Here is a 41583-nt window from a genome sequence, read left to right on the forward strand (position 1 = left end):
GGAGAGCCAGACAACTGGTGATCAGAACCCAACCACCACCGAAGTGGCACATCAACCTTCACACTGAGACCGGCGGGGGATGCCGATGCGCGGATGTCGAACCTTGGTGGTTCTCCCGTTGATCGAGTAGCGGCGAACGAAGTGAGTCGCGTATCGAGATCGGCGCTGCGCACGATGAACGCGATTCTGTGCCCGGTCGGCGTCGGCCCCGACAGATCAGCGAGTGTGGACAGCGCACAACCACACCTGAGCACCTCGCGCGTGGAACTGGCCACGGACGAACTGCTCAGGTGTGGTTGTTGCGTTGGTGTGCACCGAGATCGGTGCTGAGAGTAGAGGGTGGAGTCGACGACTCAGGAGCGTCAGGCTCGACGCCACTCATCCTCGTCGGCCCACTCTTCCACCGGATCCCGGCGATCCGCCGAGTCCTCCGACCCGGACAACTCGCGCTGCAAGCTGTCGAAGTCGGTGTTTGGAGTGGAGTACTTCAGCTGACGAGCAACCTTCGTCTGCTTTGCTTTCGCCCGGCCGCGGCCCATATGGGACCCCCTCGCACAATGACGGGGCGGCCAAACACTTGGCGGCCCCGTTCTCTAGGTAATGAATCTGTCGTGGCACCAGTTTAGCGCGCTCGTTCCGATAATGCGGATCGCCCTGCCGACTGTGCCGCAGCGAGTCGGGAAGTGGATCGTCGGGTCAGGCGTGGGCCAGTTTGCGCGAGGCCTCCCGTCGGACCTTGGGACCGAGGTCCTCGTAGGTCAACAGGGTCGTGAGAGCGTCCGCGTCGGCCTCGGCACCGGTCACGAGATCACGCACGGTGACCAGGTGATCGGGTCGATGGACGACACGCACCGCGTCTCCGGCGCCGACGCTGCCCGGGGTGACAACCCGCAGGTAGGAGCCGGTGTCGCCGCGCTCTAGAAAGCGCTTCACCCACTTCTCTTCCTCGGCCCACGCGGCAAAGGTACGGCAGGGCGCGCGAGGAATTGTCGTCTCGACGACGAGCCCGTCGTCGCCGATCGCCCAGCGTTCCCCGACCGCCGCGTCGGTGATCGGCAGTCCGTCGATCCGGAGATTCTCGCCGAACCAGCCGGGCGGCAGTTCGCGGCCGAGTTCGTCGGCCCAACGAAGCGCCTCGCGTTCGCTGTAGGCGTACACCGCCTGCTCGATGCCGCCGTGGTGCTTGGTGTCGACGACGTGGTCGGGCACCAGCCCCAGTTCTCCGACGGCGATGCGGCCGGCCAGCGGCCGCTTGTCGATTCCGCTGGCCCCGATCTTGTCGAGGATGACGTCGTCGGTTGCGGCGCACACGGCGAGCACGACGCCGGTCGTCGGATCGTCGGTGGCCGCCACTAGGAGGCCCCGCCGTGGCGGAGCCGGTCGATCGCCGCGCGGCCGGCCTGGACGCGCTCGTCGTCGCGGACCGAATCCGGATCGATCCGGGCGCTCACCGGGCGCTCGCCGTCGACGAGCAGGTCGACCTCTGGACCGACGGACCGTTTGACCAGCGCCAGTGCGATCGGACCGAGCTCGTAATGGTCGACGACCGTCCCGACCCGGCCGACCACGCGTCCGCCTGCCTTGACCGGATCGCCGGTGGACGGTCGCTCGTCTGTGCTCCCGTCGAGATGGAGCAGGACGAGGCGACGTGGGGCCTTGCCGAGGTTGTGGACCCGCGCGACGGTCTCCTGTCCGCGGTAGCAGCCCTTGTCGAGGTGAACCGCCCCCAACTCGTCGGGGCCGCCGATCCAGTTCACCTCCTGCGGGATGGTGCGCTCATCGGTGTCGACACCGAGTCGGGGGCGCATTGCGGCGACCCGCAGCGCGTCGTGAGTCCAGGTGCCTGCCATCCGGGCGCCGGCGTCGGTGAGTTGTGTCCACCACGCCTCGACGGAGGATTCGGGAATCACCAGGTCGATCACGGGCAGCCGGGCGCCCTCGCCGATCGGCGGCATCACCCGCCAGAATCCGAGTGGCTCCTCTTCGTGGTGGAGTTCGGGCAGGTCGCCGGCGGTATAGACCGGGGCGTCGGGGGTGAGGTCGATGAGGTCGGCGATCGGACCGTGCACGATGTCCGGACCGATCAGTGTGAGAACCGCCATGTCGGGTCGGGCGCCCGGTTCGACCTTCGCCCAGAAGACCATCTTGGAGAGGAAATCCAGCAGGGCCGGCCCGCGCCGACCCTCGCAGTCGACCCAGGTCACCCCGTCGACATCGGTCAGCACGAAGTGTTCCTCGACCCGACCGTTCACATCGAGCGACAGGTTCTCGGCGCTGGTCCGATCCGCCAGGGACGCCACATGTTGGCTGGAGATGGTGTGCAGCCAGGTCAGTCGATCGGCACCCGGCAACTCGATCACGGCCCGGTCCGAACGGTCGACGACGGCCGCGGAACGTTCGGCGGTCCGCTGCTCTCCGAGGGGATCTCCGTAATGCCATGCGACGTCGACGAGATCGTCAGAGCCGTCCTGGGGTGGCCCGGGCACGGCGCCCTGAGTGGAATACCTGGTCAGAATGCGCGACGCGGTCACATGTCGAGTCTACGGGGCGACACGAACCGGCGAGTGCCGGTCATGACGGACGGACCTCACCTAGCCTCGACTCCATGGCGCAGCAGCAGATCCTGGTCACCCTCGACGGCACGGTGCACGATCCGGATGTCCCGTTCCTCCATGCCGACGATCTGGCGGCGGTCCGTGGCGACGGTGTGTTCGAGACCCTGCTGATCCGCTCCGGCCGAACGCGGCGCGTCGGTGCGCACCTGGATCGCCTCCAACGGAGCGCGGCGATGATGGATCTGCCCGAGCCCGACCGTGACGCATGGCAGTCGGCGATCGAGGTGGCCGAGAAGGAATGGTCGGTCGCGGGTGGCGACGGCGAGGCGTGGCTGCGGCTGGTCTATTCGCGTGGGCGGGAGAGCGTGCCGGAAGCAGGGCCGACGGCGTATTTGGTCGTGGGTGCCGTTGCCGAGCGAGTTCGACACGTGCGGTCGGAGGGACTCTCGGTGGTGACGCTCGACCGCGGCTACTCGACTGACCTCGCTGCGACCGCGCCGTGGCAGCTCCTCGGCGCCAAGTCTCTGAGCTACGCGACGAATATGGCGGCGCTGCGTCATGCCGAACAGCAGGGGTTCGACGACGTGATCTACCTCAGCAGTGAGGGAGCGGTGCTGGAGGGGCCGCGATCGACGGTCGTCACCGTGACCGGGAAAACTCTGGCCACGCCGCCCCCGGAGACCGGCATCCTGCCCGGGACCACACAACGCGCAGTCTTCGACATCGCGGAGCAGGAGGGCTGGACGACGGCCACGCATTCCCTTCGACGAGCCGACCTCATCGGTGCCGATTCGGTCTGGCTGATCAGCAGCGTCACGCTGGCCGCGCGCGTCAGATCGCTCAATCGGTATGTGATGCCGACATCAACGACAGATGACGAATTCGCTGATTTGGTGGACCGCGCGATTTGCGTTGACTGACAATGGGAGCGACGTTCGTTCGTTGTCCGGTGATAGGTCACCGGCCGGCAGTGGACGGGATCCAGACCACAATTTCATCCAGGTGCGATCAGGACTTTGGGTGCTTGAACTTGCCCATCCGTGCAGCGTAGCGTGGGTCGGGTACGACTACTACGAAACGTAGTAGGTGACGGTTCGGCAATCAGGAGGTCGCACACCGCGGCCCGGCTCGTGCATCGCAGCCCGATGCACCGACTCTGATAGAGGCGACATGGACGCTCTTGATGTCTCCCGATGGCAATTCGGGATCACCACCGTCTATCACTTCATTCTGGTCCCACTGACCATCGGTCTGGCACCGATGATCGCTGTCATGCAGACCGTCTGGCACGTGACCGGCAACGAGCAGTGGCTGCGCGCGACCAAGTTCTTCGGGAAGCTCTTCCTGATCAACTTCGCGCTGGGCGTGGCCACCGGCATCGTGCAGGAATTCCAGTTCGGCATGAACTGGAGCGAGTACAGCCGATACGTCGCCGATGTGTTCGGTGCGCCACTGGCCTTCGAGGGGCTGGTCGCGTTCTTCCTCGAGTCGACCTTCATCGGTCTGTGGATCTTCGGCTGGGGTCGTTTGCCGCGACGAGTTCACTTGGCCTGTATCTGGCTGGCCGCGATCGGCGTCAACGCATCTGCCTACTTCATCATCGCCGCGAACTCGTGGATGCAGCACCCGGTGGGTGTGGAGTGGGACAATGAACGCAATCGTCCGGCGATGAACGACTTCGGGGCGGTCCTCACCAACAACACGACCCTGGCGGCATTCCCGCACGTCATCGCGGGCGCCCTGCTGACCGCCGGCACCTTCGTCGCGGCCGTAGGTTGTTGGTGGATGGCCCGGAACATGTGGCGGGCGAAGAAACTTCGCGTAGCCATCGAGACCGGGGACACCTCCGAGATGCCGACGACGACGTCGCCCAGTCAGATCGACGCCACGCCCGAGGACCTCGAGCAGGACGCTCGCCGAATGTGGCGCCCGGTGACCCGGTTCGCGCTGTGGGTGACCGTGGTCTCGGGCGTTGCCCTGTTCATCACCGGCGACATCCAAGCCGAGATCATGTTCGAGCAGCAGCCGATGAAGATGGCCTCGGCGGAATCCCTCTGCAACACCGAGACCGGTGCCGCGTTCTCGGTGCTGAGTGTGGGTAGGCAGAACAACTGCGACAACATCCACCCGGTGATCGAGATCCCCAACATGCTGTCGTTCCTGGCCAATCGCGACATCCACAGCACGGTGCAGGGGGTGAACCAGCTGCAGGTGCAGTACCAGGAGGCGCTCGACATGCCCGGGCAGAACTTCGCCCCGAACCTGTTCGTCACCTACTGGGGATTCCGGGCGATGATCACCTGGGCACTCGGGTCGGCCGTGCTCGCGCTGGGCGGACTGTGGCTGACGCGGAAGAAGCGAGTCGTCGAGTCGCGGAAGTTCGGCCTGCTGGCGCTGTGGATGATCCCTACCCCGTTCCTGGCCAACAGTTCCGGCTGGATCTTCACCGAGATGGGTCGTCAGCCCTGGGTGGTCGCGCCGAACTGGGCCGAGAATCTGGACCCGTTGCAGATCCACATGCTCGTCCAGGATGGTGTCTCCAATCATGTCGCGGCGACGGTCTGGGTGACGCTCATCGGTTTCACGGTGCTCTACGGGGCACTCGGAGTGGTGTGGTTCATGCTGCAGCGCCGCTACATCATCGAGGGGCCGGCCACCTACGATGCGATACCACCCGACGAGCCGTCGCCGGACGATTCCGATTCCGGTGAGCCCAAACAACTCTCGTTCGCGTACTGAGGAGATGACCGATGGGGCTGCAGGAGTTCTGGTTTCTGATCATCGCGATACTGTTCGTGGGCTATTTCGTGCTCGAGGGCTTCGACTTCGGGGTCGGCATGCTGATGCCCTTTCTCGGCCGCAGCCATACCGGTGGTGACGAGAAGGTCGCGCCGTCTGAGGATCTCGCCGATCCGGACAGGCGGCGCCGGGCGATCCTGAACACCATCGGGCCGGTGTGGGACGGCAACGAGGTGTGGTTGATCACGGGGGGCGCCGCGATGTTCGCGGCATTCGGCGGCTGGTACGCGACGATGTTCTCGGCCTTCTACCTGCCGCTGTTCCTGATCCTGGTCGGACTCATCACCCGTGTGTGCGCGATCGAATGGCGGGGCAAGATCAATTCCCCGAGGTGGCGTGCATGGGCCGATGTCGGAATCGGGCTGGGTTCCTGGATTCCGGCGATCCTGTGGGGCGTTGCGTTCGCGAACGTCATCCGGGGTCTCCCCATCGATGCGGATGCGCAGTACACGGCCGGGTTCTTCAATCTGCTCAATCCGTACGCGCTGCTCGGCGGTTTGACGACGTTGCTGGCCTTCCTCACCCACGGCGCGGTCTTCCTGGCACTGAAGACGAGCGGTGTGCTGAAACAGGACTCGATGAAGTACGCATCTCGTCTGGCGATACCGACGTTGGTGGTCGCGGCGGCCTTCCTGCTCTGGACCCAGTTCGCGTACGGCAACGGCTGGACGTGGATTCCGGTGTTGATCGCGGCCGTGGCGGCGGTGGTGATGGTGCTGGCGACCCGGGTGCAACGAGAGGGCGTCGCGTTCTTCGCGACCTGTGTGGCGATCGCCGGGACCGTGGGCACCCTGTTCTCCGTGCTCTACCCGAATGTATTGCCGTCCACGACGGATTCGGCCTACAACCTGACCATCGACAACACGTCGTCGAGCCACTACACGCTGACGATCATGACCTGGGCCGCGGTGCTCATCACACCGGTGGTGATCGCCTACCAGGCCTGGACCTACTGGGTGTTCCGCAAGCGGATCTCGGTGGAGCAGATCCCCGCACCGACCGGTCTTCCGTCGCTGCGCGTGCCGACTGAATGACGCGGGCCGCCAGTACCTCCGCGCCCACCGGGGAGCCCGACGTCGCGGAGGAGAGCGCACCGCCGCGGCGCGCGGGACCCGTCGACCCACGCCTGCTGCGTTATTCGCCCGCCGCCCGCGGGTACGTCGTCGTCACGGCGGTCTTCTCGTTCGCCGCATTGATCGCGATCATCGTGACGGCGGCGATGGCGGCCTCGATCGTGTCCGAACTCATCGTCGATCCCGGTCGGCGATCCGTTGGCGCCCAACAGATTCACCTCTTCGTTCTGGCCGGTGCAGTGGTCGCTCGCGTGGCGATGACCTACCTGCACGACCGGTACGCGCAACGGGCATCCGCGCGGGTGATCGCCCAGTTGCGCGCACGCGCCCTCGACGTGCTGACCGACCCTGCGACCACGCCACCCCGCGACCTCCTCGCACGACGAGAACACGCGAGCACCGTGTTACTGCGCGGGCTCGACAGCCTCGCACCGTATCTGTCGGGTTACCTGCCTGCGCTGATCGTCACCGTCACGGTCATCCCGACGGTGGTCCTCGTCATCGCTCTCACCGATTGGCCGTCGGCGCTGGTCATCCTGATCACGCTCCCGCTGATACCGCTGTTCATGGTGCTGATCGGGTTGATGACGCGGGATCGAACCGACCGCAAACTCCAGGCGATGAGTCGTCTGAACGCCCAGCTGCTCGACCTGATCGCCGGCCTTCCGACGTTGCGTGCACTGAACCGGTCACGTGGGCCGGCGGAACGAGTGGCCCAACTGGGGCGCGCCCACCGACGAACCACGATGTCGGCGCTACGGGTCGCATTCCTGTCCGGCGCCGTCCTCGAATTGCTTGCGACATTGTGTGTGGCGCTGGTGGCGGTGGGCATCGGAATCCGCCTCGTCTACGGCGAGATGAGTCTGTACGCAGGTGTTCTCGCACTGATCCTGGCTCCGGAGGCCTACCACCCGCTCCGGCAGGTCGGAGCCCAGTTCCACAACTCGGCGGATGGGGTGGCCGCGGCCGGCGAGATCGTGGAGTTGATCGAGGCGGCCGGCGCCCCGGCGCCGCCTTATCCCGGACATCGCACCTGTTCGGTTGCCGGGCAACAGATCACCCTCCTCGACGTCGGTGTCCACGGTCGAGACGGATGGGCTCCCCATCGGCTCGCTGCGACGATCGACCCGGGCCAGATGACAGTTCTGACCGGGCCGAACGGGGCGGGGAAGTCGACCACGCTGCTGGCCGTCATGGGGCTCATCGAACCCGATGAGGGTTCGGTGCTGGTCGGTGCGATCTCGGTCGCCGAACTCGACCCGGCCGCATTGCACGAGCAGATCGCATGGTTGCCGCAGCTACCGGTGATCGTCCCCGGTACGGTCACCGAGAATCTCGAGCTGTTCGGGATACTCGACCCGGCAGCGCTGCGACGTGCATCGGAGGCGACCGGTTTCGACGACGTCGTCGACGAACTGCCGGACGGTGTGGAGACCATGCTCGGCGCGGGTGGCGTCGGGCTCTCGGCAGGCCAGCGTCAGCGACTCGCGCTCACCCGGGTACTGGCCTCACCGTCGCCGCTCGTCCTCCTCGACGAGCCGACCGCGCATCTCGACGAACGGTCCGCGGCGGCCGTGCTCGATGTGCTCTCGGCCCGGGCGCGCGCCGGCGACACCGTCGTGGTGATCGCCCATCAGCCGCTCGCGCGCGCCCACGCCGACCGGATCGTCGAAATCGGTGGGGTGCACCGTGGCCACTGAACCCGGGCGCACGGGTACCGATCACCGCGAGGGCACGGCCGATCCCTTGCGGCGCGCCTTCGCGTTCCTCGGGTTGCGGGGTCGGCCGCTGGCGAAATCGATCCTGCTGGGGGTGGGTGGATCGCTGTCGGCACTCGGCTTGGCGGCGCTGTCGGCATGGCTGATCACCCGGGCGTGGCAGATGCCGCCGGTGCTCTACCTGTCGGTGGCGATCACGTCGGTTCGGGCCCTCGGGATCTCGCGCGGGGTCTTCCGGTACCTCGAGCGTCTGGCCACCCACGACCTCGCCCTCGGTGCGATGGCGACGGCGCGTGAACGCGTCTACCGCAGGCTCGCCGCGGGAGATCCCGCATACTCGGTGACGCTGCGCCGCGGTGACCTGTTGGCCCGTACCGGTGACGACATCGACGAGATCGGCAATGCCCTGATCCGGGGTGTGATCCCGATCGCCGTCGGCGCGGTGACCGCTGTTGCCGCGGTGCTCATCATGGGCCTCGTGTCGTGGTGGGCGGCCCTGATCCTCGCGGTCGCGTTGGTGGTCAGCGGGCTGGTCGCGCCGTGGTTGGCGGCGCGCGGCTCCGCGCGATCGATCGGTGATTCGTCCGAGGCCGCGACCCGCTCTTCGGAGGCGACCCTCGCCGCGCTCTGGCACGCGCCGGAACTGACCGTCGCGCGGCGTCGGGAGCATGTTCTCGCTGTCGCCGGGGCCGCCGACACCGAAGCTCTGGCGTCGGCCGATCGGGGCCTGCGTCACGAGGCCGCGGCAGCCGCCGCAACGCCACTGTCGGTGGGCGTCTCGGTGCTGGCGGCCTGCCTGATCGGGATCGAACTCGTGTCGTCGGTGCCGGGTTCGTTGGCGTCGGTCGCCTCGGGGGAGGGGCTCACGCCGATGATCCTCGGCGTCCTCATCCTGCTGCCGCTCTCCGCCTTCGAATCGACCGGACCGCTGACCGAGGCCGGGATTCAGATCGAGCGGAGTCGCCAGAGCGCCGCACGGGTCATGGCGCTGGTCGATGGCGCGGGCGTGTCCGAGGCGGGCTCGGAGCCCGACGGAGTGCCCGTGCACGACCGGGGACCGTGGGATCGCGACATCCATTCGGGTCCGGTGACGGTCGACGTCGATGCACTGCGGTGGGGTTGGTCGTCGACGAATGTCCTCGGTCCCGCCGACGGGCTGTCTGTTCAGTTGCCGCCCGGGGCGCGGATGGTGGTGGTCGGGCCCAGCGGATCGGGGAAATCAGCACTCATGCTGACCCTGGCCGGGCACTTGGCGGCTCACGCGGGAACGGTCGGCTGCCGTGATGCCGCCGCCGGCTCCGTCGACCTGCGCTCGGCGGTCTGCTATGTCGCCGAGGAGGGCCACGTCTTCTCCACGACGGTCCGGGAGAACCTGCTGGTCGCCCGGGGTGATGCCAACGATGCCGAGTTGTCGGCGGCGCTCGACGCGGTGGGCCTGCGGTCGTGGATCGACGGGCTGCCCGAGGGTATCGACACCGCCCTGACCGGGGGAGCGGACGCGGTCAGCGGCGGTCAGCGACGTCGGCTGCTCCTCGCCCGGGCCTTGCTGCACCCGGCGCCGGTGGTGCTGCTCGACGAACCGACCGAGCATCTCGACGCCGACGACGCGGCAGTGCTCCTGCGCCGGCTCGTCGCCGCCGACGGTGGGCTGTTCGGTCCGTCGAGGACCGTCGTGATCGTCACGCATCATGCTGGGGCGCAAGATCTTTCCATGGTCAATCCGAGTTGTGTGGTCCTCGAGATCGAGCCGGTCGCGGCCCGGTGAAAAAGACGTTGCCGCCCGGTCGCGGGCAGGCGTATCTTCGGCTGTACACGAGGAAGGAGGTGGTTCGAAGTTGTATGACTATTGGACACGTGAGGTGACCATCCGCTAGCGCGGATCGTGGCATTCACTGCCACGGGAGTGCGCCGAGAGGCCGCACCCTCCGTGCCGGCGAATTCCAGATGGTCACCCGACCCCCGTACCCCGATCGAGTCCGATCGGCCCCGGCCCCGCTGACGGGCGGTACGGGGGTCGTTTCCGTCCAGGGCCGTTTCGGTCCGGGAGTGACCCCCCGAATCCGGCATGTGTAACGCGCGTCACCGCGATCCCGATCGGTTATTCAAGTAGTCGACTACTCGTGCTCGGACACCGACTCCGGCGTGAAATTGACACCAGTCCGTGATCGAACCCGATCAGGCCCGACCCATCCGGACCGGGTCGCGACACGAACCACAGGCGACCGAACTTCTTCGGCGAGGGAGACCGACATGACCGCGACACATGCTCACGTGGCATCCGATCACGATGCATCGAACGTGCCTCGCATGCCCGTGGGCCTCCCGCACGAGATCATCGCCGATCAGGTGGACACCGAGGTCCGGGCCCGATTCCTCACCCCCGACGATGCGGATTGGACCAACGACGGCGCGGCCACCTGGACGCCCGGCCACGTCTCGGGTCTCACCTACTCGCACACATCGGGCTCCGATCAGCTGGTCCTTCACAACCGGGGCGCCTGTGACCTGGGTGTGCTGTCGACCCCGGAGTTGCCGCGCACCGACGGAACGGTGTTCACGCATCTGCCGTCGGGGGCGTCGGTCGATCTGCCCGTCGCCGAGTCGCACATTCTGCAGACGGCCCGGGTCGGCGGCCGGCCGGTCCTCGTCGGACAGGTCGTGTCCGGGCGCGATCCGGAGAGCACCGAGCCGTTGTTCATGCTCGACGGCCCGGCTCCGGACGAGGTCGACTGGGCGGCGCTCGACCCCGGCGATGACTACTGGAAGCCGGGTGATGTCGACTTCGGCGTGCCGACGGCCCCTCAGTTCGTGTTCGCCGATCCGTTCGCGCACGGTGTCCATCACACGCGCATCGACGGTGAGGTGGCGATCCACAATCGCGGTGACAGCGAGGTGGCAGTGCTGACCGTCGGCGCCGACGGCCCGCTCGACCTGGTGGTCGCACGTCCGGGCGAGTCGGTTCCGATTCCGCCCGGAGACGCCGTCTGCTACGTTCAGGCGCCCCGAACTGATTGCAGTCCAACGCTGTTGGGTGTCATGTGGCTGCGTTCGGGCGAGCTGATGCCGAGTGTGCTGCCGATTCCGTCGCGGCGTGATCACCTCGACTACCACTACTTGACCCCGTGGAGCGCCGACTGGGATTGCGGGTACCCACAGCAGATCCATCTCGACGCCGAGGCGAGCGGCGTCACCTACCAGTACCGGGCGAGTGCGGACCGGATGACCATTCGCAACACCGGTGACGAGCCGATCGCCGTGATCTACAACCGTGCGGGTGAGCGGGTCGTCGCCGAGGTGACGGCGGGCACCCGGATGACCTTCCCGGTGTGTGCGGACGCCGACACCGGTCAGGTGTTCTCCGTCGTCGGCGAGCGCGTGGACAGCCGACCGGGCCGGTCGGCGAGCTTCGCGTCGTCGGGCGCGGTGATACCGGGAACCAGCGGGAAACCGGGTACCGCAACCAATTACGGTTCGGTCGTGATCATGCTCGGCACGGTGGTCTACAGCGCCGTGCCCAAGAAGAACCTCTACCTGGCGTGGTCTGACCGTCGTCGGTGGTTGCGGCGGTCGGCCGGGTGAGCAAGCCGCTACGTCAGCCGGCGTAGCGACGGAGTTTGGCCGACATCCGCGGGATGAGATCGCCGTCGGCGTCGACGCGTTCCTCCACATAGGCGAGGTCGCCGTCCTCGACGAGTCCGTAGAGTCGTTTTCCGCCGCCGGTACGACGCCCGGAATCGGCCTTGATCACCACGTCGGTGGCGAGTTCCCACGAGGTCTGCGTCAGGGGCTGACCGTAGAACAGTTCGATCGAACCCTCTGCGTGAGCCAGCAGCAGTTCGATGTTGTCGTCGTCGCCGATCCGCCAGAACCCGGTCTCACGTAGGTCGGGACGAACGAAACGTGCATCGTCGTCGATCACCCACGACCGGGCCTGCCAGTTGAGGAAGTTCTGACCGTCGTGACTGACGATGATCTGTTGAGCGAAGTGGTAGTCCACGCCGGTGTCGGGATCGTGTCCCTCACCCTCGCCCTGCCAGACGCCCACCATCGGCAGGAGCGCGAGGAGGCCGGAATGCAGGTCGGCGCCGTGGCGGAGATTGGCGGTGTCGTGGGGGAGCGGGAGCTCGCCCCACTCGGGGAGATTGCGGTCCGCGGTCTCCTGGGCACGCTCGGCTGCCTGGTTGATCGCGTCGTCGCCGGACCGGCGCGCCGCGCCGTCCGGTTCATCCGCAGGCTGGCTCACGACTCGTCGTTGATCAGACGGTAGAGGACGTAGACACCGAACCAGGCGATCAGAATCGATGCCAGAATCAGCAGGATCTCGAAGAAAATGACCACGCGGAGAGTTTAGCGCGCGAGTTGTGCCGCCATCGAACCGAGGTGGTCTCGTCCGATGCTTGGATGGTGACATGAGCGATGAACAGCGCATCTCGACGGCGAGCCGCCGGATCGCCGCCCCCGCCGAACGTATCTTCGAGCTGATCGCCGACCCGGCGCGCCAGCCCGAGTGGGACGGAAACGACAATCTGTCGGAGGCGCCGCCCGGCCGGCGGGTGACCGCGGTAGGCGAGGTGTTCGCGATGACCCTGACGACCGGTGCTGTCCGGGAGAACCACGTCGTCGAGTTCGAGGAAGGTCGGCGGATTGCCTGGAAGCCGTCGGAGGAGGGCTCCGAACCGCCCGGCCATCTGTGGCGGTGGGAACTCGAGTCCGACGGCGACGCGTCGACCCTGGTGACCCACACCTACGACTGGACCGATCTGGAGGACCCGCCCCGCCTGGTCCGTGCGCGCGCCACGACGTCTGATCGGTTGCTTTCGTCGATCGACCGGCTCGCCGGGATCGCGGAGGCGCCGTAGGCAGCATGGGTTTCGGTCGATCAGTGCGTCCGACGATCCTCATCTGCTCATCCGCGCAAGGACGAAGGCCCCCGGGGCGGAACCCCGGGGGCCTTCGGTCGCGTGGAGCGATCTACTTCTTGACGACGATCTACTTCTTGACCACGATGTCGTGCTCGTGCACGCCGGGGCCTTCCGGCGAGATGGTCACGTCACCGTTGCCGACCGACGACAGCGCGCGCAGCGTCCACGTGCCGGGGGCGGCGAAGAAACGGAAGTCGCCGGTCGGGCTGGCCACGACCTCGGCGGTGAACTCACCGGTCGAGTCGAGCAGCCGGACGAAGGCGCCGGCAACCGGCGTGCCCTCGGAGTCGTTGACCTGACCGGTCAGGACGGTCTCCTTCTCGACATCGACACCGGCGGGCAGCTTCTGCCCTTGCTTGGGTGCAGCACACATGGTTACTTTCCTTCTCCGAGCTCGACGGGCACGCCGACCAGCGAGCCGTATTCGGTCCAGCTGCCGTCGTAATTCTTCACGTTCTGGTGGCCCAGCAGTTCCTTCAGCACGAACCAGGTGTGGCTGGATCGCTCGCCGATACGGCAGTAGGCGATGGTCTCCTTCTCACCGTCGAGGCCCGCCTCGGAGTACAGCTCGGCGAGGTCCTCGTCGCTCTTGAACGTGCCGTCCTCGTTGGCGGCCTTGCTCCACGGCACGTTGATGGCGCTGGGGATGTGGCCGGGCCGCTGGCTCTGCTCCTGGGGGAGGTGGGCCGGCGCGAGGATCTTGCCGGAGAACTCGTCTGGGCTGCGCACGTCGACCAGGTTCTTGTTGCCGATGGCGGCGACGGCCTCGTCACGGAACGCGCGGATGGTCAGGTCGGGCTCGGAGGCCTTGTAGGTGGTGGCCGGACGGCTCACCGCGTCGGTCGACAGCGGGCGGCCGTCGAGCTCCCACTTCTTGCGGCCGCCGTCGAGGAGCTTGACGTCGTTGTGGCCGTACAGCTTGAAGTACCAGTAGGCGTACGCCGCGAACCAGTTGTTGTTGCCGCCGTAGAGGATCACGGTGTCGTCGTTGGCGATGCCGCGCTCACTGAGCAGCTTGGAGAACTGCTCGGCGTCGACGAAATCGCGACGGACCGGGTCCTGCAGGTCGGTCTTCCAGTCGATCTTCACGGCGCCGGCGATGTGGCCGCCGTCGTAGGCGGAGGTGTCCTCGTCGACCTCGACGAAGACGATTCCGTCGGTGTTGAGGTTCTGCTCAGCCCAGTCGGCGCTGACCAGGACGTCGGAACGTGCCATGGTTGGGTCCTTCCCAGATACTTGCGGATATTTGTGGAGAGATGTGAAACGCAGTTGATGCCGACCGGGTGATTCGTCGCGGATGGTCTGGTCACCGGAGATATCCGGATGAGACGCGAGAATGTCAGAGATGCAAGGAACCGCACCGGCCACCATCGTCAGATGAACGCGCCGACAGGCGCCGCGTTCTCAGAGACTAACGACAGCAACAATCGGCGACGCGACAGAAGTCGATCGCACGACGGCGAGTGAGCATGAACTCACGGCGCAGTTGCATGCCAACGAGGGTACACAGCGGTGACCGGAGCCCCCAAACCGCTCCCGCCGTCGTCGCAGATCGGACGCAATATCTCGTCGACCGTGCGCAGAAATCCGCCGACCGTGCGCAGAACCTCGTCGATCGTGCGTGCCCGCGCCCGTTCGACGGGAAGGTGTGCCCGATCGACGGCGTGGCGGGTGAGGAGTCGTCAGAAGTCGCTCGGGACGAGGTCGGCCGCGCCGCGCTTGCCGGCCAGGAGGACGTCGCTGCCCTCACTGTGGGCCTCGGTGGGTGTGGTCTGCCAGGGCAGCGGCATCGGGGGAAGCGTCGCCGTGAAGCGCGACAGCACATATCCGCGGAGATCGTCCGCGACGTCGGCGTCGACGTGTTCCTCCGGGCCGCGATAGAAGTCGGTTGCCGAGATACGCAGGCGGCCGTCGACCACCGAGAGGTCCACCGCGACGCTGACCTTTACCTTCGGGCCCGGATACGCCGACGCCGACGGTGGTATCCGGGTCCTCGCGGGAATCGGCGGCAAGGGGACGGTGCCGGTCAGCAACACGCCTGAGGTGCGCCGCAGGAGTCCGTCGCCCGGCCCGCCACCGCCTGCCTTGTCCACTGGCGCCGGGGTGTTGACCGTCAGATCGAGGATGCCGAGCATCCGTCCGAGGTTCACCGAATCCAGCCGCGTGTAGGCGTCCACCGACGCAGTGTGCAATAAGTCACTCGACTCGATGTCGAAGCCGTTCGGAGCCGACCACCGGCCCATGGTGGCGCCGAGTTCGGCACGGCAGCCGGCAGCAGACTGACAGTCGACCGCAACGCCGCGGGCGGTGATCACCGCGCCGCCGAAGTCGCCGGTGCGCGCATGCGTGAGGAACGGAAACCCGCTGATGGTGACCTCGGGCTCATAGGTCACACGTGGTGACGCGAGCAGTGCGCGAGAGAAATCGTGCTCGGTGCGCATCGCGGCGACCGTGTCGGCGAGGAGCAAGACGAGAGCGACCACGATCACCCCGACGATGCCGACACCCAGAATCCGACGTCCCCGGTGCCGGTGCCCGTGTCGGCGCCGGGATACACGCTGTCGGCCTCCCCCGGACGCCTTGTTAACAGCGAAACGCGACATTGGCGCTATTCTGTCACCTATCGCGCACACGTTGGTAAGGCGGCGTAAACAAACCGTCGGCTACGTGAGCAGCGCCGGACCGGTCCGCACGCGGGTCGGGAACGGTTGTCCACGGGTTGGGGAACGACGAGATCGGAGTACTACATGGATCTCTTATTGTTGACAGCCGATCCGAATCCAGAGTCCGTCCTGCCATCTCTGTCGCTGCTTGCGCACACCGTGCGGGTGGCGCCGACCGAGGTCTCGTCGTTGATGGAAGCGGGCAACGCGGACGTCGCGATCGTCGACGCGCGGACGGATCTCGCCGCCGCCCGCGGACTCTGCCGATTGCTCGGCAGCACCGGCTCCGCCGCGCCGGTGGCCGCGGTACTCACCGAGGGCGGGCTCGTCGCCGTGAACGCCGACTGGGGCCTCGACGAATTCCTGCTCCCCGGTACCGGGCCCGCAGAGCTCGACGCGCGTCTGCGACTGCTGGTGGTCCGTACCCGCGGGATGACCACGGAGGAGGCCAGCGGCAAGGTCACCCTGGGCGAGCTGATCATCGACGAGGGGACCTACACCGCCCGGCTGCGTGGGCGCCCCCTCGACCTCACCTACAAGGAGTTCGAACTCCTCAAGTACCTCGCCCAGAATGCCGGCCGTGTGTTCACCAGAGCGCAACTCCTGCAGGAGGTCTGGGGGTACGACTTCTTTGGTGGTACCCGCACGGTCGACGTCCATGTCCGTCGCCTGCGCGCGAAGCTGGGCAGCGAACACGAATCTCTGATCGGTACCGTACGCAACGTCGGGTACAAGGCGGTCCGCCCGAACCGCGGTAGGGGATCGGCCGACACCGACAACTCGACAGACGTGATGCCCGACGGCTTCGGTGCCGGCGATCTCGATGGACCGCTCGATGAGGAGTTCAGTGCCACCACCAATGGGAACTGACGGTGCCGGGGCCGGTTTGACGGTGGTCGACCGACTGACCTCCGAGGCTGTCGACTTCGCGCACGGGCTGGTGAGGTCCGCGACAGACGCCGACGGCGTCGCGCCACTGTCCGAACAGTCCGCGACGGCGATCGACGGAGCGTCGGATCAGGTTGTGCGTCATATCTTCTCGGACGCAGGCTATGCGAACGTGATCGCCGGGCGCTCGGGCGAGCCGGCCATGATCGAGGCCGTCGTCGATCCGGCCCGTCGCCGGAGAGGGTACGGACGGGCGCTCCTTGCTGCGGCCTTCGTCGTGGCGCGAGAGGTCACCGCCGATCCGGCGCCGCGGGTCTGGGCGCATGGCGACCTGCCCGGCGCGGTGGCTCTCGCCGCCACGTTGGGTCTGGCCCGGCGCCGCGAACTGTTGCAGCTGCGTCGACCGCTCCCGCCGACCGGCGACGCCCTGCCGCCTCTCGAGGTGGACGACCGAACCGTGCTGCGTACCTACGAAGGCTCCATCGACGACGCGGAGATCCTGCGGGTCAACAACGCAGCGTTCGACTGGCATCCAGAGCAGGGCGGATGGACCCAGGCGCAGATCACCGAACGGATCCAGAGTGACTGGTTCGACGCGAAAGGGCTGTTCCTCGCGTTCGACGCGGCGCACCCGGAACAACTGCTCGGTTTCCACTGGACGAAGGTGCACGACCCGAGTCTTGGTGAGGTCTACATCGTCGGTGTCGATCCCGCGGCGCAGGGGCGCGGACTCGGCCGGCTGCTGACCCTGGCGGGACTGCACCATCTCGCCGATCGCCACATCGGCGAGGTGGAGCTGTACGTCGAGGGCGACAACGTCGCCGCGCTGCACACATACGAGCGGCTCGGCTTCACCAGGTATGCGATCGACGTCGCGTACGGGTGATGCGGCGCCCGACTACCGGCTGGCTGCTCAGCCGAGTTTCCGGGCCCGTGCGGCGGGTGCCCCGGTCAGGAAATCCTCCAGGATCCGCACCACCTCGTCGGGCGCTTCGGCGTGCGGGTAGTGGCCGACACCCGGGAGGATCTCGAGCCGGCTCCCCGGGATGGCCTCGTGCGCGGCGATCCCGTGTGCGACCGGGATGATGTTGTCCTTGTCGCCCCAGATCAACTGGGTCGGCAACTCGGCGTTGAGGTACAACCGGTTCAGGGCGCTGACCGCCTGACCGCGGTGATCGACGACGGCACGTAGCGTCCGGAGGAACGCCCGCCGCGTCGCGGCGTCGGACAACGAGGTATAGGCCCGCCAGGTCTGATCCGCCCGGGGTGAGCGGATGCCGGCTGACGCGGCCCACGAGCGAACCGTCTCGCCCACCCGCAGTACAGGTTTCGGAGCAATGACCGGGAGGATGAGCTCTGCGCCGGGAGCGGCGAGGAATCTCAGCATCCAATTGACGTCTGGTCCGAGTCCGCCACTGCCGATCAACACGAGACGCTCGCAGTAGTCGGGGTGTTGGTAGGTGAACTGCATCGCGACCCCGCCACCGAGCGATTGGCCGATGACCGTGACCTTGTCGATCCCGATCTCGTCGAGCAGATCACGCAGGAAGGCCGCAAAGGCCCCCAGTGAATAGTCTCCCCGGGGCTTGTCGGAGTCGCCGTGCCCGGGCAGATCCGGCGCGATGATGCGGTAGCGACGGGCGAGAGCGGGGATCACGGCATCCCACGTGGCGGAGCTGCCGGCCATACCGTGGATGAGCAGCAGTGCGTCGCCGTCGCCGACATCGCGATAGGCGACTCGGTCGCCGTGCAGGTCGAGATGGTTGTACTCGTTCGTCACGGACGTCGCTCCCCACGCAGTCGGTCAGATGTCCGGCACCTCGGGTCTTAGCCGAACTCTACCGGGCGTGCGTCTCCGGGCGTTCGCTCCCGGCGCCCGAGGGCTTATCGGACCACGGTCCGGCCAATTCACCCTGCGTTCATCTGGTGTCGGTGATCAGTCCACCAGCCCCGCCTAGCGTCATTTCGGACACTCCGGAGTGCCGGAGTCATCGATCGAAAGGCTCGTGTAACGGTGAAGATCAATCGGAACGGTGCGTTGGCGGCGGTATCGACCATTGCGATGGTCGCGCTGGTCGGCGCATGCAGTAGTGGCGGGGACACCAAGACGATCAGCGGCGAGGGTTCGACTGCCCAGCAGAAGGCCATGGAGCACTTCGGCGACGTGTTGACCGACAACGGCGACATCGTGATGGACTACACGGGCAGCGGCTCGGGAGACGGCATCAAGAAGTTCATCGCCGGCGACGTCGACTTCGCGGGTTCGGATTCGGCGCTCAAGCCCGAAGAGGTCGCGTCGGCGAAGGAACGCTGCAACGGCAACGACGCGTGGCACATCCCGCTGGTCGCCGGTCCGGTGGCGGTCGCCTACAACGTGGAGGGCGTCGACAACCTCAAGCTCAACCCGACGGTGCTGGCCGGCATCTTCGATTCCAAGATCACCAAGTGGAACGATCCCGCGATCGCGGCCCTGAACCCCGGCGTCGCCCTCCCGGCCGAGAACATCGTCCCGGTGCACCGCAGCGACAGTTCCGGCACCACCGACAACTTCCAGCAGTTCCTGCAGGCATCGGCACCGCAGGCCTGGCCGTACGAGCACAGCAAGGAGTTCCAGGGCAAGGGCGGCTCGGCCGCGGCCAAGTCGACCGGCGTCGGCGACACCGTGAAGAAGACCCCGGGCTCGATCACCTATGTCGAGTGGGGCTTCGCGACCGAGAACAAACTGGGTGTGGCCCAGATCGACTTCGGTGCGGGACCGGTCGCGTTGAACGCCGACTCGGCCGGCAAGGCCCTGGATTCGGTGAAGTTCAAGTCCCCGGGCAGCAAGGACCTCGTGGTGGACAGCGACGCGCTCTTCGCGTCGAAGACGGCGGGCGCATACCCGCTGATGCTGACCACCTATGAGATCGTGTGCTCGACCGGCTACTCCGACGAGAACATCAGCTCGACTCTCAAGGAGGCCTTCACCACTGCCCTGAACAAGGGTCAGGACGGCTTGGCCGACCTCGGCTACGTGCCGCTGCCCGACGCCTACAAGGCGACAGTGCAGGGGACCGTCGACAGTCTGGGCGGCAGCTCGGGCGGTCAGAATTCCTGAGTCTCACATCACCACAGTCGCGGGGCCGGAGCGTTTGCGGCCCCGCGACCGCGGTTGAGACACTAGGCCGATCCACTATCCGGGAAGTGGCGCGATGACCAGAGCAGAACCAGAAGGACGCATGACCTCACTCAGCCAGAATCAGGGCGAGCACGCCGAGGGTGGTCCGCTGGGCACATCGCCTGCGCCGGATCTCCCGCCCGAGGCACAGCCCAGTGATCTCAAGACCGCCAAGCGCAGCAGGCTCGGTGACCAGATCTTCCGCACGCTGTCGGTGGGCTCGGGTGTCCTGGTCTCGGTCGTCATCGCCCTGATCGCGATCTTTTTACTGGCACAGGCGATTCCGTCGCTTGCCAAGAACACCGCCAACTTCTTCACCTATCAGGGCGAGTGGATCACCACCGGGACCGAGCTGAAGTTCGGCATCCCGCAGCTCTTCTATGCCACTGTCGTGGTCTCGCTGATCGCGTTGCTGCTCGCCATGCCTGTGGCTTTGGGCATCTCGATCTTCGTGACGGAGTACGCGCCGAAGCGTTTCGTCGGGCCCATCACCTACACCGTCGATCTGCTCGCCGCGATCCCGTCGATCGTCTACGGCTTGTGGGGCATCCTCGTCCTCGGACCCGCGCTGGTCCCGGTCAACAACTGGCTTGTGGGCAACCTCGGTTTTCTCCCGTTCTTCCAGCAGCCGACCCAGGTCGCGAACATGTCGACCGGTGGCACCATGCTCACCGCAGGCATCGTGCTCGGGATCATGATCCTGCCGATCATCACCGCGGTCACCCGCGAGGTATTCATGCAGACGCCGACGGCCCACCGCGAAGCCGCCCTCGCGCTCGGTGCGACCAAGTGGGAGGTCGTGAAGGTCGCGGTGCTCCCGTTCGGGTTCTCCGGCTACATCAGCGGCGGCATGCTCGGGCTGGGGCGCGCGCTCGGCGAGACGATGGCTCTGCTGCTGATCATCTCGACGGCCGGGCCGATCGACTTCAACCTGATGGAGAGCGGCGAGACCTTCGCGACCAAGATCGCCAACAATGCGGCCGAGTTCGACTCACCGTCGAAGACCGGCGCCTACATCTCGGCCGGCCTGACCCTGTTCGTGCTGACGTTCGTCGTCAACGCCGCCGCCCGCACGGTCGTCTCCCGGAGGAATAAGTGACATGACAGCGACAATTGATTCGCGGCCGAGCGGACCTGTCAAGAGGCGCCCGTCCGGATTCCAGCCGGTGGCCACCCGGCGCAAGATCGTCAACCAGTCGACGCGGGTCCTGGTGTCGGTGGCATTGCTGATCGCACTGGTACCGCTCATATGGCTGGTCGTGACGCTCATCGCACGCGGGATCGAACCGATCCTCGACCCGCAATGGTGGTTCTCCGCCGAGCGCCGGGGCGGGGTCGCCAATGCGATCGTCGGCACCCTCATCCAGACCGCGCTGGCCGCGCTGATCTCGATCCCGCTCGGCATCTTCGTCGCGATCTACCTCGTCGAATACAGCAACGGCAAGTCGGTCCTCGCGCGCACCACGACCTTCATGGTCGACATCCTGTCCGGTGTCCCGTCGATCGTGGCCGCGCTCTTCATCTACGCCGTCTGGCGTACCTCGTTCGGGCTGCCTCGGATGGGTTTCGTGGTGTCGCTCGCGTTGGTGCTGTTGATGGTGCCGTTGGTGGTCCGTGCGACCGAGGAAATGCTGAAGATCGTCCCGCAGGATCTGCGAGAGGCGTCCTACGCGCTGGGCATCCCCAAGTGGAAGACCATCGCGCGAGTGGTCCTCCCGACGGCGTTGTCGGGCATCGTGACCGGCGTGATGCTGGCCATCGCGCGTGTGATGGGCGAATCCGCCCCGGTGCTGATCCTGGTGGGATCGACACGGGCGATGAACTGGGATCCGTTCGCCGGCAACCAGGAATCGCTACCACTGATGATGGTGCAGCAGTACAACAACGGTCCTGGAGCACTCGACAAGGTGTGGGGAGCGGCGCTCACCTTGGTCATCCTGGTCGCGATCGTGTACTTCGGCGCCAAGGCAGTGGCGAAGTTGTTCGCCCCCAAGACCTCCTGACCCTTCGAGAACCCCGTCGCTCGCCTTCGGGGAGCGGACGGACCTCCACCGCGAGAACGGATAGAGACAATGGCCAAGCGCCTCGACATCAAAGACCTGAACATCTATTACGGCGCATTCCACGCGGTGAAGGACGTGACGCTGGAGGTGCCGCCGCGCTGCATCACCGCCTTCATCGGCCCGTCGGGCTGTGGCAAGTCCACGGTGCTGCGCACGCTCAATCGCATGCACGAGGTGACACCCGGCGCCTACGCAACGGGCAATGTCCTCCTCGACAGCGAGGACATCTACGCCAAGGGCGTCGACCCGGTGAGCGTGCGCGCCACCATCGGCATGGTCTTCCAGCGGCCGAACCCGTTTCCCACCATGTCGATTCGCGACAACGTGGTGGCCGGCCTGAAGCTCCAGGGCGTGCGGAACAAGGCCCAGCTCGAAGAGGTCGCCGAGCGCAGCCTGCGCGGCGCCAATCTCTGGGACGAGGTGAAGGACCGGCTCGACAAGCCCGGTGGTGGCCTGTCCGGCGGTCAGCAGCAGCGACTGTGCATCGCGCGCGCGATCGCAGTGTCGCCGGACGTGCTGCTCATGGACGAACCGTGCTCGGCGCTCGACCCCATCTCGACGCTGGCGATCGAGGACTTGATGGGTGAGCTCAAGAAGGAATACACGATCGTCATCGTGACCCACAACATGCAGCAGGCGGCGCGGGTCAGCGATCAGACCGCGTTCTTCAACCTGGAGGGCATCGGTCAGCCGGGGCAGCTCGTCGAGCTGAACGACACCGAGACGATGTTCTCCAGCCCGTTCAAGCAGGAGACCGAGGATTACATCTCGGGCCGCTTCGGCTGAGCCGGAGAAGTCTTGAGGCATCTGCGCCGGGGTGGTGGTTCATCGACTCCCGGCGCAGTGCGTTGCCGGCTCGGTGCGGTGCTGTGAGGGGCGCCCTTCGTGACACTTCGCTGGCGCTTCGTTCCTCAGGGACCGCCGTGGCGAGCGCTGCGCCCTGAGGAGCGAGCCTGCGAGCGTCTCGAAGGGTCTCGAAGGGTCTCGAAGCTCACATGTTCAGCAGCAACACGATCAACGCGACGATCAGAACGAGGGTGAACCCCAGATAGCTCAGGATCTGGCGGCGGTGAGCGGCGGCTGCCTGCTCGTCGTCGGTGAGTGTGTGCTCAGCCGCTGCACTCCCGGCACCCAGACCGTAGAGGGGCATGTCGCGCGTCGCGTTCTCGGTAGTGAACATGGGCCCGCTCGCTGCGCTCCCGGCGCCCGGACTGAATGTGGGCCCGCTCGCTGCGCTCCCGGCGCCCGGACTGAATGTGGGCCCGCTCGCTGCGCTCCCGGCGCCCGGGTCGAAGTCTCGTTCCGCAGAGGGATGCTGAGCCATGTCGCCACCCTAACGCCGGGGCGACGGGGCCACGAAATCCGGTGCAGCACCAGGTGAGCGCCATCTCATCGCAGAAAAAACGCGGTCCGGATCGCATCCGGACCGCGCGAGGGACGTGCGTCCCGAGTCGTCGAGACCCGGGGACGCGGTTCCGACGATTGGTCAGGAGACCTCGAGGAACTGTTCCGGTGTCTGCCCGGTGGCCTGGAACACGACCCTGCGCCCGATGAGCACCGCGTGGTCGGCGAACCGCTCGTAGTACCGGCCGAGCAGGGTGACATCGACGGCGGCGGCCACCCCGTGGCTCCACTCCCGGTCCATCAGCACCGTGAACAGGTGCCGGTGCAGATCGTCCATGGCATCGTCGTCTTCTTGCAGACGGACTGCTTCCTCCGGGTTCTGTGTGGTCAGGACCTCTCGCGCGGTCTCCGCGAGTTGCACCGCGAGCCGGCCCATCTCGGCAAAGTAGCCGTTGACCTCCTCGGGCAGCGCCTTGGCCGGGTGGCGACGGCGCGCAACCTTCGCCACGTGCAGGGCGAGTGCCCCCATCCGGTCGACGTCCGCCGCGATCTGGAATCCGCTGACGATTCCGCGCAGATCACCGGCCACCGGAGCCTGTCGGGCGAGCAGCGCGAACGCCTGCTCCTCGGCGCGGACCGACAACTCGTTCATCCGGTCGTTGTCGGTGATCACTTCCTCGGCGACGGCCAGCTCGGCCTGCAGCAGGGCCTGGGTGGCGCGCGCCATGGTCGCGCCGGCGAGGTCACACATCTCGCCCAAGATCGAATTGAGCACCTCAAGCTGCTCGTGGTACGCGGTACGCATAGCGTCCAGGATACTTGGTCACTCGACCGATACCCTGCCAGTGCGGATGAACACACCATGAACGGCCGGTGCATGCCCGATTTGACCCCTTTTTTGCAGGTCAGGAGCAGGTCGTGTCGCCCGCGTTGGTCACCGCAAGATCGTTCGGCAGGCCCGACGACGCCGACAGCTCCGGCAGTTGCTGGGCCGAGATGGTGCTACCGGTGGCGGGGGTCGAGTCCAGGGATCCGTCGAAGTTCGAACCCAGGATCACTTCGACGCCCGACTTCACGTTCGGGTCCTGCTGGATCGTCGCGCCGGGGAACATCTTGGCCAGGGTGGCCGCCGAATCCTGCTCGCCCGCGCCATAGCGGATGACGGTCTCGTCGCGGTTCTCCGAGGCGTCGGCGACACCGCGGACGTCGAATCCCTGGGACACGAGCTGGTCGGAGACCTCTGACGCCACGCCGCTGCGGTCGGTCCCGTTGAGGACTCGGACGCCCACGTTGCCGGGGCTCTGCGCGGTCGCGTTCAGCTTGGTCGGTGCGGCCTCACTCGAGGGTGCGGCCGAACTGCTCGAGGCCGTCTTGCTGGCGGAACTCGAGGCCTTCTTCTTCGCCTTCTCACCGGGCAGCGGGTCGTCGTCGATGATCGAGTTGAAGATCGCGTTGATGGCGTCGGTCCGCGGGATCTCGTTGTTGAGACCGTCCGTCGTGGTACCCGAGGTCGGGATGGTCAGGAAGGTGACCCGTCCGGCCTCGATTCCCTGCATCGATTCGGCCAGATTGAGCAGTGACTTGGTGTCGACACCGTCCACGAAGCTGTACTGGATGAAGGTGTTGACGATGCTGTTCAGCTTGTTCGGGTTCGACAACACGTTGCCGGACAGTGTGGAACGCAGCAGTGACGACATGAACAGCTGTTGCCGCTTGATCCGGCCGTAGTCGCCGGTGCCCTCGGACGCGATGTTCCGAGCGCGGACATAGTTCAGAGCGCGTCGTCCGGTGAGCTTCTGAGGTCCGGCTTTCCGGATGATCTGGCCAAGCTCGTAGTCGTACAGGGGTGACGTGGAACAGACCTGGACACCGCCGACGGATTTGACGACCTTCTCGAATCCGTAGAAGTCCATCGCGATGAAGTGGTTGATGTTCAGGCCACTCATCTGGGTGATCGCCTGCACCAGGCATTTCGGTCCGCCGTCGGCGTAGAGACTGTTGAGCTTCACTCCGGTCTCGGCCGGTATCGGATCTCCGTAGGTGCCGGCACTGTTGTCCCATTGCTGGCATTCGGGCCGGTCGACCTGCAGGTCGCGGGGGAACGAGACGGCGACCACCCGGCTGCGATTGGCCGGCACATTGACCAGGATGACGGTATCCGAGCGTGCACCTTCGGCGTCGGCGGTGGTACCTGCGCCCACCTTGCTGTTCTGTCCGGATCGGGTGTCGGTGCCCACGATGAGATAGTTCTCGTCGCCGTACTGCGCATCCTTCTTACGGATGTTCGAATCGTCCGGGTTCACCGCGTTGATGGTTTTCCAGTTGCCGTCCCACGATTGCAGGTAGCCCCAGACGAAGCCGGTGCCGACCAGGGCCATCACGCAGGCGACCGCGACCATGACACGGCCCGTGACGGTGACGTTTCGGGTGAGGTTGCGGCGCCGATCCTTCGGTCCGGGATGCCGGAACGGACGCGACCGTGGCGGGATGGTGTCGGAGAGGTCGGGAGTCGGCTGCAACGGCCGGGCGCGGCTGCCCTGCCCGCGCGACTCCTCGGTGACCCGTTCGCGGGTCGCGTCGTCCGAGAGATCGACGTCGACATCGGGGGCGTCGGGGCGGATGGTCGGGATCTTCTGGGTCACATCGTTCGCGTTGGGGACCTCGTCGAGGTTCCCGAATCGATGGACCGTGGTCGGATTCTCGTCAGCGGGTGGCTGTGGCTCCGGCGAACGCTTTCGGGACTGTCCCGGCTGTGCCGGTCCGGACGTCTGCGCGTCGGCCCCGGCCGCGTTCATCTGCTCCATCAGCTCACGCACGGTGAGCCGGGTGCGTCCGCGGACGTAGCGATCGGTGCCGCGTGGCTCGTGGAGGGCGCCGTGGGAAGGGCCACCGTTCACCGGTGGGTCGCCGAACATCTCCTTGAAGTCGTTGGCACCACCGGAGCGACCAGCCCGCCGACCACGACGAGGCGTGCTGCCTTCGTCGGACGGCTCGTCCGGTCCCGATGACTTACGACTCAACTGACATTCCCCTTGAACCCCGACCTTCCAGTGCCACCGCCGTTGGGCTGGTACGGCGCACCATGACATGGTCCCGCCCACGCGAGACCTCGAGTCATATTACTGATTGCACCTGAGAACATGTCTCAGCTACCGCGTGGCGGGTTGCATTTCCGTATTCAGCCGCCCGAATGCATGATCTCTGCGCCGTCGGGAACGATGTCCTCGTCCGGGTCGTCGAGCCAGCCGTCGGGTAGCGCGACCTTCGCAGGCGATCCCTGCCGACCGCGAGGCCCATGTCCGTCCGCTGGGAATTCGGCGTCGGCGGGCAGCGTGCCGACGAGTTCGCGCAGCTCATCGAGGGTGTTCACCAGCGCCAGTCGATTGCGGAGATCGGAGCCGGCCGGGAAACCGCGCAGATACCAGGCGACATGTTTACGGATCTCGCGCATGCCCTTGCCCTCGCCATGATGTGCGGCGAGCAATTCACCGTGCCGGACGATGATCTGCGACACCTCTCCGAGATTCGGGGCGGCGGGCGCCGCGAATCCGTTCAATTCGGCTGCGAGTTCGGCGAACAGCCACGGCCGTCCGAGGCAGCCGCGGCCGATCACCACGCCGTCGCAGCCGGTGTGCCGCATCATCTCGACGGCATCGACCGGTTCGAAGATGTCGCCGTTGCCGAGTACCGGAACCTCGGTCACGTGCTCCTTGAGCCGGGCGATCTCATCCCAAGCGGCGGTTCCCGAATAGCGCTGCGAAGCGGTGCGCGCATGCAGGGCGACGGCCTGCGCGCCCTCGGCGGCCGCGATGCGTCCGGCGTCGAGATGCGTGTGGTGCTCGTCGTCGATACCGATCCGGAACTTCACCGTCACCGGGATCGACGTGCCCTCGGTGGCACGCACCGCGGCTGCGACGATCCGCCGGAACAGGTTGCGCTTGTAGGGAATTGCCGATCCGCCACCTTTGCGCGTGACCTTGGGGACCGGGCAGCCGAAGTTCATGTCGATGTGGTCGGCGAGATTCTCGTCGACGATCATCTTGGCCGCCGCGTAGGTGTTCTCCGGGTCCACGGTGTACAGCTGCATCGACCGTGGCGACTCGTCCGGTCCGAACGTCGTCATGTGCATCGTGACCGGGTGACGTTCCACCAGCGCGCGGGCGGTGACCATCTCGCACACGTAGAGCCCCGACACCGTGCCGGTGCGGGCGAGTTCGAGCTCGCGGCACAGGGTGCGGAAGGCGACGTTGGTGACGCCGGCCATCGGGGCGAGAACCACCGGGCTCGCCAGCTCGATGGAGCCGATTCTCAGCGCAGCGCCGTTCCCTGACGCGCCGTCCTGAGGAGCGACCCCGCGAACCGCGAAGGGCGACGCCGAACCGGCGCCCTCGGAGGTCGAGGGCGCCGGTCCTTCGTGACGCTCGCGAGCTCGCTCCTCAGGAAGCACTCGGACCGTCTGTGCGGTGCTCAGGATGCCTGCTGCTCCCGCTTCTTGGCCTCGCGGGCCAGCGAACGGTCGCGCATCTCCTCGAAGCGGATGGTGTCCTTCTGGAGCTGCTCGAGGAAGGCGCTGAGCTCCTCGCGGGTCTTCTCGCCCTCTGGGGTGAAGTCCTCACGCTCGAAGATCTTCCACTTACGGAGAACCGGCATGATGACCTCTTCGAGGTGCTGACGCAGGTCGTAGATGCCGTGCTTGGCCATCAGCACACCGTGGCGACGGAAGTTCGGCATACCGGCGCCCGGCATCTGGAAGTTGGTGACGATATCGGTCACCGCACGCAACGTCTGGTCGGGCGAGATGTCCATACCCGCACCGCAGATGTTGCGGTAGAAGATCATGTGCAGGTTCTCGTCGGCGGCGATGCGCTGCAGCATCTTGTCGGCGATCGGGTCGTTGCAGGCCTTGCCGGTGTTGCGGTGGCTGACGCGGGTGGCCAGCTCCTGGAAGGTCACATACGCGACCGAGTGCAGGATGCCCAGTTCGTCGGCGTATTCCTCGAGCTCCTCGGTGCGTCCGGCGGCGGCGAGCATCGGGTCGTAGCCGTTGGTCATGTGGATCATCCGCGCCTCTTCGAGGGCGACGGGATCGACACCGCGGGTCACCACGAGGTAGTCGCGCATGGCGATGCCGTGCCGGTTCTCCTCGGCGGTCCAGCGTCCCACCCAGTGGCCCCACGCCGAATCCATCGAGAAGTTGTCGGCGATGACCCGGTGGTAGGACGGCAGGTTGTCCTCGGTGAGGAGGTTGGTGATCATCGCGGCCTTGGCGACCTCGTCGAGCTGCGACTGCTCGGGGTCGTAGTCGACTCCGCCGAGCGCTGCGAAGTTCTTGCCGTCATCCCACGGCACGTAGTCGTGCGGGTTCCAGTTCTTGGCGATCTTGAGGTGCCGGTTGACGTTGTCCTCGGCAACCGGTGCCAGCTCCTTGAGCAGTTCAAGCTGGGTCAGAACGCGTGCCATTCTTTCCTCCGAACGGTGGTGGTCCGTATGTCATGCCTGTCAGTGGTGAGCTCGGCGCGGGACTGACATGGTGGTCAGTGGTTCAGGATACGACACCTGCCGACCCGACCCAAGTCCGTACTTACGGAATCGTAACCATGGGCGTTCGCCGTTACGTTCATCTCACGTGTCGTCGATCACGATCGTTTTCGACGACAACTCTCACGTACCGCTCGATCATCGCCGATCGGGGCACGTCTTCCCCCTGCGTGACGCGGATTCACGGCCGATTCGCAGGCCCCCTACGTGCCGTTACGCAAATCATCCGAGGCCGAGGCGTCATCGACGCCGCGCGAACATCACCCCGATGGTGTCCATCCACCGGGCCGCGTCATCGTCAAGGGTACCCAGTTCGGCCGATTTCTCGCACCATTTCATCGCCGCCTGGCCGAACTCCATCGGGTTGTAGACGTCCTCCTCCCGACTCCACAGCCCGTTGCCGGCGTAGGTCAGGATGGTGATGTTGGTCGCGGTGATCAGGGTTCCGTCGCCCGGATCGCGCATCGGGTTGTCGACCTCGCAGATCACCCGGCCGGTCGGCGCGTCCACCACGTGCCAGAGCGAGGGGTACCCGGTCATGTGGCTGCCGGGGAAGGCGGTCATCGTCTTCCAGATCCAGGCCCGGATCTCCTCGCGGCCGGACATCGTGCCGAGGGCGTGTTCGACGTAGTCGGCGTCTTCGGTGAACAGTTCGGCGAACCGGTCCCAATCACGGGTCACGGCGATCTCGGCGACAGTTCGCTGGAATTGGCCGAAGGCCTCATCGAGTTCGGAATGCGTGAATGTGCTCATCGAGGCCTGAGCGTACTAGAACTTGTTCTAGAAATTCCGTCGATCAGTGATGGAACCCGTGGGTGGCGTGTGGCGTCGGCATCGGCGTGTCGAGGCTGTCCAGGTATTCCACCGAACTGCGCAGGTCGCGCATCAACAGGTCTGCCAAGTCATGCGACAGGCCGTTGCGCACCACGATCCGTTGCACCCACTGATCGGCGAGATTGTCGGGTAGCGGGTAGGCGGGCACCTGCCAGCCGCGTTCGCGCAACTGAGTGGACAGGTGATGCAGGTTCCAGTTGTCGGAGTGTCCCGGTGCGAGTTGCCAGGCGAAGACCGGGATGTCGCTGCCATCGCTGCGCAGCACGAACTGGTCCATCGCGCCGATCTGGGACGACAGCGACATCGCGACGTCCTGGCAGTTCTGCTGGACTGCGCGGTAGCCCTCGAAGCCGAGCCGGAGGAATTGGTAGTACTGCAGCAACACCTGGGCGCCCGGCCGGGAGAAGTTGATGGCGAAGGTGGGCATGTCGCCGCCGAGATAGCTGACCCGGAACACGAGGCTCTCGGGGAGCAACGATGCGTCCCGCCAGACCACCCAGCCGATGCCGGGGTACACGAGGCCGTATTTGTGGCCGGACATGTTGATCGACGCGACCCGGTCGACGCGGAAGTCCCATTCGAGATCGGGCTGCAGGAACGGGGCGATTGCCCCACCGGAGGCCGCATCCACGTGGATGGGGATGTCGAGGCCGGTGTTCGCCTGGATCTCGTCGAGGGCGGCGGCGATCGCGGTGACCGGCTGGTACGCGCCGGTGTAGGTGACGCCCATGATCGGTACGACGCCGATGGTGTTCTCGTCGACGTAGGACGCGAGGTCGTGGCCGTCGAGGAGGGGATGCTCCTCGGAGATCGGTACATACCGGGCTTCGATCTCGAAGAAGTTGCAGAACTTCTCCCAGCACACCTGGACCGCCGACGACATGATCAGGTTCGGGGTGCCGACGGGTTTGCCCTCCGCCTTGCGGCGTTCGGCCCAGCGGCGTTTGAGCGCCATGCCGCCGAGCATGGCCGCCTCCGACGAACCGATGGTCGACGTGCCGATCGCCTTGGTCGCATCCGGCGCATTCCAGAGATTGGCAAGCATTGTCCAGCAACGGGTTTCGATCGCAGCGGTCTGCGGGTACTCGTCTTTGTCGATCATGTTCTTGTCGGCCGACTCGAGATACAGCCGATTGGCGTGATCGTCCATCCAGGTCCCCACGAAGGTGGCCAGGTTCTGGCGCGCGTTGCCGTCGAGCATGGCCTCGTCGTGGACGATCTGATAGGCGGTCTCCGGCAACGATTCGGTCTCGGGAAGTGTGAAGCGTGGGAACTCGGTGGCTTCGCCACTGCGGGTGAACAGCGGGTTCGCCGAGACCGGAAGGTCGGCGACGTCGTTGCGATCGACTTTCAGGTGATGTTCCATCGGCTCAACGTACGCCGAATCGATGCCTGACCGGCTCATCCTTCGGGCATGATTGTGCAAGCGCGCGCGGGCTGTTCATCCGTGCGCGCATGATGGTCGGTGACGGGGTCAGTAGTGACGTCGGTAGCGCAAGGGGTGATGGGTGCATGCAACGTCTCAGCGGGCTCGATGCGTCGTTTCTCTATCTCGAGACGAGGTCGCAGCTCATGCACGTCATCGGTCTCATCGAGATCGATCCGAGCACGATGCCGGGTGGTTACAGTTTCGTCAAGCTGCGCGACGAGCTCGAGCGGCGCATCGGAGCGATGCCCAATTTCCGTCGCAAACTGGATAATTCGCTGCTGAACATCGACCATCCGGTCTGGATCGAGGACGAGGACTTCGACATCGAACGTCACGTCCACCGTGTCGCGGTGCCCGCCCCGGGCGGTGAGGAGCAGGTGGCCGAGCTGTGCGCCCACCTCGCCGGCCAGACCCTCGACCGCGGCAAGCCGTTGTGGGAGTTGTGGGTCATCGAGGGACTCGCACAGGGCAAGGTCGCCGCGATGCTCCGCATGCACCATGCCGGGGTCGACGGGGTGACCAGCGCGGACCTCCTCGCCGAACTCTGCACCATGACGCCTGAGGCACCCGATCTCGATGCGGACAAGATGAAGGAGACCGCAGGCGGATCGTCGCGGACGACGATGGCGTTGACGGGGGCGGTCAATTACTTCGTCCAGCGCCCGATCGCGATGGCCAAACTCCTCCCGGAGACCGTCGGGGTGCCGATCGAATGGTTCCGCCGCACCCGGGCGAAGACCGCGATGCCGGTTCCGTTCCAGGCGCCGCGTACCCGCTTCAACGCGCCGATCACACCGCATCGCTCACTCGCGGTCACTCAGCTCTCCCTCGACGACGTCAAACGGGTCAAGAACCGTTTCGGCGTGAAGATCAACGACGTCGTGCTCGCCATCACCGGCGGTGCGATGCGCAGTTATCTCGAACAGCACGACGAGCTCCCGGAGCAACCGCTCGTCGCCATGGTGCCGGTGTCGGTGCACGGAGCGGACGAGAGCGCGCTGGTGACCGGTGGCACCAACAAGGTCACCGGCATGTTCACGCTGTTGCCGTCGAATCTCGACGACCCGGTCGAGAGGGTCGAGCAGGCATCGGAGATGGCTCGCAAGTCGAAAGAGCATCACGCCGACATCGACGCCAACATCCTTCGGGCGTGGGCACAGTTCGCCCCCGGGACCACCATGTCGACGGTGATGAAGCTCTACGGCGATCGCGGACTCTCGCTGGCACATCCGCCGGTGTTCAACGTCCTGGTCTCCAATGTCGCGGGCCCCGACTTCCCGCTCTACTTCCTCGGCTCGCGGGTCACCGCGGTCTATCCGCTCGGGCCGATCTTCCACGGGCTCGGACTGAACATCACCGTCTTCTCCGCCGACGGCCATCTCAATGTCGGCATCCTCGCCTGCACCGATCAGGCCCCGGATGTCCAGGCGATCGCCCGTGCCTTCGACGAGCAGCTCAAGCAGTTGCTCGAGCGGTGCGACTGATCTACCTCACCGGCCGGGAGGTCGGCTCACAGGCTGTCGAGCCAGGCACGTGAGCTCGCGTCGGACGGCGACCGCCAGTCACCGCGCGGCGACAATGACCCACCGGAACCGATCTTCGGGCCGTTGGGCATCGCGGTGCGCTTGAACTGATTGCTCATGAACCGCTTGAGGAAGACGATGAGCCATCGCTCGATGGTTGTCGGGTCGTACTCGTTGCGGCGCTGGGTGATGATCATCTCCGACCACGCGCCCCGTTCGCGGTCGCCCCAGGCCTGTGCCGCCAGGTAGGCGATCTTCGCCGGGCGATAACCGAATCGGGTCAGGTAGTACAGGAAGAAGTCGTGCAGTTCGTACGGTCCGACCGTGTCCTCGGTGCTCTGGATCGCGCCGTCGTCACCTGCCGGAACCAACTCGGGGGAGATCACGTCGTCGAGGATCTCGGCGAGGGTGTCGGTGGTCTCCTGCGGGTAGGCGCTGGTCGTGATCATCCACCGGATGAGGTGCTGGATCAGGGTTTTCGGCACCGACGAGTTGACGTTGTAGTGCGACATCTGGTCGCCGACACCGTAGGTGCACCAGCCCAGCGCGAGTTCGGAGAGATCACCGGTGCCGAGCACGATGGCGCCGTGGTGATTGGCCAGCCGGAACAGGTGCGATGTCCGCTCACCGGCCTGGACGTTCTCGAACGTGACGTCGTAGACCTTCTCACCGCGGGAGTACGGGTGCCCGAGGTCGGCGAGCATCTGTTCACACGACGGCCGGATGTCGAGTTCCGTGCCGCTGACCCCGAGCGAGTCCATCAGCACGTGGGCGCGCCGCAATGTCGCGGTGCCGGTGGCGAATCCGGGCATCGTGTAGGCGAGGATGTTCTGCCGCGGCAGCCCGAGGCGATCGAAGGTGTCGACGGCGACCAAGAGCGCCAAGGTGGAGTCGAGTCCGCCGGAGACGCCAATGACGATCTTCTCGATCCCGGTGGCGCGCAGCCGCGCCGCCAGGCCCTGCACCTGGATGTTCCCGACCTCCCGGCAGCGGAAGTCGCGATCGGCCGAATCGGCAGGGACGAACGGGAATCGCGGCACCTCACGGCGCAGCGTGTCGTCGACCTCTTCGGTGGCCCCGAGTCGGAACCGGATGCGGCGCAGCGGTTTCAGGTCGCCAGCGTAGTCGCCCACCTGATCGCGCAGGCTGATCATCCGCATCCGCTCCTGCCGGAGCCGGTCGAGATCGATGTCGGCGGTGATGCGCTGATCGGTCATCGAGAACTGTTCCGTGCGGGCCAGGAGCGTACCGTTCTCCGAGATCAGCGCGTCGCCGTCCCAGGCGAGGTCGGTGGTGGACTCGCCGAATCCCGCGGCCACATAGACGTGGGCAGCGACGCATCGGGCGGAATGGCTGGTGCACAGCGACTTCCGGTATGACTCCTTGCCGACGGTGACCGGGCTGCCGGACAGGTTGGCCAAGACCGTCGCACCCGCCAATGCCGCCCAGGTGCTCGGCGGGATCGGCACCCACCCGTCCTCGCAGATCTCCAGATGCACGGCGAAGCCAGGAAGGTCGTCGGCCTCGAAGATGAGATCCGGACCGAACGGTACCTCCGCGCCCATCACCGTGGCGGTGGTGACGGCGGCGTCGCGGGCAGCGGAGAAGTACCGCTGCTCGTAGAACTCCCGGTAATTCGGCAGATACGACTTCGGGACAACGCCGAGGACCGCCCCGTCGTGGACGACGGCTGCGCAGTTGTAGAGACCGTCGCCGACCACCAGGGGCAGGCCGACGGCGATCAGTGGGCGTAACCCCGTGCTCGCCTCGACCACTGTCTGCAGGCCGTCCAGGCATGCGTCCAGTACGGCGTCCTGCTGGACGAGGTCGTCGATGCTGTACCCACACAGCCCGAGTTCGGGGAACACCACCAGCGCGGCGCCGTCATCGGCAGCAGCGCGGAGTGCATCGACCGTTCGTTCGGCATTGCGCGCCGGGTCGGCGATGGAGACGGTCGGAACCGCCCCGCTCACCCGCGCGAATCCGTGCTCGTAGACTGACACACCCCGAGCCTAATGGGTCAGAGGCCGAGGTCTTTCGCGATGATCGTCTTCATCACCTCATTGGTGCCGCCGTAGATGCGCGAGACCCGGGTGTCGGCATACAGTCTGGCGATCGGGTATTCGACGATGTAGCCGTATCCGCCGTGCAACTGCAGGCATTTGTCGATGACACGTCCGGCTGTCTCGGTTGCGAACAGCTTGGCCCGCGCCGCATCCGGCACGGAGAGTTCGCCTGCGTTGTGCAGTTCGAGGGCGCGGTCGACCAGATGCCGGATCGCCTCGACCTCGGCCGAGCATTCCGCCAGGACGAATTTCGTGTTCTGGAACGACGCCACTGGGCGACCGAAGACATCACGGTCCTTGGTGTAGTCGAGCGCGTGCTGCACGGCTGCGGCCGCGGTTGCCGCGGCGCCGATGGCGATGGTGAGCCGCTCCTGCGCGAGATTGTGCGTGAGGTACGAGAAGCCCGCACCCTCCTCACCGAGGCGGTCCTCCACGGGCACCTTCACCGAGCTGAACGACAGTTCGGCGGTGTCGGAGGCCTTGAGTCCGATCTTCTCGAGTTTGCGTCCGACGGCGTAACCCTCGGAGGTGGTGTCGACGACGAGGATCGACAGCCCGGCCCGGCGGTTCTCGCTGTCGAACGGCGACGTCCGGCACACCACCAGGACCCGGTCCGCGAGTGCGCCGCCGGTGATGAACGTCTTCGCACCGTCGAGGATGTAGTGGCTGCCGTCCTCGGACAGCTTTGCGGTGGTGGAGATGTTCGCGAGGTCCGATCCGGTGCCCGGCTCGGTCATCGCGATCGCGAACATGATGTCGCCGGAGCAGAATCCGGGAATCCAGCGCTGCTTCTGGTCGTCGGTCGCGTGCTCCATCAGGTAGGGCAGGATGAGGTTGCTGTGCACGGAGTAGCTGCCGAAGGTGACCCCGGCGGCCGACGTCTCCTCGGCGATCACCATCGAATAGGTGAAGTCTGCGACGCCGCCACCGCCGTATTCCTCCGGTGCCTCGATGCCGAGCACGCCGAGATCGCCGAGCCGGTTGTAGAACTCGCGCGGCGGGTGTCCCTGCTTCTCCCACTCGTGGTACTCGGGTGCCACTTCCTTGGCGATGAACTCACGGATGGTCTTACGAAAGGCCTCGTGGTCGTCGGTGAAGATGCTGCGCTGCACGTGTTCTCCCCTTTACTTCTCGCGGTATTCGCGGAGTAGTCCTTTGCTGATGATCTGTTTCTGGATTTCGCTGGTGCCTTCGCCGATCAGCAGAAAGGGTGCTTCGCGCATCAGGCGTTCGATCTCGAATTCGGTGGAGTAGCCGTAGCCGCCGTGGATGCGGAACGAAGCCTGGGTGACCTCGGCGCAGTATTCGCTGCACAAGTATTTGGCCATGCCGGCCGCGACGTCGTTGCGTTCGCCGGAGTCTTTGAGGCGGGCGGCGTTGACCAGCATCAGATGCGCGGCCTCGACCTTGGTGGCCATCTCGGCCAGGCTGAAGGCGATCGCTTGATGCTCGGCGATCGGTTTACCGAAGGTAGAACGTTGCTGGGCATACCGTACGGCCAACTCGAAGGCCCGCTGGGCGATCCCACAGGCACGCGCGGACACATTGACCCGACCCACCTCGACGCCGTCCATCATGTGGGCGAATCCCTTGCCCGGGTCACCGCCGAGGATATCGACGGCCTGCGCCTGGTAGTCGTCGAAGATGAGTTCGGTGGTGTCGATGCCCTTGTAGCCCATCTTGTCCAACTTTTTCGGGATGGTCAGCCCGGGTAGCACCTCCCCGAAGCCGGCCGGCTTCTCGATCAGGAACGTGGTCAGATTCTTGTGCGGTTTCTCCTGTCCCTCGTCGGTACGCACCAGCGCGGCGACCAGGGTGGAGGTGGCACCGTTGGTCAGCCACATCTTCTGACCACTGATCGCATAACCGCCGCCTTCACCGGTGCGTGTGGCGGTCGTGGTGATCGCGGCGACATCGGAACCGAGTGCGGGCTCCGACATGGAGAACGCGCCACGCACGTCACCGGTGGCCATGCGTGGCAGGAAGCGCTGTTTCTGCTCGTCGGTGCCGTGCTGACGGATCATGTAGGCGACGATGAAATGAGTGTTGATCACCCCCGACACACTCATCCAGCCCCGGGCGAGTTCTTCCACACACAGTGCGTAGGTGAGCAGTGATTCGCCGAGGCCCCCGTACTCCTCGGGGATCATCAACCCGAACAATCCCATCTGACCCATACCATCCACAATCTGCTGCGGATAGGCATCTGCATGCTCGAGCTCTTGGGCGACCGGAATGATCTCCTTGTCCACAAACCGGCGAACATTCGCCACGATCTCAGACTGGATCTCGGTCAATCCCAGGGTTTGTGCGAGGCGGGTCATCTGACCTCTTCTTCAGTCGGCGGGTTCTTGTCGTCTGGGCGCTCGGCGGTGGCCGAGGCACACCGGTGAACCCTCTCAGCATGCCTGCAGCTCGTGCTCGACGGAACAACATGATCGGCTATCGATGGGTTAGCGGGAGCCAATGATGCGTGGCGTGGGGTACGAACTGCCGACTCATCGACAGTGACAGTCCCACCTCTCGCCGATCTCCCCTTCTGCACTGCGAAGGAGTCCCCGGCGCCGACCACCACAGTCGATCCGGACGCTGCGATCCAGCACTTTCCGGTGGCGACGGTGTTGGTGTGCGCGGTGATCGCATTCGTCCTGGTCGATCCCGTACGTGACGAGGTGCTGGTCCGGCGAGGCCGGGTGGTCAGCAACGGCCCGCCCATAGGTTGGGGCTATCCGACCGTGAGCGTGAACCGACTTGTCATCCACCCTGCTTCATGGTCGATTCAAGTGGGGCCCGATGACCTCACCACAGCCATCCGATTCACCGTCAGTAGAAGGAAGTCCCATGCGTGATGCAGTGATCGTCGACGCCGTCCGCACGCCGATCGGACGCCGTCGCGGCGCCCTGTCGGGAATCCATCCCGCCGACCTGTCGGCGCACGTACTCGAGGCCCTCGTCGAACGGACCGGCATCGACCCGTCGGTGATCGATGACGTGGTCTGGGGTTGCGTGAGTCAGACGTCCGAGCAGGCCACCAACATCGCCCGGACCGCCGTCCTCGCCGCCGGATGGCCCGAATCGGTGCCCGGTACCACGGTCAGCCGCGCCTGCGGGTCGAGCCAGCAGGCGGTCAGCATGGCTGCGGCGGCAGTGATCTCCGGTCAGCAGGACGTCGTGGTCGCCGGTGGCGTCGAGTCGATGAGTCGGGTGCCGATGGGGAGTGCGGCGCCCAACGGCGAGAATCAGCCGGCCACCGTGCTCGACCGATACGGCGTGGACCGCTTCAGCCAGGGGGTCGGGGCCGAGATGATGGCCGAGAAGTGGGCGCTGAGTCGTACCGCCCTCGACGAGTTCTCCCTACGGTCCCATGAGCTCGCCGCGACCGCTGCCGACAACGGTGCCTTCGACGGACAGCTCGCCCCCATCACAGGGGTCCTCGAAGGTGACGAGGGAATCCGCCGTGGGGGCACGCTGGAATCGATGAGCACTCTCAAGCCGGCCTTCAAAGACGACGGGGTCATCCACGCGGGCAACGCCTCCCAGATCTCAGATGGTTCCGGCGCGCTGCTCGTGATGGGCGACGACACGGCGAAGGAACTGGGCCTCTCACCGATCGCACGGGTGCACACGGCGGTGGTCGCCGGCGACGACCCGGTCATGATGCTCACCGGCCCCATCGCCGCGACCGCGAAGGCACTCGAGCGTTCGGGCCTCTCGATCGCGGACATCGGCGCTTTCGAGATCAACGAGGCGTTCGCCCCGGTCCCGCTCGCGTGGCAGATCGAGACCGGCGCGGATCCGGTGCGGGTCAATCCGCTCGGTGGTGCCATCGCCGTCGGCCACCCACTGGGCGGTTCGGGAGCGATCCTGATGACGAGGCTGATCCATCACATGCGCGACAACGGAATCCGGTACGGCTTGCAGTCGATGTGCGAGGCAGGCGGCATGGCCAACGCGACCATTGTCGAACTCGTCTGAACACCTAAGGAACACAATGGAACTCAAAGGTCAATCCTTCGCCGTCACCGGTGGCGCATCGGGATTGGGACTGGCCACGGCGAACCGCATCGCCGATGCCGGCGGGCAGGTCACGTTGATCGATCTGCCCACCTCCGACGGCGCAGCCGTCGCCGACCAACTCGGATCGGCGGCGAGCTTCGCCGCGGCCGACATCACCGATCGTGAGCAGTTCGCCGCCGCGCTCGACATCGCAGACGAGCGCGGCGGTCTGCGGGGGCTGGTGCACTGTGCGGGCGCCGGACGGCGGATGCGTGTGCTGGACAAGGAAGGCAATGCGGGGTCGGTCGAGGACTTCGAGTTCGTGATCAAGCTGAACCTCGTCGGCTCGTTCAATGCCTTGTCGCTGGGTGCCGAGCGGATGGCGCGGCTCGACGAACTCGATGGTGAGCGCGGCTGCATTGTGCTCACGGCCTCGGTGGCCGCCTTCGAAGGGCAGATCGGTCAGATCAACTACAGCGCCTCGAAGGCCGGCATCGTCGGCATGACGATCGTCGGGGCGCGCGATCTGGCGAGCAAGCTCATCCGGGTCAACACGATCGCCCCGGGCACGATGGACACCCCGCTGCTGGCCCGGCTGCGCGACGACGTCCGCGCGTCGCTGGCGGCCGGCATCCCGAATCCGTCTCGCCTGGGCAAGCCGTCGGAGTTCGGACAACTCGCGGTCTCGGTCTTGGAGAACAGCTACCTCAACGGCGAGACGATCCGCCTCGACGGTGCGATCCGGATGGCACCGCGATGAGCGAGGCGTCGGCAACGGCCGCAGACCGGTCCACCGAATGTCACGGGTCCACCGCACTTCACTATCCCGACGTCCCGGTGGCTGCACTGCCGCCGAGCATGGCGCGGATGTACGGCGGTCGGGCAGCTGTGGTCGACGGCGACCGGGTGGTGAGCTATGACGAACTCGATGTGGAAACCAGTCGTGTCGCCGCGGCATTACGGGCCTCCGGGGTCGGCGACCGTGACGTGGTCTTGCTGCATCTTGCCAACAGCATCGAGTTCGTCGTCGCGTACTACGGCTCCCTGCGCGCCGGTGCCACGGTCACCCTCGTCAATCCGCTCCAACCGGTGCCCGGGTTGCGGGCGCAGCTCGCGGAAACCGGCGCGGTGGCCGCCTTCACGGGAGCCGAGCAACTCGAACGTCTGCTCGACGCGGCCCGCGCGACACGCCTGCTCGCCGTGGTGCTGGCCGAGGCCGACGCTTCGTCGGCACCCGTTGGGGTGGTGACGCTCGCGGAGTTCACCGCGGGCCACTCCGTCGCCCCGATCACCTCGGTGACTTCCGCCGACGTCGCGCACCTCGCTTTCACGGGCGGCACCACCGGAGTCTCCAAGGGCGTTCAGGTGTTGCACCGCAATGTGATCGGAAACGTCACCCAGATGATCGGGTGGCGTGCCGGGCACGCGGTGATGGAGGGCGACGACGGGTACGTCCAGCTCCGATCGCGAGGTGGAGAGAGCCGGGGAGTGGTCCCCGGCGCCGCCGCCACGGTCGTGGTGTCGCCACTTTTCCACGCGCATGCCCTCATCAACATGTCCTTCCTGCTGCTCTGTGGCGCCACTCAGGTGCTGGCGGGCAGGTTTGACGCGTCGAAGATGCTCGAACTGATCGAACGCCATCGCGCGACCTACATCACCGGCAGTCCGGCGATGTGGCACGCGTTGGCCACCCACCCAGACGTCGGAATCCGTGACCTGTCGTCGGTTCGGGTGGTGTCATCGGGCGCCGCGCCCATCGACCGCGTGACGCTCGACCTGCTGCAGGCGGCATTCCCCTCGGGAGCGGTCGTCGAGGGCTACGGACTCACCGAGGCAACCTGCCTGGTCTCGTCGGCACCGTTGACGAGTGACGGTCAATACCGGCTCGGCAGTGTGGGTTTGCCGACGTTTGACACCACGGTCGAGATCCGTTCGGTCGATGACCCGCACACGATACTGTCGGCGGGAGAACGTGGTGAGCTGTGGGTCCGTGGGCCCCAGGTCACTGCCGGCTACCTGAATCACCCCGAGATCACTGCCGCCCAGTATCTCGACGGATGGCTCGACACCGGGGACATCGCCTACTGCGACGACGATGGTTACCTCTACATCTGTGACCGCGCCAAGGACATGCTGATCTACAAGGGCTACAACGTCTATCCGCGCGAGCTCGAGGAGATACTCGTCACCCATCCGGATGTCGCTTCCACGGCCGTGGTCGGTCGTGAGGCGGGCAGCGTCGGCCAGGAACCGGTCGCGTTCATCGTGCCCAAGGACGGCCACGTGGTCGACGAGGAACTCGTCCGCGGTTTCGTCGCCGAGCGGGTGTTGCCGTACAAGAAGATCCGCGACGTCATCGTCGTGGACTCCCTGCCGACATCGGCGGCGGGCAAGATCCAGAAGGTGGCATTGCGCGAGCGGCTCGCACCCACGGCCCGCTGATCGAGCGGCATCGGTTGCCACTCGATCAGCGGCGGCCCTGCATGTTTCACACTGTGGAGTTGTCAAGGAACGGTTGCGGTGTTCGCCGCTGATCGGGTAGGTCTGCCGGATTGGCGTTGCCGGTGTCGAGTGTGCTTGAGGACGGAGCCTTTTCAGGCGGCAGTCGGTAGGTTGTCGACGGTCATGGTGCGCCGATTGTGGGCGGGTATGGGTTGTCGTCGTGGGTCGAGGGTCGCCGGTGGGATGAGCCAGGGATGTTTGTCGAGGCCGATGGTGACGTCCCAGCCGTTGTGGTGGACGTCGGCGTGACATGACGGGCAGAGTAGACAGCCGTTGGCCACGGTGGTCTCGCCGTCGTCGGCCCAGTGCACGATGTGGTGGGCCTGGGTGCGGGCGGCCGGTGCACCGCATTTGATGCAGCAGCGATCACGGATATAGAGCGCCTTGCGCATCGCGGCGGTGAACAGTCGCTTGTCGCGGCTGATGTCGAGGGGAACTGTGGTTCCCCCAGAGTCGTGGAGGGCTCCTCTATGCGGCTTCGGGCTCGGTGAGTGTTGCGTTCTCGTAGTCGAC

38 protein-coding genes are annotated in these 41583 nt (G+C 66.0%); 18 read left to right on the forward strand and 20 right to left on the reverse strand.

Annotated features, from left to right (window positions below; all coding sequences use genetic code 11):
• The 4 genes from ACLQ3I_RS23110 to ACLQ3I_RS23125 all read right to left on the reverse strand — a co-directional run.
• The coding region (locus ACLQ3I_RS23110) for a hypothetical protein (protein WP_425805136.1) at positions 1 to 275 on the reverse strand (275 nt) is incomplete at its 3' end.
• Between the two features lie 87 nt (positions 276 to 362).
• Positions 363 to 539: a DUF3073 domain-containing protein gene (locus ACLQ3I_RS23115; protein ID WP_425789207.1), complete on the reverse strand. Its 177-nt coding sequence runs from the start codon at positions 537 to 539 to the stop codon at positions 363 to 365.
• Positions 540 to 696: 157 nt separating this feature from the next.
• Positions 697 to 1353, reverse strand: coding sequence for an MOSC domain-containing protein (locus tag ACLQ3I_RS23120; protein WP_425805139.1), 657 nt, complete (start codon positions 1351 to 1353; stop codon positions 697 to 699).
• Positions 1353 to 2531, reverse strand: coding sequence for a YgfZ/GcvT domain-containing protein (locus ACLQ3I_RS23125; protein ID WP_425789203.1), 1179 nt, complete (start codon positions 2529 to 2531; stop codon positions 1353 to 1355). The genes ACLQ3I_RS23120 and ACLQ3I_RS23125 overlap by 1 nt, the downstream gene beginning before the upstream one ends.
• A gap of 74 nt (positions 2532 to 2605) precedes the next feature.
• Here ACLQ3I_RS23125 and ACLQ3I_RS23130 point away from each other — a divergent pair, with 74 nt between their 5' ends.
• The 6 genes from ACLQ3I_RS23130 (at position 2606) to ACLQ3I_RS23155 (ending at position 11724) form a co-directional block, all read left to right on the forward strand.
• Complete coding sequence (locus tag ACLQ3I_RS23130) at positions 2606 to 3475, forward strand: aminodeoxychorismate lyase (RefSeq protein ID WP_425805141.1); 870 nt, start codon at positions 2606 to 2608, stop codon at positions 3473 to 3475.
• A 250-nt stretch (positions 3476 to 3725) separates the two neighbouring features.
• A complete protein-coding gene (locus ACLQ3I_RS23135) occupies positions 3726 to 5294 on the forward strand; it encodes a cytochrome ubiquinol oxidase subunit I (RefSeq protein WP_425805143.1) in 1569 nt (522 codons plus the stop codon).
• Between the two features lie 11 nt (positions 5295 to 5305).
• Positions 5306 to 6388, forward strand: coding sequence for a cytochrome d ubiquinol oxidase subunit II (gene cydB, locus ACLQ3I_RS23140; protein ID WP_425789197.1), 1083 nt, complete (start codon positions 5306 to 5308; stop codon positions 6386 to 6388).
• Entirely contained in the window at positions 6385 to 8127 is a 1743-nt protein-coding gene (cydD, locus tag ACLQ3I_RS23145; RefSeq protein ID WP_425789195.1) for a thiol reductant ABC exporter subunit CydD, read from the forward strand. Before cydB ends, cydD begins: the two co-directional genes overlap by 4 nt.
• Positions 8117 to 9910 (forward strand): thiol reductant ABC exporter subunit CydC, encoded by a 1794-nt coding sequence (gene cydC / locus ACLQ3I_RS23150; protein WP_425805145.1) that lies wholly within the window; start codon positions 8117 to 8119, stop codon positions 9908 to 9910. Before cydD ends, cydC begins: the two co-directional genes overlap by 11 nt.
• A gap of 542 nt (positions 9911 to 10452) precedes the next feature.
• Positions 10453 to 11724, forward strand: coding sequence for a hypothetical protein (locus tag ACLQ3I_RS23155; protein WP_425805148.1), 1272 nt, complete (start codon positions 10453 to 10455; stop codon positions 11722 to 11724).
• A gap of 13 nt (positions 11725 to 11737) precedes the next feature.
• Here the strand turns inward: ACLQ3I_RS23155 and ACLQ3I_RS23160 are convergent, their stop codons facing one another.
• Positions 11738 to 12388 carry an FABP family protein gene (locus ACLQ3I_RS23160; protein WP_425805150.1) on the reverse strand — a complete coding sequence of 217 codons (651 nt, stop codon included), beginning with the start codon at positions 12386 to 12388 and terminating at the stop codon, positions 11738 to 11740.
• Positions 12389 to 12554: 166 nt separating this feature from the next.
• Between ACLQ3I_RS23160 and ACLQ3I_RS23165 the strand changes: the two genes are divergently transcribed.
• Positions 12555 to 13004 (forward strand): SRPBCC family protein, encoded by a 450-nt coding sequence (locus tag ACLQ3I_RS23165; RefSeq protein ID WP_425805152.1) that lies wholly within the window; start codon positions 12555 to 12557, stop codon positions 13002 to 13004.
• Between the two features lie 130 nt (positions 13005 to 13134).
• Here ACLQ3I_RS23165 and ACLQ3I_RS23170 read toward each other — a convergent pair whose 3' ends face one another.
• From ACLQ3I_RS23170 to ACLQ3I_RS23180, 3 genes are all read right to left on the reverse strand, one after another.
• Positions 13135 to 13440: a DUF1416 domain-containing protein gene (locus ACLQ3I_RS23170; RefSeq protein WP_161060271.1), complete on the reverse strand. Its 306-nt coding sequence runs from the start codon at positions 13438 to 13440 to the stop codon at positions 13135 to 13137.
• A 2-nt stretch (positions 13441 to 13442) separates the two neighbouring features.
• Positions 13443 to 14282, reverse strand: coding sequence for a sulfurtransferase (locus ACLQ3I_RS23175; RefSeq protein ID WP_425789185.1), 840 nt, complete (start codon positions 14280 to 14282; stop codon positions 13443 to 13445).
• Positions 14283 to 14749: 467 nt separating this feature from the next.
• The gene (locus ACLQ3I_RS23180) at positions 14750 to 15670 is read right to left on the reverse strand and encodes a DUF2993 domain-containing protein (RefSeq protein ID WP_425805154.1); all 921 of its coding nucleotides are present in this window, start codon (positions 15668 to 15670) and stop codon (positions 14750 to 14752) included.
• A 144-nt stretch (positions 15671 to 15814) separates the two neighbouring features.
• Here ACLQ3I_RS23180 and ACLQ3I_RS23185 point away from each other — a divergent pair, with 144 nt between their 5' ends.
• Both ACLQ3I_RS23185 and mshD read left to right on the forward strand, forming a co-directional pair.
• Positions 15815 to 16600 carry a winged helix-turn-helix transcriptional regulator gene (locus ACLQ3I_RS23185; protein ID WP_425789181.1) on the forward strand — a complete coding sequence of 262 codons (786 nt, stop codon included), beginning with the start codon at positions 15815 to 15817 and terminating at the stop codon, positions 16598 to 16600.
• Positions 16590 to 17504, forward strand: coding sequence for a mycothiol synthase (gene mshD, locus ACLQ3I_RS23190; RefSeq protein ID WP_425789180.1), 915 nt, complete (start codon positions 16590 to 16592; stop codon positions 17502 to 17504). Before ACLQ3I_RS23185 ends, mshD begins: the two co-directional genes overlap by 11 nt.
• Before the next feature lie 27 nt (positions 17505 to 17531).
• Here mshD and ACLQ3I_RS23195 read toward each other — a convergent pair whose 3' ends face one another.
• Complete coding sequence (locus ACLQ3I_RS23195) at positions 17532 to 18398, reverse strand: alpha/beta fold hydrolase (protein WP_425789178.1); 867 nt, start codon at positions 18396 to 18398, stop codon at positions 17532 to 17534.
• 234 nt (positions 18399 to 18632) lie between these two features.
• On the opposite strand from ACLQ3I_RS23195, the gene pstS reads away from it, so the two are divergent.
• The 4 genes from pstS to pstB all read left to right on the forward strand — a co-directional run bounded on the left by pstS (position 18633) and on the right by pstB (position 22624).
• Complete coding sequence (gene pstS / locus ACLQ3I_RS23200) at positions 18633 to 19715, forward strand: phosphate ABC transporter substrate-binding protein PstS (protein ID WP_425789176.1); 1083 nt, start codon at positions 18633 to 18635, stop codon at positions 19713 to 19715.
• A gap of 121 nt (positions 19716 to 19836) precedes the next feature.
• Positions 19837 to 20874, forward strand: a complete 1038-nt coding sequence (pstC, locus tag ACLQ3I_RS23205; protein WP_425789175.1) for a phosphate ABC transporter permease subunit PstC — start codon at positions 19837 to 19839, stop codon at positions 20872 to 20874.
• A 1-nt stretch (position 20875) separates the two neighbouring features.
• Positions 20876 to 21778: a phosphate ABC transporter permease PstA gene (pstA, locus tag ACLQ3I_RS23210; RefSeq protein ID WP_425805157.1), complete on the forward strand. Its 903-nt coding sequence runs from the start codon at positions 20876 to 20878 to the stop codon at positions 21776 to 21778.
• A gap of 69 nt (positions 21779 to 21847) precedes the next feature.
• The gene (gene pstB / locus ACLQ3I_RS23215; protein WP_425789171.1) at positions 21848 to 22624 is read left to right on the forward strand and encodes a phosphate ABC transporter ATP-binding protein PstB; all 777 of its coding nucleotides are present in this window, start codon (positions 21848 to 21850) and stop codon (positions 22622 to 22624) included.
• Positions 22625 to 22829: 205 nt separating this feature from the next.
• Here pstB and ACLQ3I_RS23220 read toward each other — a convergent pair whose 3' ends face one another.
• The 7 genes from ACLQ3I_RS23220 to ACLQ3I_RS23250 form a co-directional block, all read right to left on the reverse strand.
• Entirely contained in the window at positions 22830 to 23162 is a 333-nt protein-coding gene (locus ACLQ3I_RS23220) for a hypothetical protein (protein ID WP_425789169.1), read from the reverse strand.
• 162 nt (positions 23163 to 23324) lie between these two features.
• Positions 23325 to 23987: a phosphate signaling complex protein PhoU gene (phoU, locus tag ACLQ3I_RS23225; RefSeq protein WP_425789167.1), complete on the reverse strand. Its 663-nt coding sequence runs from the start codon at positions 23985 to 23987 to the stop codon at positions 23325 to 23327.
• 100 nt (positions 23988 to 24087) lie between these two features.
• A complete protein-coding gene (locus tag ACLQ3I_RS23230) occupies positions 24088 to 26202 on the reverse strand; it encodes an LCP family protein (protein ID WP_425805160.1) in 2115 nt (704 codons plus the stop codon).
• Between the two features lie 158 nt (positions 26203 to 26360).
• Positions 26361 to 27494: a tRNA dihydrouridine synthase DusB gene (gene dusB / locus ACLQ3I_RS23235; RefSeq protein WP_425790479.1), complete on the reverse strand. Its 1134-nt coding sequence runs from the start codon at positions 27492 to 27494 to the stop codon at positions 26361 to 26363.
• A 155-nt stretch (positions 27495 to 27649) separates the two neighbouring features.
• Positions 27650 to 28642: an acyl-ACP desaturase gene (locus ACLQ3I_RS23240; RefSeq protein ID WP_425789163.1), complete on the reverse strand. Its 993-nt coding sequence runs from the start codon at positions 28640 to 28642 to the stop codon at positions 27650 to 27652.
• A gap of 318 nt (positions 28643 to 28960) precedes the next feature.
• The gene (locus tag ACLQ3I_RS23245) at positions 28961 to 29473 is read right to left on the reverse strand and encodes a nuclear transport factor 2 family protein (RefSeq protein ID WP_425789161.1); all 513 of its coding nucleotides are present in this window, start codon (positions 29471 to 29473) and stop codon (positions 28961 to 28963) included.
• Positions 29474 to 29516: 43 nt separating this feature from the next.
• On the reverse strand, positions 29517 to 30920 hold the full coding sequence (locus ACLQ3I_RS23250; RefSeq protein ID WP_425805163.1) for a glutamate decarboxylase: 1404 nt from the start codon (positions 30918 to 30920) through the stop codon (positions 29517 to 29519).
• 146 nt (positions 30921 to 31066) lie between these two features.
• Here ACLQ3I_RS23250 and ACLQ3I_RS23255 point away from each other — a divergent pair, with 146 nt between their 5' ends.
• Entirely contained in the window at positions 31067 to 32467 is a 1401-nt protein-coding gene (locus ACLQ3I_RS23255; protein WP_425789158.1) for a WS/DGAT/MGAT family O-acyltransferase, read from the forward strand.
• Positions 32468 to 32493: 26 nt separating this feature from the next.
• Here the strand turns inward: ACLQ3I_RS23255 and ACLQ3I_RS23260 are convergent, their stop codons facing one another.
• The 3 genes from ACLQ3I_RS23260 to ACLQ3I_RS23270 are packed head-to-tail and all read right to left on the reverse strand — an operon-like array spanning position 32494 to position 36896.
• Complete coding sequence (locus tag ACLQ3I_RS23260) at positions 32494 to 34509, reverse strand: NAD(+) synthase (protein WP_425805165.1); 2016 nt, start codon at positions 34507 to 34509, stop codon at positions 32494 to 32496.
• Between the two features lie 17 nt (positions 34510 to 34526).
• Complete coding sequence (locus ACLQ3I_RS23265; protein ID WP_425805167.1) at positions 34527 to 35684, reverse strand: acyl-CoA dehydrogenase family protein; 1158 nt, start codon at positions 35682 to 35684, stop codon at positions 34527 to 34529.
• A gap of 12 nt (positions 35685 to 35696) precedes the next feature.
• The gene (locus ACLQ3I_RS23270; RefSeq protein WP_425805170.1) at positions 35697 to 36896 is read right to left on the reverse strand and encodes an acyl-CoA dehydrogenase family protein; all 1200 of its coding nucleotides are present in this window, start codon (positions 36894 to 36896) and stop codon (positions 35697 to 35699) included.
• Between the two features lie 183 nt (positions 36897 to 37079).
• Between ACLQ3I_RS23270 and ACLQ3I_RS23275 the strand changes: the two genes are divergently transcribed.
• From ACLQ3I_RS23275 to ACLQ3I_RS23290, 4 genes are read left to right on the forward strand one after another with little or no spacing between them, the layout of a single operon-like run.
• Entirely contained in the window at positions 37080 to 37421 is a 342-nt protein-coding gene (locus ACLQ3I_RS23275) for a hypothetical protein (protein WP_425805173.1), read from the forward strand.
• Positions 37414 to 38547, forward strand: a complete 1134-nt coding sequence (locus ACLQ3I_RS23280; protein WP_425789151.1) for a thiolase family protein — start codon at positions 37414 to 37416, stop codon at positions 38545 to 38547. The genes ACLQ3I_RS23275 and ACLQ3I_RS23280 overlap by 8 nt, the downstream gene beginning before the upstream one ends.
• A 16-nt stretch (positions 38548 to 38563) precedes the next feature.
• Positions 38564 to 39328 carry an SDR family NAD(P)-dependent oxidoreductase gene (locus ACLQ3I_RS23285; RefSeq protein ID WP_425805175.1) on the forward strand — a complete coding sequence of 255 codons (765 nt, stop codon included), beginning with the start codon at positions 38564 to 38566 and terminating at the stop codon, positions 39326 to 39328.
• Positions 39325 to 41010 (forward strand): class I adenylate-forming enzyme family protein, encoded by a 1686-nt coding sequence (locus ACLQ3I_RS23290; RefSeq protein ID WP_425805178.1) that lies wholly within the window; start codon positions 39325 to 39327, stop codon positions 41008 to 41010. The genes ACLQ3I_RS23285 and ACLQ3I_RS23290 overlap by 4 nt, the downstream gene beginning before the upstream one ends.
• 152 nt (positions 41011 to 41162) lie before the next feature.
• On the opposite strand, the gene ACLQ3I_RS23295 is transcribed toward ACLQ3I_RS23290, so the two are convergent.
• Positions 41163 to 41583 (reverse strand): HNH endonuclease (locus ACLQ3I_RS23295; protein ID WP_425805181.1); only part of this gene is annotated, 421 nt, incomplete at its 5' end.

The organism is Gordonia sp. DT101 (assembly GCF_049844895.1).
Classification (GTDB): Bacteria; Actinomycetota; Actinomycetes; order Mycobacteriales; family Mycobacteriaceae; genus Gordonia.

Coding starts and splice junctions, on each gene's coding strand:
- ACLQ3I_RS23115 (WP_425789207.1), bottom strand. CDS start 539: ATGGGCCGCGGCCGGGCGAAAGCAAAGCAGACGAAGGTTGCTCGTCAG.
- ACLQ3I_RS23170 (WP_161060271.1), bottom strand. CDS start 13,440: ATGTGTGCTGCACCCAAGCAAGGGCAGAAGCTGCCCGCCGGTGTCGAT.
- cydB (WP_425789197.1), top strand. CDS start 5,306: ATGGGGCTGCAGGAGTTCTGGTTTCTGATCATCGCGATACTGTTCGTG.
- ACLQ3I_RS23270 (WP_425805170.1), bottom strand. CDS start 36,896: ATGACCCGCCTCGCACAAACCCTGGGATTGACCGAGATCCAGTCTGAG.
- ACLQ3I_RS23280 (WP_425789151.1), top strand. CDS start 37,414: ATGCGTGATGCAGTGATCGTCGACGCCGTCCGCACGCCGATCGGACGC.
- ACLQ3I_RS23130 (WP_425805141.1), top strand. CDS start 2,606: ATGGCGCAGCAGCAGATCCTGGTCACCCTCGACGGCACGGTGCACGAT.
- cydD (WP_425789195.1), top strand. CDS start 6,385: ATGACGCGGGCCGCCAGTACCTCCGCGCCCACCGGGGAGCCCGACGTC.
- ACLQ3I_RS23250 (WP_425805163.1), bottom strand. CDS start 30,920: ATGGAACATCACCTGAAAGTCGATCGCAACGACGTCGCCGACCTTCCG.
- mshD (WP_425789180.1), top strand. CDS start 16,590: ATGGGAACTGACGGTGCCGGGGCCGGTTTGACGGTGGTCGACCGACTG.
- ACLQ3I_RS23180 (WP_425805154.1), bottom strand. CDS start 15,670: ATGTCGCGTTTCGCTGTTAACAAGGCGTCCGGGGGAGGCCGACAGCGT.
- ACLQ3I_RS23220 (WP_425789169.1), bottom strand. CDS start 23,162: ATGGCTCAGCATCCCTCTGCGGAACGAGACTTCGACCCGGGCGCCGGG.
- ACLQ3I_RS23155 (WP_425805148.1), top strand. CDS start 10,453: ATGCCCGTGGGCCTCCCGCACGAGATCATCGCCGATCAGGTGGACACC.
- ACLQ3I_RS23285 (WP_425805175.1), top strand. CDS start 38,564: ATGGAACTCAAAGGTCAATCCTTCGCCGTCACCGGTGGCGCATCGGGA.
- ACLQ3I_RS23185 (WP_425789181.1), top strand. CDS start 15,815: ATGGATCTCTTATTGTTGACAGCCGATCCGAATCCAGAGTCCGTCCTG.
- ACLQ3I_RS23245 (WP_425789161.1), bottom strand. CDS start 29,473: ATGAGCACATTCACGCATTCCGAACTCGATGAGGCCTTCGGCCAATTC.
- ACLQ3I_RS23175 (WP_425789185.1), bottom strand. CDS start 14,282: ATGGCACGTTCCGACGTCCTGGTCAGCGCCGACTGGGCTGAGCAGAAC.
- phoU (WP_425789167.1), bottom strand. CDS start 23,987: ATGCGTACCGCGTACCACGAGCAGCTTGAGGTGCTCAATTCGATCTTG.
- pstA (WP_425805157.1), top strand. CDS start 20,876: ATGACAGCGACAATTGATTCGCGGCCGAGCGGACCTGTCAAGAGGCGC.
- ACLQ3I_RS23290 (WP_425805178.1), top strand. CDS start 39,325: ATGAGCGAGGCGTCGGCAACGGCCGCAGACCGGTCCACCGAATGTCAC.
- pstB (WP_425789171.1), top strand. CDS start 21,848: ATGGCCAAGCGCCTCGACATCAAAGACCTGAACATCTATTACGGCGCA.
- pstC (WP_425789175.1), top strand. CDS start 19,837: ATGACCTCACTCAGCCAGAATCAGGGCGAGCACGCCGAGGGTGGTCCG.
- ACLQ3I_RS23240 (WP_425789163.1), bottom strand. CDS start 28,642: ATGGCACGCGTTCTGACCCAGCTTGAACTGCTCAAGGAGCTGGCACCG.
- ACLQ3I_RS23135 (WP_425805143.1), top strand. CDS start 3,726: ATGGACGCTCTTGATGTCTCCCGATGGCAATTCGGGATCACCACCGTC.
- ACLQ3I_RS23255 (WP_425789158.1), top strand. CDS start 31,067: ATGCAACGTCTCAGCGGGCTCGATGCGTCGTTTCTCTATCTCGAGACG.
- ACLQ3I_RS23165 (WP_425805152.1), top strand. CDS start 12,555: ATGAGCGATGAACAGCGCATCTCGACGGCGAGCCGCCGGATCGCCGCC.